This is a genomic window from Streptomyces sp. NPDC001568, from assembly GCF_042893755.1.
In the GTDB taxonomy this organism is placed as follows: domain Bacteria; phylum Actinomycetota; class Actinomycetes; order Streptomycetales; family Streptomycetaceae; genus Streptomyces.
Genome location: NZ_JBIAVF010000018.1, coordinates 113,837 through 168,483 on the forward strand (window position 1 = coordinate 113,837; position 54,647 = coordinate 168,483).

At 70.7% G+C, this 54,647-nt stretch carries 52 protein-coding genes, 1 tRNA gene and 2 pseudogenes (2 of these 55 running past the window's edge); 31 read left to right on the forward strand and 24 right to left on the reverse strand.

Translation table 11 applies throughout. The features are described 5' to 3' along the window. The 4 genes in view from sbnB to ACFY0I_RS29710 are tightly spaced (at most 38 nt apart) and all read right to left on the reverse strand, a layout consistent with a single transcriptional unit that may run on beyond the window. Positions 1 to 644 carry the 5' portion of a 2,3-diaminopropionate biosynthesis protein SbnB gene (gene sbnB, locus ACFY0I_RS29695; protein WP_388901589.1) on the reverse strand. Its footprint begins 424 nt before the window's first position, so only the first 644 of its 1,068 coding nucleotides appear in the window; its start codon is at positions 642 to 644; its stop codon lies beyond the left edge, outside the window. Further along, positions 641 to 1,645 carry a TauD/TfdA family dioxygenase gene (locus ACFY0I_RS29700; protein ID WP_388901591.1) on the reverse strand — a complete coding sequence of 335 codons (1,005 nt, stop codon included), beginning with the start codon at positions 1,643 to 1,645 and terminating at the stop codon, positions 641 to 643. Before ACFY0I_RS29700 ends, sbnB begins: the two co-directional genes overlap by 4 nt. A 38-nt stretch (positions 1,646 to 1,683) precedes the next feature. Further along, on the reverse strand, positions 1,684 to 4,203 hold the full coding sequence (locus tag ACFY0I_RS29705; RefSeq protein ID WP_388901593.1) for an amino acid adenylation domain-containing protein: 2,520 nt from the start codon (positions 4,201 to 4,203) through the stop codon (positions 1,684 to 1,686). Between the two features lie 31 nt (positions 4,204 to 4,234). Then, complete coding sequence (locus ACFY0I_RS29710) at positions 4,235 to 6,748, reverse strand: Pls/PosA family non-ribosomal peptide synthetase (RefSeq protein ID WP_388901595.1); 2,514 nt, start codon at positions 6,746 to 6,748, stop codon at positions 4,235 to 4,237. Between the two features lie 323 nt (positions 6,749 to 7,071). On the opposite strand from ACFY0I_RS29710, the gene ACFY0I_RS29715 reads away from it, so the two are divergent. Further along, complete coding sequence (locus tag ACFY0I_RS29715) at positions 7,072 to 7,650, forward strand: fasciclin domain-containing protein (protein WP_388901597.1); 579 nt, start codon at positions 7,072 to 7,074, stop codon at positions 7,648 to 7,650. Positions 7,651 to 7,781: 131 nt separating this feature from the next. Here ACFY0I_RS29715 and ACFY0I_RS29720 read toward each other — a convergent pair whose 3' ends face one another. After that, the gene (locus ACFY0I_RS29720; RefSeq protein WP_388901598.1) at positions 7,782 to 8,552 is read right to left on the reverse strand and encodes a response regulator; all 771 of its coding nucleotides are present in this window, start codon (positions 8,550 to 8,552) and stop codon (positions 7,782 to 7,784) included. A gap of 115 nt (positions 8,553 to 8,667) precedes the next feature. On the opposite strand from ACFY0I_RS29720, the gene ACFY0I_RS29725 reads away from it, so the two are divergent. From ACFY0I_RS29725 to ACFY0I_RS29740, 4 genes are all read left to right on the forward strand, one after another. Beyond that, a complete protein-coding gene (locus ACFY0I_RS29725; RefSeq protein ID WP_388901600.1) occupies positions 8,668 to 10,278 on the forward strand; it encodes an ATP-binding protein in 1,611 nt (536 codons plus the stop codon). After that, a complete protein-coding gene (locus tag ACFY0I_RS29730) occupies positions 10,275 to 11,456 on the forward strand; it encodes a PP2C family protein-serine/threonine phosphatase (RefSeq protein ID WP_388901602.1) in 1,182 nt (393 codons plus the stop codon). Before ACFY0I_RS29725 ends, ACFY0I_RS29730 begins: the two co-directional genes overlap by 4 nt. A gap of 509 nt (positions 11,457 to 11,965) precedes the next feature. Continuing rightward, a complete protein-coding gene (locus tag ACFY0I_RS29735; protein ID WP_388901603.1) occupies positions 11,966 to 12,547 on the forward strand; it encodes a carbonic anhydrase in 582 nt (193 codons plus the stop codon). A gap of 8 nt (positions 12,548 to 12,555) precedes the next feature. Continuing rightward, positions 12,556 to 14,019 carry a SulP family inorganic anion transporter gene (locus ACFY0I_RS29740; RefSeq protein ID WP_388901605.1) on the forward strand — a complete coding sequence of 488 codons (1,464 nt, stop codon included), beginning with the start codon at positions 12,556 to 12,558 and terminating at the stop codon, positions 14,017 to 14,019. A gap of 17 nt (positions 14,020 to 14,036) precedes the next feature. On the opposite strand, the gene ACFY0I_RS29745 is transcribed toward ACFY0I_RS29740, so the two are convergent. The 5 genes from ACFY0I_RS29745 to ACFY0I_RS29765 all read right to left on the reverse strand — a co-directional run bounded on the left by ACFY0I_RS29745 (position 14,037) and on the right by ACFY0I_RS29765 (position 16,506). Continuing rightward, on the reverse strand, positions 14,037 to 14,216 hold the full coding sequence (locus ACFY0I_RS29745) for a hypothetical protein (RefSeq protein ID WP_388901607.1): 180 nt from the start codon (positions 14,214 to 14,216) through the stop codon (positions 14,037 to 14,039). Beyond that, entirely contained in the window at positions 14,206 to 14,787 is a 582-nt protein-coding gene (locus ACFY0I_RS29750; RefSeq protein WP_388901609.1) for a hypothetical protein, read from the reverse strand. Before ACFY0I_RS29750 ends, ACFY0I_RS29745 begins: the two co-directional genes overlap by 11 nt. Further along, a complete protein-coding gene (locus tag ACFY0I_RS29755) occupies positions 14,787 to 15,737 on the reverse strand; it encodes a DUF6286 domain-containing protein (RefSeq protein ID WP_388901611.1) in 951 nt (316 codons plus the stop codon). The genes ACFY0I_RS29750 and ACFY0I_RS29755 overlap by 1 nt, the downstream gene beginning before the upstream one ends. Then, complete coding sequence (locus ACFY0I_RS29760) at positions 15,734 to 15,919, reverse strand: hypothetical protein (protein WP_388901771.1); 186 nt, start codon at positions 15,917 to 15,919, stop codon at positions 15,734 to 15,736. Before ACFY0I_RS29760 ends, ACFY0I_RS29755 begins: the two co-directional genes overlap by 4 nt. 80 nt (positions 15,920 to 15,999) lie before the next feature. Then, entirely contained in the window at positions 16,000 to 16,506 is a 507-nt protein-coding gene (locus ACFY0I_RS29765; RefSeq protein ID WP_388901613.1) for an Asp23/Gls24 family envelope stress response protein, read from the reverse strand. 454 nt (positions 16,507 to 16,960) lie between these two features. Between ACFY0I_RS29765 and ACFY0I_RS29770 the strand changes: the two genes are divergently transcribed. From ACFY0I_RS29770 to ACFY0I_RS29805, 8 genes are all read left to right on the forward strand, one after another. Further along, positions 16,961 to 17,509, forward strand: a complete 549-nt coding sequence (locus tag ACFY0I_RS29770) for an RNA polymerase sigma factor (protein ID WP_388901615.1) — start codon at positions 16,961 to 16,963, stop codon at positions 17,507 to 17,509. After that, positions 17,500 to 18,147, forward strand: coding sequence for an Asp23/Gls24 family envelope stress response protein (locus ACFY0I_RS29775; protein ID WP_388901617.1), 648 nt, complete (start codon positions 17,500 to 17,502; stop codon positions 18,145 to 18,147). The genes ACFY0I_RS29770 and ACFY0I_RS29775 overlap by 10 nt, the downstream gene beginning before the upstream one ends. Next, a complete protein-coding gene (locus ACFY0I_RS29780) occupies positions 18,144 to 18,488 on the forward strand; it encodes a hypothetical protein (protein ID WP_388901618.1) in 345 nt (114 codons plus the stop codon). Before ACFY0I_RS29775 ends, ACFY0I_RS29780 begins: the two co-directional genes overlap by 4 nt. Positions 18,489 to 18,831: 343 nt before the next feature. After that, the gene (locus tag ACFY0I_RS29785) at positions 18,832 to 19,566 is read left to right on the forward strand and encodes a dienelactone hydrolase family protein (RefSeq protein WP_388901620.1); all 735 of its coding nucleotides are present in this window, start codon (positions 18,832 to 18,834) and stop codon (positions 19,564 to 19,566) included. A 209-nt stretch (positions 19,567 to 19,775) separates the two neighbouring features. Next, positions 19,776 to 20,015 carry a chaplin gene (locus ACFY0I_RS29790; RefSeq protein ID WP_388901622.1) on the forward strand — a complete coding sequence of 80 codons (240 nt, stop codon included), beginning with the start codon at positions 19,776 to 19,778 and terminating at the stop codon, positions 20,013 to 20,015. 743 nt (positions 20,016 to 20,758) lie between these two features. Continuing rightward, on the forward strand, positions 20,759 to 22,312 hold the full coding sequence (locus tag ACFY0I_RS29795; RefSeq protein WP_388901624.1) for a DUF4331 domain-containing protein: 1,554 nt from the start codon (positions 20,759 to 20,761) through the stop codon (positions 22,310 to 22,312). Between the two features lie 87 nt (positions 22,313 to 22,399). Further along, positions 22,400 to 23,740, forward strand: a complete 1,341-nt coding sequence (locus ACFY0I_RS29800; protein WP_388901626.1) for a tetratricopeptide repeat protein — start codon at positions 22,400 to 22,402, stop codon at positions 23,738 to 23,740. Further along, positions 23,737 to 25,440, forward strand: coding sequence for a sulfite exporter TauE/SafE family protein (locus ACFY0I_RS29805; RefSeq protein ID WP_388901627.1), 1,704 nt, complete (start codon positions 23,737 to 23,739; stop codon positions 25,438 to 25,440). Before ACFY0I_RS29800 ends, ACFY0I_RS29805 begins: the two co-directional genes overlap by 4 nt. 136 nt (positions 25,441 to 25,576) lie before the next feature. Here the strand turns inward: ACFY0I_RS29805 and ACFY0I_RS29810 are convergent, their stop codons facing one another. Then, a complete protein-coding gene (locus ACFY0I_RS29810; protein WP_388901629.1) occupies positions 25,577 to 26,086 on the reverse strand; it encodes a DUF5994 family protein in 510 nt (169 codons plus the stop codon). Positions 26,087 to 26,376: 290 nt separating this feature from the next. On the opposite strand from ACFY0I_RS29810, the gene ACFY0I_RS29815 reads away from it, so the two are divergent. The 4 genes from ACFY0I_RS29815 to ACFY0I_RS29830 all read left to right on the forward strand — a co-directional run bounded on the left by ACFY0I_RS29815 (position 26,377) and on the right by ACFY0I_RS29830 (position 27,850). Then, positions 26,377 to 26,973, forward strand: a complete 597-nt coding sequence (locus ACFY0I_RS29815) for a DUF5994 family protein (protein ID WP_388901631.1) — start codon at positions 26,377 to 26,379, stop codon at positions 26,971 to 26,973. A 5-nt stretch (positions 26,974 to 26,978) separates the two neighbouring features. Then, entirely contained in the window at positions 26,979 to 27,167 is a 189-nt protein-coding gene (locus tag ACFY0I_RS29820; protein WP_388901632.1) for a hypothetical protein, read from the forward strand. Between the two features lie 94 nt (positions 27,168 to 27,261). Further along, on the forward strand, positions 27,262 to 27,528 hold the full coding sequence (locus tag ACFY0I_RS29825; protein ID WP_388901634.1) for a hypothetical protein: 267 nt from the start codon (positions 27,262 to 27,264) through the stop codon (positions 27,526 to 27,528). Between the two features lie 49 nt (positions 27,529 to 27,577). Continuing rightward, positions 27,578 to 27,850 carry a hypothetical protein gene (locus ACFY0I_RS29830; RefSeq protein ID WP_388901635.1) on the forward strand — a complete coding sequence of 91 codons (273 nt, stop codon included), beginning with the start codon at positions 27,578 to 27,580 and terminating at the stop codon, positions 27,848 to 27,850. 74 nt (positions 27,851 to 27,924) lie between these two features. On the opposite strand, the gene ACFY0I_RS29835 is transcribed toward ACFY0I_RS29830, so the two are convergent. Next, positions 27,925 to 28,068, reverse strand: coding sequence for a hypothetical protein (locus ACFY0I_RS29835; protein WP_388901637.1), 144 nt, complete (start codon positions 28,066 to 28,068; stop codon positions 27,925 to 27,927). Between the two features lie 239 nt (positions 28,069 to 28,307). Between ACFY0I_RS29835 and ACFY0I_RS29840 the strand changes: the two genes are divergently transcribed. Beyond that, positions 28,308 to 28,381 (forward strand) — tRNA-Met (locus tag ACFY0I_RS29840). Between the two features lie 286 nt (positions 28,382 to 28,667). Here the strand turns inward: ACFY0I_RS29840 and ACFY0I_RS29845 are convergent. Continuing rightward, positions 28,668 to 29,051, reverse strand: coding sequence for a YciI family protein (locus ACFY0I_RS29845; protein WP_388901639.1), 384 nt, complete (start codon positions 29,049 to 29,051; stop codon positions 28,668 to 28,670). 759 nt (positions 29,052 to 29,810) lie between these two features. Here ACFY0I_RS29845 and ACFY0I_RS29850 point away from each other — a divergent pair. Next, entirely contained in the window at positions 29,811 to 31,022 is a 1,212-nt protein-coding gene (locus tag ACFY0I_RS29850) for an FAD-dependent monooxygenase (protein ID WP_388901641.1), read from the forward strand. A gap of 79 nt (positions 31,023 to 31,101) precedes the next feature. Here the strand turns inward: ACFY0I_RS29850 and ACFY0I_RS29855 are convergent, their stop codons facing one another. The 6 genes from ACFY0I_RS29855 to ACFY0I_RS29880 form a co-directional block, all read right to left on the reverse strand. Further along, positions 31,102 to 31,983, reverse strand: coding sequence for an NmrA family NAD(P)-binding protein (locus ACFY0I_RS29855; protein WP_388901642.1), 882 nt, complete (start codon positions 31,981 to 31,983; stop codon positions 31,102 to 31,104). 154 nt (positions 31,984 to 32,137) lie between these two features. Then, positions 32,138 to 32,638 (reverse strand): hypothetical protein, encoded by a 501-nt coding sequence (locus ACFY0I_RS29860; RefSeq protein ID WP_388901644.1) that lies wholly within the window; start codon positions 32,636 to 32,638, stop codon positions 32,138 to 32,140. Between the two features lie 99 nt (positions 32,639 to 32,737). After that, entirely contained in the window at positions 32,738 to 33,256 is a 519-nt protein-coding gene (locus tag ACFY0I_RS29865; protein ID WP_388901646.1) for a MarR family winged helix-turn-helix transcriptional regulator, read from the reverse strand. Positions 33,257 to 33,288: 32 nt separating this feature from the next. Next, positions 33,289 to 34,854 (reverse strand): class I adenylate-forming enzyme family protein, encoded by a 1,566-nt coding sequence (locus ACFY0I_RS29870; protein WP_388901647.1) that lies wholly within the window; start codon positions 34,852 to 34,854, stop codon positions 33,289 to 33,291. 148 nt (positions 34,855 to 35,002) lie between these two features. Continuing rightward, positions 35,003 to 36,826, reverse strand: a complete 1,824-nt coding sequence (locus ACFY0I_RS29875) for an alkyl/aryl-sulfatase (RefSeq protein WP_388901649.1) — start codon at positions 36,824 to 36,826, stop codon at positions 35,003 to 35,005. Between the two features lie 173 nt (positions 36,827 to 36,999). After that, entirely contained in the window at positions 37,000 to 37,572 is a 573-nt protein-coding gene (locus tag ACFY0I_RS29880) for a dihydrofolate reductase family protein (RefSeq protein ID WP_388901651.1), read from the reverse strand. Between the two features lie 219 nt (positions 37,573 to 37,791). Here ACFY0I_RS29880 and ACFY0I_RS29885 point away from each other — a divergent pair, with 219 nt between their 5' ends. The 4 genes and pseudogenes from ACFY0I_RS29885 to ACFY0I_RS29900 form a co-directional block, all read left to right on the forward strand. Continuing rightward, positions 37,792 to 38,625 carry a 2OG-Fe dioxygenase family protein gene (locus ACFY0I_RS29885; RefSeq protein ID WP_388901653.1) on the forward strand — a complete coding sequence of 278 codons (834 nt, stop codon included), beginning with the start codon at positions 37,792 to 37,794 and terminating at the stop codon, positions 38,623 to 38,625. Positions 38,626 to 38,796: 171 nt separating this feature from the next. Then, on the forward strand, positions 38,797 to 39,645 hold the full coding sequence (locus ACFY0I_RS29890; RefSeq protein ID WP_388901655.1) for an MBL fold metallo-hydrolase: 849 nt from the start codon (positions 38,797 to 38,799) through the stop codon (positions 39,643 to 39,645). A 147-nt stretch (positions 39,646 to 39,792) separates the two neighbouring features. Next, positions 39,793 to 40,059, forward strand: coding sequence for an ester cyclase (locus tag ACFY0I_RS29895; protein WP_388901766.1), 267 nt, complete (start codon positions 39,793 to 39,795; stop codon positions 40,057 to 40,059). Next, positions 40,034 to 40,138: pseudogene (locus ACFY0I_RS29900) on the forward strand (ester cyclase); the annotation flags it as partial. The gene ACFY0I_RS29895 and the pseudogene ACFY0I_RS29900, both read left to right, overlap by 26 nt. A 279-nt stretch (positions 40,139 to 40,417) precedes the next feature. Here ACFY0I_RS29900 and ACFY0I_RS29905 read toward each other — a convergent pair. Beyond that, positions 40,418 to 40,777, reverse strand: a complete 360-nt coding sequence (locus tag ACFY0I_RS29905; RefSeq protein ID WP_388901657.1) for a winged helix-turn-helix transcriptional regulator — start codon at positions 40,775 to 40,777, stop codon at positions 40,418 to 40,420. 103 nt (positions 40,778 to 40,880) lie between these two features. Between ACFY0I_RS29905 and ACFY0I_RS29910 the strand changes: the two genes are divergently transcribed. Beyond that, positions 40,881 to 41,537, forward strand: a complete 657-nt coding sequence (locus ACFY0I_RS29910; RefSeq protein ID WP_388901659.1) for an FMN-dependent NADH-azoreductase — start codon at positions 40,881 to 40,883, stop codon at positions 41,535 to 41,537. Between the two features lie 203 nt (positions 41,538 to 41,740). Here the strand turns inward: ACFY0I_RS29910 and ACFY0I_RS29915 are convergent, their stop codons facing one another. Beyond that, positions 41,741 to 42,478, reverse strand: coding sequence for a hypothetical protein (locus ACFY0I_RS29915; RefSeq protein WP_388901660.1), 738 nt, complete (start codon positions 42,476 to 42,478; stop codon positions 41,741 to 41,743). A gap of 578 nt (positions 42,479 to 43,056) precedes the next feature. Between ACFY0I_RS29915 and ACFY0I_RS29920 the strand changes: the two genes are divergently transcribed. Further along, positions 43,057 to 43,983: an NADP-dependent oxidoreductase gene (locus ACFY0I_RS29920; RefSeq protein WP_388901662.1), complete on the forward strand. Its 927-nt coding sequence runs from the start codon at positions 43,057 to 43,059 to the stop codon at positions 43,981 to 43,983. 103 nt (positions 43,984 to 44,086) lie between these two features. Beyond that, positions 44,087 to 45,022 (forward strand): AraC family transcriptional regulator, encoded by a 936-nt coding sequence (locus tag ACFY0I_RS29925; RefSeq protein WP_388901664.1) that lies wholly within the window; start codon positions 44,087 to 44,089, stop codon positions 45,020 to 45,022. 124 nt (positions 45,023 to 45,146) lie between these two features. On the opposite strand, the gene ACFY0I_RS29930 is transcribed toward ACFY0I_RS29925, so the two are convergent. Together ACFY0I_RS29930 and ACFY0I_RS29935 are read right to left on the reverse strand one after the other, a co-directional pair. Then, entirely contained in the window at positions 45,147 to 45,434 is a 288-nt protein-coding gene (locus ACFY0I_RS29930) for an STAS domain-containing protein (RefSeq protein ID WP_388901666.1), read from the reverse strand. After that, positions 45,434 to 49,621, reverse strand: coding sequence for a SpoIIE family protein phosphatase (locus ACFY0I_RS29935; protein ID WP_388901668.1), 4,188 nt, complete (start codon positions 49,619 to 49,621; stop codon positions 45,434 to 45,436). Before ACFY0I_RS29935 ends, ACFY0I_RS29930 begins: the two co-directional genes overlap by 1 nt. Before the next feature lie 207 nt (positions 49,622 to 49,828). Here ACFY0I_RS29935 and ACFY0I_RS29940 point away from each other — a divergent pair, with 207 nt between their 5' ends. The 3 genes and pseudogenes from ACFY0I_RS29940 to ACFY0I_RS29950 all read left to right on the forward strand — a co-directional run. Further along, a complete protein-coding gene (locus tag ACFY0I_RS29940; protein ID WP_388901670.1) occupies positions 49,829 to 51,157 on the forward strand; it encodes a PP2C family protein-serine/threonine phosphatase in 1,329 nt (442 codons plus the stop codon). Further along, positions 51,154 to 51,510 carry an STAS domain-containing protein gene (locus ACFY0I_RS29945; RefSeq protein WP_388901671.1) on the forward strand — a complete coding sequence of 119 codons (357 nt, stop codon included), beginning with the start codon at positions 51,154 to 51,156 and terminating at the stop codon, positions 51,508 to 51,510. Before ACFY0I_RS29940 ends, ACFY0I_RS29945 begins: the two co-directional genes overlap by 4 nt. Positions 51,511 to 51,672: 162 nt before the next feature. Further along, positions 51,673 to 52,095 (forward strand): annotated as a pseudogene (locus ACFY0I_RS29950) (transposase); the annotation flags it as partial. A gap of 14 nt (positions 52,096 to 52,109) precedes the next feature. On the opposite strand, the gene ACFY0I_RS29955 reads toward ACFY0I_RS29950, so the two are convergent. Then, positions 52,110 to 52,817 (reverse strand): hypothetical protein, encoded by a 708-nt coding sequence (locus tag ACFY0I_RS29955; RefSeq protein ID WP_388901673.1) that lies wholly within the window; start codon positions 52,815 to 52,817, stop codon positions 52,110 to 52,112. Between the two features lie 490 nt (positions 52,818 to 53,307). On the opposite strand from ACFY0I_RS29955, the gene ACFY0I_RS29960 reads away from it, so the two are divergent. Beyond that, the gene (locus tag ACFY0I_RS29960) at positions 53,308 to 54,513 is read left to right on the forward strand and encodes an NAD(P)/FAD-dependent oxidoreductase (protein ID WP_388901674.1); all 1,206 of its coding nucleotides are present in this window, start codon (positions 53,308 to 53,310) and stop codon (positions 54,511 to 54,513) included. Between the two features lie 33 nt (positions 54,514 to 54,546). After that, positions 54,547 to 54,647: the start of an RNA polymerase sigma-70 factor gene (locus ACFY0I_RS29965; protein ID WP_388901676.1), read on the forward strand. 799 nt of this gene lie beyond the right edge of the window; only the first 101 of its 900 coding nucleotides appear in the window; its start codon is at positions 54,547 to 54,549; its stop codon lies beyond the right edge, outside the window.

Below are 54,647 nucleotides of genomic sequence, written 5' to 3' on the forward strand. Positions count from 1 at the left end.
TCCGCGCACTTGTGAACGGTGATGCGGCCGGTGGCCCCCGACTGCTCCAGATACATCCGGAATCCGGACGCGCTGGTGGGGGAGAGGTCGTGCACGCCGAGTTCGTCGAAGGTCCATCCCGTGCCTGTCAGGAAGGTGTGGATGTAGCGGGCGATCAATCCCGCTCCGATGAACCCGACCCTGGCCGGTCGGGGTCGGCCACGGCTGAGCCGGTCGGCCGCCAACACCGCGGAAGCGGCGGTTCTGCTGGCGCTGATGACAGAACTTTCCAGACAGGCGAACGGGTAGCCGGTGGCGGGATCGTTGAGGATCAGGACGGCCGAGGCCCGAGGGATGTCGGACGCCACGTTCTCCGGGAAGCTGGAGATCCACTTCAGCCCGTCGACCGGAACGGATCCGCCGATGGAGGCGGGCAACGCGATGATGCGTGCCGAGGGGCGGTCCGGGAACCGGAGGAAGGAGGACGGGGGGTTGACCGTCAGACCGGCGCCGTGCAGCCGGTAGGTGTCCCGGACCACCCGCACGATCTGCTTCTCGCGCCCCAGGAGGACGCGGTGGACCTGGGACCCGGAGATCACCGCGAAGGGCGGTACCCGGAGTCCGGCGCCATGGGCGTTCGTCGTGGTCGAGTCGGTGGTGGTCATGGGACGGTCACCTCGATGGTGGGGGAGCAGTCGTTCGGGCGCAGGGGCTCGCCCATGGCCACGATCACCTCACGGGGTCCTTGGAAGGCCTCGCGGCTGTGGGCGGTACGGAGGTTGTCCACGAGCAGGAGGTCTCCGGTCTGCCAGGGGCGGCGGACCGTGTGGGCCTCGTAGACGGTGTTGATGAGTTGGACGGTCTCGGGGGAGAGGGGGTCGCCGTTGCCGTGGAAGGTGTTGAACGGCAGGCCGTCGGCGCCGTACTCGGCGAGGAGGTACTCGCGTATCTCGGGGTCGATGGTCCACTCGTTCAGGAACGCGATTTGGTTGAACCAGCATCGCCGGCCCGTGACCGGGTGGCTCAGGACGGCGCTCCGTCGCTGCCGGGTGTGCAGCGTGCCGTCGGGCTGCCAGGCGAAGGCGATCGCGTTGGCCCGGCAGTAGCTCTCGATCCCGTCACGGTCGTCGGTGCCGAACGCCTCGGCGGCCGAGGCCCCGATGTCGTTGCCGTAGCTGCGGGTCAGCAACCAGCCTTCGCGGGCGAAGCGCCCGGAGACGGCGGGCGGCAGCGCGTCGAGTACGGCTGCCGAGTCGGCCACGGCCGTCGCGCCGCCGGTGGTGGGGGCGCCGAGGCAGGCGAACAGGAGGAGGGACGGGAACGTCAGCGCGTAGCTGAGCTCGTGGTGCATGCACATCGGCTGATTGGCGGGCCACGTCGCCGAGGAGTAGACACCGTCGACGTAGTTCTGACGGGGTGCGAAGGCTTCCTTCTCCGTCACGGGTGAGGCACCGAGCCGGTGGAGGATCATGCCGAGGGCCGCCGGGTCGCGCAGGCCGAGGCCGCGGACCATGGCGGCGCCGTGTTCGACCAGGGCGGCGCGCAGCACGTCGCGCTGCCGCCCGATCCAGTCCACCGGGTCGGCGGCCGCGTCGACGCGCAGGAGCGGCAGACCGTCCGACCGGCTCTCTCCGGCGGGGAAGGGAAAGGGGAGGGAGATGGACATCTTCGTTCCTCTCGGTCTCGTCCACGGGTGTTGAGGGTTCACGGTGCGTCGCCGGCGGGGAGGCGGTCTTCGAGCACCCGGGCCAGATCTGCCAGGCACGGGTGGTGGGTCAGGTCCTTGAAGGAGATCTTCCGGTCCAGGGCGACCACGACCCGCAGGGCCGACAGAGAGGTGCCGCCCAGGTCGTGGAACCGGTCCTGTCGGCCGATTCGCTCCACCGGGATTCCCAGCACCTGTGACCACACCGCGGCGAGGCGTTGCTCAGCCGGGGTGCGGGGAGGCCGAGGACCATCGCGCACCTCGCCCCGGTCCTCCGCGAGTGCGAGCAGTGCCTTCGTGTCGGTCTTGCCGTTCGCGGTCACCGGCAGCCGGTCGAGCCGGTGGAAGGCCGACGGAACCATGTACGCGGGCAGCGAGGTGTCCAGCACGTCGCGGAGTCGACCGGCATCCGGGGCCGCGGCCCCGGTGTAGAAGGCCGCCAGGAACGGTTCGTGGCCGGCGCGCCGGGCGGCGACCACGGTGGCGGCGCGGATTCCGGGGGCCCGCATGAGGGCGCCCTCGATCTCTGCGAGCTCGATCCGGAAGCCACGGATCTTGACCTGGGTGTCGCGGCGACCGAGGAATTCCAACTTGCCGCTGGGCAGCCATCGTCCCTGGTCGCCGCTCCGGTAGAGCCGGCTCGCCGGGTGATGGGGGTCGGCGACGAAGGCGAGCCGGGTGCGCTCGGGGTCACCCACGTACCCGCGACCGACGCATACCCCGGAGAAGACGATCTCGCCGGGCGCGCCCAACGGCACCGGCTCCAGGCCGGGCCCGACCACGTACGCGCGTACGTTGCCGACGGGCCGGCCCAGGGGAACGCGGTCGGAGTCCGGGACCCGGTCCATGACCTCGTGGGTGGTGTCGTCGGAGGTCTCGGTCAGGCCGTACGCGTTGACCAGCCGGATCCCCGGCAGGCACGCGAACCAGCGCTCGACGAGTTCCTTCTTCACCGCTTCGCCGGTCACCGACACGCACCGAAGGTCCGGAAGGTCCCGGTGGGTGCGCTCCAGCGAGGCCAGCACCGCGTCGAGGTACGAGGGAACGACCTGGAGCACTGCGACCCTGCCCGCGATGACCGTGTCGAGGAAGCGTTCGACGTCCAGGACCGTCTCCTGCTCGACGAGCAGGGTCCGTCCGCCGGCGAGGGGCCCGGCGAGCAGTTGCCACAGAGAGATGTCGAAGCACTGCGGCGCCGTCTGGGCGACGGTCCCTCCCTCGCCGATGTCCAGGTCGTCGATCTTGGCGTAGAGATGGTTGAGCATGCCGGCGTGCTCGCACATCACGCCCTTGGGTTCACCGGTGGAGCCGGAGGTGAAGTAGATGTAGGCGAGCGAGTCGGCCGGCACGCGGACGCGGGGGTCATCGGCGCGGTGAGCATCGTCGTAAGCCGCGTCGATGGCCACGATCCGGACTTCGGCCATGCGGTCCAGGGCCCGGTCGAGCGCGGCGGTGCTGCTGGATTCGACCAGCGCGAAGCGGCACGAGGAGCGGGTGAGCATGGTGGTGATGCGGTCGGCCGGGAAGTGCGGCTCGATCGGAACGTACGCCCCGCCGGCCTTGAGGACCGCGAGAACGGCTGCCATCCAGCCCAGGTTCCGCTCGCTCACCACGGCGACGGCGTCCTCCCGCCGCAGTCCGAGCTTCAACAGGGCATGGGCCAGCCGGTTGGCGCGGGAGTTGAGTTCCCCGTACGTCCAGTGCCGCCCCTTCTGGACGGCCGCGACGGCGTCCGGACGGGTGCGCGCCCGCTGTTCGAACAGCTCGTGGGCCCGGAGGTCCGGGAGGTCCCGCCGAGGTCCGGCGAGTCCGACGATCTGACGGTGCACTTCCGCGGCGCCCACCAGGCTCTGGGGTCCCGGGTCGGCATCCGGGTCGTCGACCATCAGAGCCAGCGCGGTGAGGTGGTAGCCGGCGATCCTGGCGGCGCAGTCCCCGTCGAGCACCTCGGTGCGGTACCGCAGGCGCAGGAGGCACCGGCTGCCCCGGGCCGTCACCGACACCCGCAGCGCCGCATCGGTTCCAGGTCTGCCGCCACCGTACGGGTCGAACACGGCCTCGGCCCCGGCCTCGTCCTCGGCCGAGGACGTGGGGACGCCGGTGCCTGTTCGGAGGCCGCCGGCCGGGACGGGGTGGCGGGGCGCCATCGCGGACGCGGCCCGGTGCGTGGCGAGCAGCAGCGTCCGCCACGAGCGGGAGTCGAGCGACAGACGGAACGGCAGAGGGGGGCCGCCCGGCACCGCGACGTAGCCGCAGCCCACGTCGCGAACCCCCGACAGCGCGCTCAGGACCTTCAGGTGGGCGCAGAGCAGTACGGAGGAGGGCGTCACAGCGAGGTCGCGGGCCAGCCGGCGCAGCGCCGTCGTCAGGGCGGCGGGTATCTCCGCTTCGTGCTGCGCCGTCCCGGGCACGGGTGCGGTGGTCCACCGAGGTACGGCGGTGAACCCGCCTGAGGTCAGCGGGGTGTTCCAGCATTGCGCGCCGGTCGTCTCCGGGCCGGTCGTCACGGGAGTTCCCACGGGTCCCACCTTCTCGACTGGGTGTTCTTGGTCAGGTGTCGTCGCCCCGGCGGATCCGAACGGCCGGGTTCCCTCCCCAGTGCGCGGACGGCGGGACGGTCTCGCCCTTCATGAGGAAGGAATCGGGGGCGAGCACCGCGCCGTCGCCGAGGGTGACGCCGTAGTGCACGAAGGCGCCGACCCCGAGCGTGCAGCCGGATCCGATCGTGGTGCGGTCCGACTTGAAGGCGCCGTCCTCCTGCGAGTGGCACTGGATCACGCTGCCGGCGTTGAGGGTGCAGTCGTCCCCGATGGTCACCATCGTCCGCTCGGTCAGGGAGCAGCCGTCGTCGAACACCCTGCTGCCGAGTCGGACGCCCAGCATGCGCCAGAGCACGTTCTTGAACGGAGTGCCGTTGAAGAGCCGCATGTACGTCTCGGAAGGGACCTTCCAATAGCGTTCGCGCTGCCAGAAGCGGAGGTCGTAGATGGAGCAGAACAGCGGACCGGGCGGCTGCCGTGAGGTGAGGGCGCGCTCCACGGCCACGAAGTACAGGGCCGTGAACAGCAGGACCAGGACGTTGGCGAGGGCGATCGCGGCCGGCCCGAGCAGGTCGTAGAGGTCGGCGGCGATCGCGAAGAGCAGGGTCACCAGGAAGAAGCAGAGCCACCGCACCATCAGGTACCACGCCATGGTGGCGGCGTTGTGCCGGTTCTTGGCGGGCAACAGGCGCCGTTGCGCGCCGGCCGTCCTCAGCCGGTCGAAGGTGCTGTCGCGCTGCACCGATCGGGGGATCTCGAAGCTCGGTGAGCCCAGTAGCCCCACGCCCTCCCTGAGCTTCCCGTCGACGGGCACCATGACCTTCGTCGCGAGCAGGCAGTTGTCGCCCGTTCTGCCGCCCGGCGGATAGGCGATGCGGTTGCCGAGGAAGTTGCGGGGTCCGATCGACACCCGGCACACGCGGAAGGAAGTGCTGGAGAACTCGGCGTTGTTGATCGAGAGGCCGTCCGCGACCATCGTTCCGCTGCCGACGGAACTGAGGTACGGAGAGTCCTGCTTGACCTCCGTGCCGAAGTTCGAGCCGGTCTGCTCGATGGGGGAGAGGCCGTACCCGAGGCAGCGGAGGTAGTGGACGATGCAGGAACTGTCGCCGAACAACCTGGTCAGGAAACGCCGGTTGGTGATCGCCGTGACCGCCCGGTGCATTCCGTATCGGAACCCGTAGAGCGGGTAGACCGTGCCCGGCGTGATGGCCCGGGCCATCAGTCGGGGAACCGTCGCGATCAACAGCAGCCCGAGGGGAATCGCGCCGAAGAAGAGGACCAGCGACGCCGTCAACGCCTCGGCGTAGAACATCCATGTCGTCAGCGCGGTCGGGCCCGGCTCCAGGAAGGCAGCCGCCTGCGGGGCCTGGGTCAGGAGCAGGCCCACGCCGCCGAACGACAGCGGCAGGTAGACGAGCAGCGCGGCCAGTACTTGCAGGGCGCCGTGCGCGGCGCGACGCAGGCTGCCGCAGGCGGCCGGGCCCACCAGGGAAGAGTTCGTGTCGGCCCGCATCGCGGGCGAGCCGTGCCAATGCTCTCCGTCCGGGACCGCCTGCCCGCTGTGCAGGGCGGAGGCGTGAGCGAGTCGCGCGTCATCGCCCAGTCGGGTCCCGACATCGAGGACGCTTGCCTCGCCGACAACCGCGTCCTTGCCCAGGGTCACCGGCCCGGTCTGGATCACGCCGGCCCGGGCCCGGTAGCAGGTGAAGGAGGCGTCCTTCCGGATCACCGTGCCGTCACCGATGCTGAGCAGGTCGGCGCACACCGGAACGATTCGCGAGAACACGGCGGTGCCACGGCCGATGCGCGCCCCCAGCGCCCTCAGATACAGGACGTAGAGCGGTGATCCGACGAAGAGCACGGGCGGGGCCGACCGGATGAGGGTCTTGACTATCCAGAAGCGGAAATAGGGAAGGCTCCAGACCCGTATTCGGCAGGGTTGCCACCTGCCGATGAGCACCCACTTCGCCAGAACGGGGAGGGCGCTCAGCGCCAGGAGCGCGGCTGCGCCGAACAGCACCGAGCGGAGGTACACGCCGCCCGGACCGGTCCCGGCGGCGATCCATTCGTAGCCCCGGACGCCGGCGAGCGCGACGGCGTAGGAGTATCCGAGGAACGTCAGCAGCTGTAGCGCACCACAGAGCAGGTAGTGCGGAGCCCCCTCCACGGGAACCGCCACCGGCATCGGTGGCGCTGGAGCGCTCGCGCCCGGGACATCGGGGACGGTGAGCGCCGCAGCCAGGCGTTCGACCGTCGGATGCCGGTACACGTCCTTCATCGACACCGCCGGCAGCCCCTGCGTCGTCCTGACCCGGGCGCAGAACCGGGCCATCACCATGGAATCGGCGCCCAGTTCGTCGAAGAAGTGGCTGTCCACGGACACCCGGTCGAGGTGCGTGACGTCCGCGAGCACGCGGGCGAAGGTGTCCTCCACGTCGCCGCCCGGGGCACCGGCGGCACCCATGTCCGGCGCGGGCTCCGGCGGGGTCGCGGGCGATGTCTCCGCGGATCTTCTCGTCACGACGGGCTCCTTCGGCGAGTGCGACACCCGGATACGCGTCCCTCGTGCTCCTCGGTCGGAGCGGGGACGGCGCGGGGCGCCATGACCCTGATTCGGGGCCGGTCACGCAAAGGATGGGTAAATGGCCGATTAGTACTCTTTTGTGGGTTTCTCCACCAATCGATCCGTCGAACGGCACCGAATCAAGGGTCGAGGGCGAGAACCCGGTCGTTGCCCGACCCGTCGGTACCCGTCGGCCTCCCCTTCGATCCGCACCACCGTCTCGGGGACGAGCGGGCCGCCGCAGGGCACTCCCCGGCAGGGCCCGGTTCCAAGGAGGAACCATGACCACCCACTGCATCCGCCGCTCCGCGGCCCTTGTGGCCGCCGCGTTCGCCCTCCCCGTGGCCCTGGGCGTCGCAGGTCCCGCGTTCGCGGGCTCCCAGCAGGCCGACCCGTACGGTCCGGCCTGTGCGTCGGTCCCGAAGGAAGGTTCCGGTAGCCTCGCCGGCATGGCCAAGGACCCCGTGGCCACCGCGGCGTCGAACAACCCGGCACTGTCGACGCTGGTCACGGCCGTGAAGAAGGCCGGCCTGGTCGACACCCTGAACAATGCCAAGGGCATCACGGTGTTCGCGCCGACGAACGAGGCATTCGCGAAGATCCCCAAGGCCGACCTGGACAAGATCCTGGCCGACAAGGCCGAGCTGACCAAGATCCTCACCTACCACGTGGTGGGCGAGAAGATCACCCCCGCGCAGCTGCCCATGGGCTCGTTCAAGACGCTCGAAGGCGGATCCCTGACCACGGCCGGATCCGGTGACGCCTTCACCGTCAACGGCAAGGCGAAGATCGTATGCGGCGACGTCCAGACCGCCAACGCCACGGTCAACATCATCGACACGGTCCTCACACCCATGTGAGCCGTGCGTTCCGGTCCCCGTCCGTGGTGCCACGCCCTTGCGTGACATCACGGTCTCGGCATGGAGGGGAACCGAGGGCGTGGGGAGGTGCGCCGCCCGTCATGCCCGCGACGACCAGGCCCCTCGAGGAATCAGGGGCGGGGTCGGGCGGCCGTGTCGAGGTAGAAGGCGTCGATGCTCTGCACGGCCTGCTCGAACTCTTCCAGGTTCACGGGCTTGGTCACGTACGCGTTGGCGTGGCTGCTGTAGGCGCCGGCGACGTCGTCGGGGGCGGAGGAGGTGGTGAGGACCACCACGGGGATGGTCTGCAGGTTCTCGTCGGCCTTCAGGACGCGGAGCAGGTCGCGGCCGTTCATGCGCGGCATGTTGAGGTCGAGGACGATGAGGTCGGGGCGGACGGTGCCCGGCGCGCGCAGGTGCTCCAGCGCGGCGACGCCGTCGGTGACCTGGACCAGGTTGCGGGCACCGCGTTCGGACAGGGCTTCCTCGATGAGCAGGGCGTCGGCCATGTCGTCCTCCACGAGGAGTACGTCGAACGGCCGGGCGGGGGTGGTCATCATCGGATGCTCCGTGGGTGCTTCGTCGGTGTGGTTGAAGAGTCCGGGCCAGCGCCGGCGAGCACCTTGGCGGGTCATGCCGCAGGCGGCGCCCAGCTGCGGGTAGCCGGCCCCCGCGCGGGCGGCGGTTTGCGCGGCCTCCCGTTGCAGTCGTTCCGTCGCCTGCCGGAGGTGATCCAGCAGGTGCAGCACGGCCAAGGCCCGCGCCGGATCGTCCGGGGCCGGATGGGTGGGGCTTTCGAGCAGGTCAAGGGCGAGGCGCCGGGCAATGCTGGCGACCGCCGCGTCCGCGGTCGAGGCCGTCTCCTGCGGACTGGTTCGCAATACGAAGTTGTTGCCAGGCATACCGGGCACTGTAGACCCCGGACCAGCCCTGGACAACACAAGTTGTCATCGGCCCTCTAGAGTATGCGGGCCGCACTCCCTCGAGGACGGCTGTCACTTCGGAGGGGTGCATACGATGACCGGCGATCAAGGACGTTCACGCGCACGAAGGTTCGCCACGTGGACGACCCGGCGCTGGCTGCGGGTCGGCGTGGCGGCGGCCTTGGTGATCCTGGCCCTGCTCGGCATGACCGGGGCGTGGGTGCTCGGGCGCACCGCCTCGCTGAGCGAGGAGCTCGTCGACACCCGGTCTCCGGCACTGACCACCTCGTTCCGACTGGAATCGGCCCTCCTCAACCAGGAGACCGGCATCCGCGGCTACGGCCTCACCGGCACGACCGATTTCCTCGAGCCCTATCGGAAGGGGCTTGCCGAGGAGAAGGAGTTCACCGCGCGACTCCAAGAATTGCTGCGCGGCGACCGTGCCGGTCTCGCGGACCTGAAAACCGTGCAGGACGCGGTTGAGGTGTGGCAGGAACGGATCGCCCGGCCGATCGCCGCCTCACCGGCGGGACAGCCCTTCCCGCTCGCCGCGGAGCGTGCCGCGGAAGGCAAGGCGACGTTCGACCCCCTGCGCGCGGCCATGACCGCCCAGCAGGAGCGGTTGCGCGCCGACCGGGCCCGGGCCAGGGAAGACCTGCTGGCCATGATGACCCTGCGGAACTGGGTGTTCGTGACGATCGCCGCCGTCATCGTCCTCCTCGCCATCCTCGTCTTCGAGGCACTGCGCCGAGGCATCACCAGCCCGCTGGAGCAGCTCGGGACGGACGCGCGGATCATCGCCGGTGGCGACTTCGAACACCCCATCACCGCGACCGGCCCCGCCGACCTCCGGCAGCTCAGCGGCGAGATCGACTTCATGCGCCGACGCCTCGTGCGGGAGCTGGCCTTCACCGAGGAGGCCAGGCAACGGCTGGACGCCCAGGCGGCCGACCTCAAGCGGTCCAACGCCGAGCTGGAGCAGTTCGCGTACGTCGCCTCCCACGACCTCCAGGAACCGCTGCGCAAGGTCTCCAGCTTCACCCAGCTCCTCCGGCGACGGTACGGAGGCCAGCTGGACGCCAAGGCCGATCAGTACATCGACTTCGCGGTCGACGGCGCGAACCGGATGCAGACCCTCATCAACGACCTCCTGGACTTCTCCCGCGTCGGCCGGGTCCACCAGCGGCTCCAGCAGGTCGAATTGGACAAGGTGTTCGCGCGGTCGCTGTCGTCGCTGGAGGTGAGCATCGAGGAGTCGGGGGCGAGCATCACCTCGGACCCACTGCCGACGATCGCGGCCGACCCCACCCAGATGGGGATGCTCTGGCAGAACCTGATCGGCAACGCCGTCAAGTTCCGCCGCCCGGACCAGGCACCGGAAATCCACGTCACAGCGGCCCGGGAAGGCGACCTGTGGCACTTCACGGTGACCGACAACGGCATCGGCATCGACCCCGAGTACGTCGACAAGGTCTTCGTGATCTTCCAGCGGCTCCACACCAAGGACACGTACTCCGGCAGCGGGATCGGCCTCGCCATGTGCAAGAAGATCGTCGAATTCCACGGCGGGAAGATCGCCGTCGACCCCGACCACCGCGACGGCACCCGCATCACCTTCAGCCTCGCGATCGAACCGGCGACGCGGGAATCCGCCTCCTCCGCGATGCCTGAGGCAACCCGCGCCGGCGCAGAGCTCCAGCCATGACCGCGAAGCCCGATTCCGCTCCCGGTGAGCCGATGTACCGCATCCTCCTCGTCGAGGACGACGACGGCGATGCGCTCCTCGTCGAAGAACTCCTCCACGACACGGGCCTGCGGTTCGAGCTGACCACAGGGACCAACCTGGCCGAGGCGCGTACCGAACTGGTCCGGAACGCGGTCGACTGCATCCTGCTCGACCTGCACCTGCCCGACGTCTCGGGAACCGACGCGGTCACCACCCTGCGCGGGTTGGCCCCGCACACCGCGGTCATCGTCCTGACCGGCCTGTCCGAAGCGCAGGCCGGTACGGACGCCATGGCGGCCGGAGCCCAGGACTACCTCGTCAAGGGCAAGGTCGACGCGGACCTCCTACAGCGCACGGTTCGCTACGCCGTCTACCGAAGCCAGACCGAACGCGCCAACGCAGAGGACCAGGCGGCCCGCCTGCGGGCCGAGGAGAACGCCCGACTCGAACGCGGGCTGCTGCCCCAGCCGATCCTCAACACCTCCCACGTCACCGTCACCACCCGCTACCTACCCGGAGCAGAACGCGCCCTCCTCGGAGGCGACTTCCTCGACGTCGTGGAAGGCGACGACGGACTGCTGCACGCGGTCATCGGCGACGTCAGTGGCCACGGACCCAACGCCGCCGCCCTCGGCGTCTGCCTCCGCATCGCCTGGCGCTCCCTCGTGCTCGGCGGCCACCGCGGCGCCGATCTCCTGCACTTGATGGAGCGCATCCTGCTCGCCGAACGCGGCGGCCTGCCGCTGTTCGCGACCTGCACCCTCCTCACCCTCGACCGGGCAACGGCCACCGCGACCCTGTATCTCGCCGGCCACCACGGACCCCTCATCACCGCCGGCAAGGGCACCCAAGAGGTGCGCGCCGCACACGGCATCGCCCTCGGCATCGTGCCGGGACTCGACAACTGGAAGGCCACGGTCGTCCCGCTCCCACCGTCCGGAGCCCTGACCCTCTACACCGACGGCCTCACCGAAGGGCACGACGGCACGACCGCCGGCCGACTGGAGGTCGAAGGGCTGCTGGCGCTCGTCGACCGCCTTCCCCCGGCTGACCCCGCCGCCTTCGTGGACCGCCTCATCAAGGAGACACAGGCCCTGAACGCCGGCCGCCACACCGACGACATCGCCGTCCTGCGCCTCGACTGGGACGGACGCTAGAACCACACCCGCCTCGACACGGCCGTCCTCCGAGCACATCACGCCAACAAGCCCGGCACTTTCGGTCTCTCTTCAGTCGGACATGCTGCGTTAACGATGCAAACAACCGCGTTGGGTTAACGTGGTTCTTGACCAACCGTTGACTGGTTCTTGGTGTGTACAAGGGATGTCGATTTTGCGGGAGGGATGGATGCTGCCAGGTGTGACAGTCGGGAATGCGCTGGTGATCCTCATCGAGGTTCCACGCGCCATCCGGTCCCGACGCGGGCAGCAGAATTCGCACTTGCGTACGGAGCCCCTTGTTTCGCGGCCGAAACCCGGTCCGGAATTGAACTGTCCAGGTAGACGCCAAGCGTCATCACCGGTCACCGCGACCGTTGCCTCGGCGGGCCGGTAGCCCCGCGCCCATCCGCCACGTCCCGGCGGCGCTCCCGGTTCCGAAGCAGCGCCTCCCCCCCGTCCTGCCCGTCCGACGCGCCGTCATGGCGCGCCAGGAGGATCGATCACGCATGCAGCCCCTCATCGACAACGCCCGAACGTTCGGACAGCGCCCTGAGGAGTTCGCCAAACTCGCCGAAGGCCAGTCCCCTCAGGTCTTGTTCATCACCTGCTCCGACTCCCGGGTCGTACCGGCCCTGATCACCGGCGCCGCCCCCGGTCAGCTCTTCGAGCTGCGCACCGCCGGCAACATCGTCCCGCCCCACGCCTGCGAGCAGCCCACCTCCGAGGCCGCCACCATCGAGTACGCCGTGGAAGTGCTCGGCGTCCAGGACATCGTGGTCTGTGGCCACTCCCACTGCGGTGCCGTCGGCGCGCTGGTGCGCGGCGACGACCTCGACCCCGTTCCCGCCGTTCGGGACTGGCTCGCGTACGCGGCGTCCCGGCCGGTGTCGGCCGACCCGGATGACCCGGCGATCGCCGCCTCCGTGCAGCACCACGTGCTCGCTCAACTGCTGCGCCTGCGCTCGTACCCCTGTGTGGAGAAGGGGCTGGCCGAGGGGCGTCTGCGGGTCCGTGGCTGGTACTACGAGGTGCACACCGGCGCGGTACTGGAACACCGCGCAGACGCCGACGCCTTCCGGGCCCTGTGAGCGGCGCCATGAACACCGTGATCAAGTCTCCCCATCTCAGGCAGGACTTCGCAGCCTCCCTCGTCGTCTTCCTCGTCGCGCTGCCCCTGTGCGTCGGTGTGGCCGTCGCCTCCGGCGTCCCGGCGGAACTCGGCCTGGTCACCGGCATCGTGGGCGGCATCGTCGTGGGACTGATGCCGGGCAGCAGCCTGCAGGTGTCCGGGCCGGCCGCGGGTCTGACCGTGCTCATCCTCGAGGCCGTCGGCCGGTTCGGACTGGCCGCACTCGGCGTGATCGTGCTGGCCTCGGGACTGCTCCAACTCCTCATGGGCGCGTTCAAACTGGGCCGCTGGTTCCGGGCCATCTCGGTCTCGGTGGTCGAGGGCATGCTGGCCGGCATCGGGCTCGTGATCATCGCGAGCCAGTTGTACGCGGCGGCGGGCCTCGATGCCCCGGCGTCCGGAATCGACAAGATCGCGGGGCTGCCCGACGCGCTCGTCCGCGCGGCCGGCAGCACCGAGGCCCTCACCTCGCTCGGGGTGGGCGCGGCAACCATCGCGGTGATGGTGCTGTGGAAGCGGATGCCGAAACGGGTACGGGCACTGCCGGGAGCGCTGGCGGCGGTGCTGCTGGCCACGCTGGCCTCGCTGGCGTTCGGGCTGCCGGTCGCCACGGTCGAGGTGCGGGGACTGCTCGGCGCGATCCAGCCGCCGGGGGCCGACGCCTTCGGCGGGCTGGCCCAGCCGGCCGTCCTCGGCACCGTCCTCGCGTTCGCGCTGATCGCCTCCGCCGAAAGCCTGTTCAGCGCGGCGGCGGTGGACCGGATGCACGCCGGGCCGCGTACCGATTACGACAAGGAGCTCATGGCGCAGGGCGCCGGCAACACCGTGTGCGGGATGCTCGGCGCGCTGCCGATGACCGCTGTGATCGTGCGGAGCTCGGCAAACGTGCAGGCGGGCGCCAAGACCAAGGCTTCCCGCGTGCTGCACGGCGTATGGCTGCTCCTGTTCGCCGCGCTCCTGCCGTCCGTCCTGGGACTGATCCCGCTGCCGGCCCTCGCCGGCATTCTCCTGCACGTCGGTTGGAAGTTGGTCCCGTTCCGACAGGTCGTGCTGCTGTGGAGCGCGTACCGGGGTGAGGCGCTGATCCTCGTGGTGACGGCCGTGGCGATCGTCGGGATCAACCTGTTCGAAGGCGTGCTGATCGGTCTGGCCCTCTCGGTCGCCAAGACCGCCTGGCAGGCCTCGCACGTCAAGCTGGAGGTCATCGACAAGGGAGCCGGTCCGGTCCGGGCGCTCCTGTCGGGCAACGCGACCTTCCTACGGCTGCCGAAGATCCTCGACACTCTGGAGGCGCTGCCCCAGGATCGCCCCGTGGAGCTGGACCTCTCCGGGCTCCACCACGTCGACCACGCCTGCCGCACGGCGCTGGAGAACTGGGCCGAGCGGCACAGCGAGGCGGACACGGAACCGGTGAAGGTCACGACCCCGTAGGGCGGGACGCGCGCCGATCAGTCCCATGACGGAAGGATCGCGAGGATGGCGTAGGAGCTGAGGGCGGCCGCGTGGACGGTGATGTCGTCCTTCCCCGGGGCGACCGGGCTGCCGCACCGGGCCGGCCACCCGCCGCGCCCGCCGCCGGTCGTGGTGGCCGTGGCGGCGAGGGGCAGGAGTCGGGTGTCAGCGGACATGCCGTGGCCGGCGGGTGAGGTGGCTCATGCGCAGGCGGGTGTCGATGACGTACGGGGCGGTCGCGGCTTCGGCTTCGGCCGCCAGGGCCCTGACCGGTTCGATGACGGTGTCCGGGGTGGTGTCGGGGTCCAGCCACAGGCGCAAGTCCAGGCGCAGGCGTTCGCGGCTGGGGTGGATGCGGGTACGGCAGCGGCCGATGCCGTCGATGGTCAGTGCGCGCTCGGTGAGAGCCTCCTCCAGGGCGCGCAGGCGCAGCGAGCCACCCGACGCGGCCAGGGGCAGGTGGGCGCGCCGGCGTACGTGGAGCCGGCCGAGGAGCCGGTGGGCGAGCAGCACGGTGGCCAGGACTCCGACCGCGATGACGGTCGGAGTCCACCAGCTGTGGGTCCGGAGATCGGCCAGGGCCTCGCGGTCGAACAGGAAGGCTTCGCGTGGCGGGGCGGGCAGACCGGCCTGGAGCCACCCGCCGATCGCGGGCTGGGCAGCGGCCGACCAGGCTCCGCCGAGCAGCAGGACGAGGCCCACGGAGGCGAGGAGGGCCCGGTTGGCAGTCGTGCGTGGTGCGGCCATCAGCTCCCTTCCCGCCCCTCGTCCGAAGGGCTGGTTTCCGTGCCGGATCCGGCAGGCCGCCACGTCGGTTGGGGGGTCACCGTCACCTTGCGCCGTGGGGTGTGGCGCAATGCGCAGGTGGCCAGGATCCGGTCCACGGCAGCGGTGGCCCGCAGGAGGGCCGCGTCCTGGTCGCCGAAGGCCAGAGTGGCACGGGTGGTGACGCGGCGGCGGCCCGCCCGCACCCGCACCGAGTCGATACCGTCCACGTCGCTGACGGCGTCACGCACCAGGGTGGCCACGGTGGAGCGGTCCAACGCGACCGTCCAGCGCGGACCCGGGCTGGTGAGGACCAGCCGCCGGCGGTGCCCGGGAGTGAACGCCAGGGCGAGAAGCCACACCCCGACCACGGCCGCGGCCAAGGCGCCGACGGTGACGGCCGGGTCTCCGAGACGGTGTCCGGTCAGCCACTCCACCGTGTGCGTGCGCCAGGCGGCGGCGGGGAGATGGGCGGCGTGGACGCGTATGACGTCGACGGTCACGGCCGCGCAGGCCACCACGGCCACGAAGAGCAGGACCGCGACGGGCAGACGGCGGGCCGACCAAAGCCGGCGCGGGGTACGGCCCGCCGTCTGCCCGGCCGGTGGCGTCCCAGCCGATGGCCCGAGGGCCGTCTTCTGGGCGACGAGATGGTTGACGGCCAGCCGCGGCTCGGCGACCTCCAGCCCCGTCAGCTGCCGGGTCCGGTGGGCAACATGCTGTTGCACGTGGCGGGCCGTGTCCGAAAGCGGGGCGGGGTACGGCAGGGCGATCCGTAGGGCCACCGCAGCTCTGCGGCCGTGGACGGTTGCCGTCCCGCCGGCCTTGCCGGCGACTGCGGCGGGCAGTACCTCTCCCGCCGCCCGCTCCGCGATGGTGCGGACGGCCTTGTCCGCGATGGTGGTCGACCCGCGGGCCGCGGGGGCGATCATCGCCGGTTCCGGTCGAACATCGCCCGCAACTCGTGTGCCTGTCCGCCGCCGTCCAGCCAAGCGCCGACGGCGAAGCCGATCGCACCGAGGGCGGCGACCAGCACGAACGCGGCGAAGCCTCCGAAGTATCCGGCGAACGCCAGCGCCATTCCGGCGATCATTCCGGTGAACGCTCTGCTCACGTCTTCTCCGCCTCTCTGCCCGGTGCGCCCGAAAGAGGGGCGCGATAGTCATTGCGAACGCTTCAGAACCCCTGCGCCCCCTATGCGACGCGCGTTTCGCCGGAAGCCGGCTGGTCGTCATCCTCGGGGAGGTGGATGTCGTTGACAGTGATGTTGACCTCGACGACCTCCAGGCCGGTGACGCGCTCCACGGCGCCGATGACGTTCTCCCTTACGTGCGCCGCCACTTCGGTGATGGAGACGCCGTACTCGACCACGAGGTCCAGATCGATGGCGGTCTGCCGCTCCCCGACCTCGACCTTCACGCCCCGGCCGACGTTCGGACGGCCACCGGGCACCCGGTCACGAACCGCGCCCAGCGTGCGGGAGAGGCCACCGCCCATGTCGTGCACACCGGGAATCTCCCGCGCGGCAAGTCCCGCGACCTTCACGACGACGACATCGGCGATGGACGTCTTCCCTCGCGTTTGAGCCGGCTCGTCCACCCCCGGCTTGCCGAGGGCGATGTCGGTCGTCCCCGCTCCCGTCCGGTCCGTCTGCGCGCGGTAATCCTTCTTCGACGCCGGAATCAGCTGCTCGGTGGGCATGGTCGTACGTCCCTTCTCCGGGCGCCGCTGAGTCGGCGCCGTGATGTGCTCTTACTTGGATGGACCCCGACGAGGGGCGGCTGTGACGCGGATGCCACCAGAAATCCGATGCGTTCGCCGCGCGGGCTCCACTGCCTCCGTCATTCCGTGGTGCTCAGGCCGCTTCGAGCACGCCTTCGCGCGGGACCGGATCCTCACCACGCCGAGCCGTCCGACCAGTTCCTGCTCGGTCAGCCTGTCCCTCCGAATGGGTCGACCGGAAGCGCGCCGCCGGTGTTCGACACGATTCTGGGCAGTTTCGTCACATACCGGTTCCGGATCAGGCTGCCGGGAACATGCGGAGGAGCTGAGGGCCCCCCGTAACGAAGTAGGTGTTCGCTGTGTCCAAGACGGTGAGTGCGAGAGGAGCCGACGCGTGACGGCTGAGCGGGACGAAGGCCCACAGGAGCCAGGAGTGGGGGAGGAGCACGACGACGCCCTCCTCACTTCCCGGGCGGCGGAAGGGGACGAGGAGGCCTTCGAGACCCTCGTCCGCCGACACGGTCCTGCCATGCTGCGGCTGGCGACACAGTTCCTGGGCAACAGATCCGAAGCCGAGGACGCGGTCCAGGACGCATTCGTCAACGCTTGGCGCAAACTCCCCGAGTTCCGCGGCGACGCGGGATTCGGGACCTGGATGCACCGGATCGTCACGAACCGCTGCCTGAACACGCTGCGGGCCAGACGCCCGATCACCGACATCGACGCGGTGCCCGAGCAGGCGGCACCCGAACACCAGAGTTCCCCCGAGCGTGCCGCGGAGTCCCAGGCAGCGGTCCACGCATTGGGGAAGGCCATGACCCTCCTCTCGCCGGAGCAGCGTGCCTGTTGGATCCTGAGGGAGATCGAGACAATGCCGTACGAGACGATCGCGGAGACGGTCGGGATCAGCCAGGAAGCCGTACGGGCCAGAGTCTTCCGAGCACGGCGCTGTCTGACGGAGGCGATGGACGCATGGCGATGAACGAACCCCACGAGCCCCTCAACGGCGCGGGCACCGAGGACGACGACACCGTCCTGCCCTGCGGCCGGGACCTCGCGCTCCTGTGGGACGAACAGGAACGCACCGAGCGGGGCACGGCCGGACAGGGTGGCGACCCGCACACGACCGGATGTCCCCACTGCACCGCCGCACTCGCGGACCTCGCCCTGCTCCGCGACGCCGCTCTGCACCAGAGGCAGGAGACCGGCGTCGACAGCGAGGCCGACATGGCCCGGCTCACCACGAGCATCATGAACGTCGTGCGCCTCGAACTGCGCCCCGGCCAGACCCTCGCACTGGGGGAGATGGACGAGGAAGCCTGGATCTACGAAGCAGCCGCGGCCCGCACCTTCCGCTCGGCGGCCGAGCAGGTCACAGGGGTTCGGGCGGGTAGTTGCCGCATCAGCCCCGAACCCTCCCCCCGCCCAGGTGTCCGGACACCTGCCCGAGTACGAATCGAAGTGACCATCGGCATGAATCGGGACATCCAACTGACAGCGGACCGGATCCGCGTGTCCATCGCGAAATCCGCCGAACAAGCCCTCGGCCTGCGGATCACCTCCATCGACGTGGTCGTCTTCGACCTCCATGACGAGCCCCCCACCGGGGATTCCCGATGACCGCGGCACACAGCGACGAGGCGGCCCGCACGACCATCATCGATGCCGTCCTGGGCGTGAGCGGCGTCGCCTTCCTCAAGCCCGCACTCGGTGAACTCCTGCGCTCCGCCGTCGCCGCCAGGACAGGACCGCGCACACCGGGAACAGCGCCTCGCCACACCGCCGGGGTTCGGATCACCCATCCCGACGGGGAGCAACCGAAAGTCGAGGTTCATGTCGTCCTCCTGCACGGATACCGGGCCGTGGACGTGACGCGCGACATCCGGGAGGCCGTCCGAACGGCCTACCCGACCGGCACACGGACGATCCCGGTACACGTCACGGTGACCGGGATCCTCTGAACCCTGGGTCCTTTGAACCAGGTTCCTCTGAACCACCCCGGCAGATCAGCTAGCCAGGTCGAGAGCAGACAAGGGCGGCAAGGGCAGGGTAGTGGCCGCACCCTTCCGAACGGCGCCGTGGCTCGGGGGGGCCGGCATTTACCCTGCCGGTGGGCTAAGTTGTGCGCCGATGACTACCGGGACGGCATTGCGCCACACACTGATCGGTTACCCGGCGCTCCTCTGAGCGCCGCGCGGGCCGAAGCCGGCCGGCTGTCGGTTCGAGGATCCGCCGCTGCTGCGCGCGCTCCACCTCCTGCCGTGTTGATCACAGCTCACCACGTCATCCACGACAGGAGAAGCCATGCCCACCAGGACAGTTCAGATTTCCACCGCGGACGGCCGGGCCGACGCTTTCGCCGCCTTCCCGAAAGGCGGTGAGCGGCACCCGGGGGTGCTGATGTACGCGGACGGCTTCGGTATCCGACCCGCGCTGCGGGAGATGGCGCGCGAACTCGCCGGGCACGGGTACTACGTGCTCGTTCCCAACTCGTTCTACCGACACGGCCCGACACCGGTGATCGAACTTCCCGAGCACATCGGAGAAGAGGACCGGCCGGCGATCTTTTCCCGGCTGATGCCCTTGATCGAGGCGCACACCACCGAACGTGTCCTGCGCGACGCCGACGCGTACATCAGGTTCCTCACCACCCGGCCCGAAGTAGGTGCCGGTCCGGTCGCGGTGACCGGCTACTGCATAGGCGGCCTCCTGGCGATGCGCACCGCCGCGGCCCACCCCGGCACGGTGGCCGCCGTTGCCGCGTTCCACGCCCCGGTGGGCGCCGATGGGCCCGACCTCTTCTCCGAGATCACCGCCCAGGCCCACCTCGGGCACGCCGAAGGCGACATGACACCCGAGGCCCTGCGCAAGCTCAACCAGGCCTTGGACGCCGCGGGGGTCGGCCATACCTCCGAGATCTATCCCGGCACCGTCCACGGTTTCACCATGTCCGATACCGATGCCTTCGACGCTGCTGCGTCGCGGCGTCACTGGGACCGCCTGCTGTCCCTGCTGGAGGGCACCCTGACCAACGGCTGAGTCTCACGGCACCGCCGGATCGGGGAACAGGGCCCGATCCGGCTCGTCGTGACAGGCATTCGACCATATGCGGGGGCGGGGCCCACCCCTTCGAGGGAACAGGTCGGCGGAGGCCAAGCCGCTCTTCCGCACCTCAACGAAGAAGGGGCGCGGGCCCGGCCTCGGGCCGCCGGCGCGTACGCGCCGCTGGACCAACAAGGGGAACCCCCATGTTCCGTGTTCTGAAGAGCGCAGGTCTCGCGCTCGCCGTGGGTATGGCCGTGGTCGGTGGAGCGGCCGTCGCATCCGCCGACGCAGGGGCCTCCGGTGCGGCAGTCGGCTCCCCGGGCGTGCTGTCGGGGAACTCGATCCAGGTCCCGATCCATATCCCGGTCAACGCGTGCGGCAACAGCGTCAGCGTGATCGGCCTGCTCAACCCCGCCTTTGGCAACACCTGCGTCAACGGCTGAAGGTCCTGCTCCGGGTTCGCCCCGGCCCGCCGCACGGCCGGTCGGGACGAACCGGCCCGTTCCACTCGGCACTCCGCCCGCACCTGCGTCCCCGCGCGCACGAGAGAAGAATTCAGGCCGGTAGGAGCGGGAATTCCATACCCGTGCGTTGAATTTCTGTGTGGTCGTTGCGGGTAATCCATTCGATCCCAGTGATGAAACGTTTTTTCAGGGCCGTGAATATCCCGACGTCCCCCGCTCCGGCGTGACGTGTCGTGTGGGCATTACGTCGAGCCGACGATCCACGTTCCCGGTCGGCGGCTTGGCGTCGGCGAGGTCGTTCCGTCCTGAGGGAGGGGATGTGACCTGCTGCGAAGGGTTTCGCGTCCACGCTTGACGCTTATTGCGCATTGGTTGCAATAACAGATCTCCCCCTGATCGGCCTAGAATCCGGCCCGCGTGTTGCGGCAATTAATTCGGCTCTCATTTTGCCGCGGGACGGCTGTGGCCAGGCTCTTTGTGCGGCGGGTGGCGAGCGGCCTTCTGCGGTGCCCAAAATTACGGTCACGAACTGCCCGCTCTACGTGCTTTCCTTCCGTCTGCGTGGTCCGAGTGCACGATGCGCTGCGCAGGGTCGGCGGGCCTTGCCGCTGCTGATGCCTCCCGGACGCGTCCGACCGAGTGGTCACCCCACCTGAATGCCCCATGCGCTCCCGTGCCGGTGTGTGCGGTGGGCCCGGGGTTCGCAGTCGAGAGGAACAGCCTTGAAGTCCATCCCCGCACGGCCGCGTTCGCGGCGTGTGCTCGACCAGTCCCTCCTCGTCCTGGGCGCCGGCGCGCTCGCGACCGGCCTCGCCGCTCTGACCCTGGCACCGGGCGTCAGCGCCGCCTCCAGCCACCGTGAGGCGCCGCTGATCGCGGGCGATCCCCGTGCGGACAACACCGACGTGTACGCGTACACGAGCCTGGACCGCCCCGACTCGGTCACGTTGCTGGCGAACTGGATCCCGTTCGAGGAGCCCAACGGCGGACCGAACTTCTACGCGTTCGGCGACGACCTCCGCTACAACATCAAGATCGACAACACGGGTGACGGCGTCTCAGACATCACCTACACCTGGCGCTTCCACAGCAGCTACCGGGACGACGCCAACCAGTTCCTCTACAACACCGGCCAGGTCACCTCGCTCAACGACCCGGACCTCAACTTCCGGCAGGTCTACGACCTGGTGCTCTCCCACGGCAACGGGAGCAAGGTCCTGCTCTCCAACGTGCCCGCGGCGCCCTCCCGCGTGGGCCCGGCCTCCATGCCGAACTACGCCGCCCTGCGCAACCAGGCCATCCGCAACGTCCCCGGCGGCGGCAAGACCTTCGCCGGACAGGCCGAGGACCCGTTCTTCGCCGACCTCAGGGTCTTCGACCTCCTCTACGGCGGCAACCTCTCCGAGCGCGGCCAGGACACCCTCGCCGGCTACAACGTCAACTCCGTCGCCCTCCAGATCCCCAAGACGCAACTCGCCCTGAAGGGCGACCCCGGCCGCAACCCGGTCATCGGCGTGTGGTCCACGACCGACCGCCAGGGCGTACAGGTCTCCGACTCCCGTGACAAGCACGGCGACAAGTGGAGGCAGGTTTCCCGCCTGGGCAACCCCCTCGTCAACGAGGTCGTCGTCCCGCTCAAGTACAAGGACGCCTTCAACACCCTCAACCCGGACCAGGACCGCACCGTCCAGCCGGTCGTCGACAAGGTTCTCGACCCGATCCTCCCCAAGCTGATCCAGCAGGTGTACGGCATCCCGGCACCGGCCACCCCCCGGCGGGACCTGTTCGAGATCTATCTGACGGGCATCTGCAAGGCGTGCGGCCCCATCCAGGCCGACCTCAACGCCCACCGCCTGAACCGGGACGCACGGCTGAAGCAGATCGTTCCCGCCGAGGAACTGCGCCTGAACATGGGTGTGCGACCCACCGCCAACCCCAACCGGTACGGCGTCCTCGCCGGTGACCTCGCGGGCTTCCCCAACGGCCGGCGCCTGACGGACGACGTCATCGACATCTCCCTCCAGGCCGTCGAAGGCGCGGCCCAGACCGGTCAGTTGGTCCCGGCCCTCGCCGACGGCGACCGGGTCAACGCCAACGAGGTGCCCTTCGGCACCTCGTTCCCGTACCTGGCGCTCCCGCACACCAAGTCCGTGAACAGCGGTCCGAACGCACCCGAGCGGTCCGGCGCGAAGAACGCCGCAGCTCTCGGTGGCCTGGGCGTCCTGCTTCTCGGTGTCGGCGGCTTCCGCCTGCGCCGCAGCCGCAAGGCCAACTGACCCACCGAGCTCCGGGCGGGGGCCGAGTCCGGCCCTCCGGTTCCCGCCCGGAACCACGTTCGCCGTATTTTCCCCGGGGAGGATCCCGTGCACCGGCCCGAAGAGAAACCCGCCCGCGCGGTCCGCCGCGGACACCTGCGCACCACTGCCACCACGATCGCCTTGGGCGTCGTCATGTTCACCGTCGCCGCCGTCGGCCTCTCCCCGACCGGCTCCAGCACGCCGGACCCCTCTGCCGCTGTCCCGTCCGCGACCGGCCCGGAACGCGGGATCGAGGCGCTCCGCGAGCGCGTCAAGCGCCTGCCGAAGGACCCGGTCAGCTGGGCGGACCTCGGCATGGCCCTCGTACAGCAGGCCCGCACCTCGGCCGACCAGGCCACGTATGCCCAGGCGGAGATCGCCCTGCGCCGCTCCCTGGCGCTTCAGGCGACGGAGAACCTCCACGCGGAAATCGGCATGGGCGCCCTGGCCGCGGCCCGCCACCAGTTCCGGGACGCCCTCACCTGGGCGCGCAAGGCGGTGGCGACCAGCCCCGCCACCCCCGCGTCCTACGGGGTCCTGGCCGACGCCCACACACAGCTCGGCCGGTACAAGGAAGCGGAGGAAGCCGTCCAGAAGATGGCCGACCTGCGTCCGGACAGCTCCTCACTAGCCCGCGCCTCGTACACCTTCGAGCTCCGTGGTGACACCGGCCGGGCCAAGATCCTCATGGAACGCGCTCTGCGCGCGGCCGGCACACCCGGCGAGCGCGTCTTCGCCCATACCCACCTGTCATCCGTCGCTCTGGAAAGCGGCGATCCCGCGACCGCTCTGCGCCAGGCGCAAACGGGCCTGGCCATCGCGCCGCGCGACGCGGGCCTGCTGGAGGCCCGGGCCAAGGCGCGCGCCGCCACCGGCGACCGCGAGCAGGCGCTCGCCGACTACACCGCGGCCATCGTGACCGCCCCCCTGCCGCAGTACCTCCTCGGGCTCGGCGAACTCCAGCAGTCCCTCGGCCACGACGACCGGGCCCAGGTCCAGTACGCGGTCCTGCGCGCCCAGGAAACGCTCCGCCGGGCCACGGACACGCCCGCCGACGTCGACGCGATCCACTTCGAGGCGGACCACGGTGACCCCCGCCAGGCCGTGACCATGGCCGAAGCAGCCGTACGCGAGCGGCCCTTCATCGCGGTCCACGACGCCTACGCCTGGGCGCTGCACCGCGCCGGCCGTGACACCGAGGCCCTCGACCAGGCCGACGAAGCCCTCGTACTGGGTACGCGCAGCGCGCTCTTCCACTACCACCGCGGAGTCATCCACCAGGCCCTCGGCAACAGCTCGGCCGCCCGACGCGACCTTCGGCGGGCACTGGCCCTCGATCCCTCCTTCCACCCGCTGCACGCCCCCGCGGCGCGCGAAGCACTCCGGCGAATCGACGACACCCCATGAACCCCAGCACCCGCCGGCGCCTGACCGCCGTCCCGCTCGCAGCCGCCCTGCTCACCCCCCTCGCCCTCCTCACCTCAGCCCCGCCCGCTGCCGCGCACCCGCTGGGCAACTTCACCGTCAACTACGCGACCGGCCTGACCCTGCGCCCCCACGCGGTGGAGGCCGAGATCGTGGTCGACCGCGCCGAGATCGCCGCAGCACAAGAGCGCCCGCTCATCGACCAGGACCACAACGGTTCCCTCACCACCGACGAGCAGGGCGTCTACGCGGACGAGGCGTGCACCACGCTCACCGGGCAACTGGCCGCAGATGTGGACGGGGTGAGCCTCCGATGGAAGCGGGCCGCGGGCAAGCTGACCTTCCACCCGGGTGAGGCGGGGCTCAAGACCAGTCGCCTGACCTGCCGGCTCACCGCCGACGCACCCCTCACCTCACCATCGAAGATCCACATCGTCACGCACTACGACACCCGTCGCATCGGCTGGCACGAGATCACCGCCCGGGGTCAGGGCGTCACCCTCACCGGCTCGACCGTCCCGGCGACCTCCATCACCAACCAGCTGCGCCAATACCCGCAGGACCCGCTCGCCGACCCGCTCGACCAGCGCACGGCCGAACTGCGCACGGCGCCCGGGCAAGGGGCCGCGACCCGGATCGTGCCGCCCGGCCTACCCGGAGCGGGCCCCGTCACCGCCGCGCTGAACAAGGTCTCCGCCCTCTTCGACACCCTCGTCGGCAGCCGTGAACTGACCGTGCCCGTCGGCCTTCTGGCCCTGCTCCTCGCCGTGGTCCTCGGCGCCTCTCACGCGGCGCTGCCCGGGCACGGAAAGACGATCATGGCGGCCTACCTCGCCGGCCGGCGCGGAACCCCCCGTGACGCGATCACCGTCGGGGCCACCGTCACCCTCACCCACACCGCGGGCGTCCTCGCTCTCGGCCTGGCCCTCCCGCTGGCCACCCACCTGGCCGGGGAAACCGTCCTCACCTGGCTCGGCCTGACCAGCGGTCTCCTCGTCACCGCCATCGGCATCCAACTGCTGCACTCCGCCCTTCGCGGACGCCCCCTTCACCACGGCCACAGTCACGGCCATCACCACCACGGAGACGACGGGCACGGCCATCACCACCACGGAGACCACGGGCACGAAGGGGATCACGGGCACAGCCATGAGAAGCCGACCGGCCTGCCGTCCTCACGTCGAGCCCCGGACGGCGCGACGGCCGACGGCACCACCGTCGTCCTGACGAAAGCCGCCACCGCCCTCCCGCACGATCGTCATCAGCTCGGTGAAACCGACCACCACCACACCCACGACACCGACCACCACCACGACACCGACCACCACGACGACCACACGCACGCGCCGTCCCGCCGAAGGCGCTGGTCGCTGATCGGCGTCGGCATCGCCGGCGGCCTCGTCCCCAGCCCGTCGGCCCTGGTCGTCCTCCTCGGTGCCGTCGCCCTCGGCCGGACCGCCTTCGGAATCCTCCTCGTCATCGGCTACGGCCTCGGCATGGCCACCACCCTCACCCTCGCCGGACTCCTCCTCGTACGGCTGCGCGACCGCATCACCGCCCGCACCGCCGAACGGGCCTCCGCACGCCTGCGGTCGCTCGGGCGCGTCGGACCCGCCGCCACCTCAGCCCTGGTTCTCCTCGTCGGGCTCGGCCTCACCGCCCGCGCCATCACCGGATGGTGAGCGGGGCGCTACCCCGTGCTCGGAGGTCATGACGGGTCACCCCCCCCGCTGGGCGGTCGACAACTCGAACACCGCGTCCCCGACCTGCCGCATCGCAGAAATTCGCGGAGTGCAGCGGGCGGAGGGTGCTCGCCCTTCAGCGATCTCCCGGGTCGACGACGACCTGGCCCTCGGAAGGCTCGGGCGTGGTGGCGATGAGGAGTTGAGCGGCGTGGGTGATGTTGTCCGCGCGAACGGCGCGGGCCATCGCTTCGCGGGCGGCGTCGGCGGTGGTGTCCGGGGGAACCACCAGCAGGGCGAAGTGGTCATTGTGGCCGCGGGTGATGAGGATGGTGTCGTCGCCGACCGGGTCGGAGTCGAGGTGCACGACCTGGCCCTCGATGACGAGACGGGTGGGGAGGGCGTTCCAGGCGGAGGCGTCCACACCGACTCGGGTGATGGGCCCGAGGTGCTCGATCAGCACGTTGATCAGCGAGGGCAGCTCGGTTTCGATGGTGTGTGTGCGGGGCCACCACGCGCCGTCGAGGAGCCCTTCCCGGGACCTCGTCGTCTCCAGCCGCAGCAGGGCGGTGCCGGGTTTGATCGCCTGGTGGATCGCATCCGGTAGGAGCAGTGGGAGCCTGCGGGGTGTGCCGGAGTCAGCCATGTGGGTCCGCCCGTCCACGGGTGAGGCCGCTCCCGTGCATGCCGGCATCGGTGCCGGCATGCGACGTACGCGAGCCCGCCGTCGTTTCACGGTACTCCCGCCGTCCGCACCACCGCTCTCGTCAGCGCCCGCGCGGGAAAATACCTGGTCAAACCGTCCATAAAACATCGAACGGGCGTACAGTGAAGGCACCGGAAGTACTTCGCACACCGGCTTTCACGCGGGTGTCATTTCCGGCGATCGCCTAAAAGCCGGACTGCCGACGGGCAGTCCGGGGGCAGGTCCGCATCATGACCACGACCCTTGACCGGACCGCGCCCCGCGACCTCGCCGCAGAGCTCCCGGCCCGCTTCTCCCTCACCCCGAAGACCCTGCTCGCCGGCCGGCTGGACGGGGCCTGGTGGCCCCGCTCCCGCGACCTCGAGTCCGAACTCCCACCGCTCGCCGCCGCCCTCGAGGAACCCTGGGGCCGCGTCACCCGCGTCACCGTGAACCCCGCCCGCTGGCCCGTCGTACCGCACACGGTCGCCGTCGACGGGCGCACGTTGCACGTGGGGTGGTTCACCGAACAGGACCCCGACAAACTGATCCTGCTCTCCTACACCGTCGGTCGCTGGGACCTCCTCGTGATCCCGCCCGAGACCGAGCCCGCCGCCGCGGCCCGGCTGATGGCCGCCGCGGCCCGGCTGATGGCCGCCGCGGCGGTCCCGGGGAGCGTCCTGACCGCGGGCGTCCTCATGGCCAACGAAGCCACCATCGGGCGCGGCGTCCGCGACGCCCAACGCCAGGAAGCCGGCTGGGAGGGCGAGGGCGGGGCCTGCATGTCGCCCGTCGGGATCCCGATGGAGCGAAGCGGCCTGCCGCTGCTCGGGAACGGATGGAGTTGAGATCAGTGGAGACCGTCGTCCTCATCGCAGTGATCATCCTCGTGATCGGCATCGGCATGCGCCTGATCCACCTGCTCAACGCCCAGCACGACGCGCGGATCGAGGCATACCGCTTCAGTGATCCCCTGCCGAGACCTCCCGGCCTGCCGAACGACACCGGTCAAGGAGCCCATCGCACGGACGCCGACCGGTGACGCACGAACCTTCCTCCGACCGGGCGCACCGGGCGGGACGCCACGGCGTCCCGCCCCGTCGGCTCGCCGCCCACTCCGAAAGGGACCACGCCACGTGAAGCACATCGAGACCCCGCCTCCGTCGTCGCTCGGGCACGCCGAGGTCCGGATCATGGCCCGGACGCCCGAAGCCGCCCGAGCGGTCGCGCAGGCGCTGCGCCACTGCTTCGCCGGATCGGAACAGCGCAGCTATCCCGGCCCCGACGGTGGCACCCGCCTCCACCTCACCGTCGACACGGCGACGCCCGCGGGTCCCGACCGCTCCCGGCCGGTCGCCGGCCCGACCCCGGTGGGCGCCGTCGCCCACTCCGACGAGGTCTGAGAGCCGGACGGGCGCCAGAGCCTCCTCCCGCACATGAAAGGACCCGGTCATGGCCACACTGCGCGAGCGCAGGAGCTACCGCGCTCAGGTGCTCCGGGTCCTGTACGAAGCCGTCGAGGGCAACCGCCTCCTCGGCATCACCGGAGCACAGTTGCGGCGCGACCTCCATGTCCCGGAACAGGATCTGGCGGCAGCCTGCACCTACCTGGCGGGCGAAGGGCTGATCACCGTCGACTGGGAACCCGGCAACACCCCCGCGATGGTCACCCTCACCCACGAGGGAATCCGACACATGGAGACCGAGGAGGAAGAGCACGGCTGATGACCGGGAGGCTCCTGCCGCGCACCGGTCCGGCCGGGGCCGGGCGGGTCGGGTCGGGGCGACGGCCTCGCTCGTCAGTGCGCGGGTGCTCCGAACTCCGCGTGCTGCGTGTGGAACGCGTATTCCGCGTCGTCGTCCGAGGCCGGGGCCGAGAACACGATTCGGCGTGCTTCCGCCCGTGCTTGCGCGATGAGCAGTTCGAACTCTTCGTCGGTCATCGCGCTCACCTCCTGAAACTCTCTTGCACGGGTGATTCGTAGCGCGCGTGCCACGGGATTGGACCGGGGTGGCCCGTACCGGTCCCCGGCCCGCTTCGGGCGGGTGGGCGGGTCGATGCTCGGGCGCTGTTCGGACAGTCACCACCGGGGGCGGACCGCCGGTGGCCCCGGGGGCGGCGGGGCGGCGGGAAATTCTGGTGAAGGCCGGGCCGGCGGTGCCGTAGGGTGGGGTTCACCGACGCGGGGTGGAGCAGCTCGGTAGCTCGCTGGGCTCATAACCCAGAGGTCGCAGGTTCAAATCCTGTCCCCGCTACTGCTCACAAGGGCCCGGATCCTCAACAGGATCCGGGCCCTCGTGCTGACTGCCGCATGCCGGTGAACCGGTCAACCCGTAGCGGACCGAGGTCACCCCGGCGGCCGGGATCCTCGCCTTGGCGGACGACCTCGCCTGCCCCGAGAGGCGGAGCCCGGGCATCGGGAGGCGGAGCCCGGGCATCGGGAGGCGTCGATCTCCTTCAGCTGCTCGCGCCGTTCCGGGGGCGGAGCCGGAGTCGGGCTCCGGCGCACACGCTGCGGGCGGCCGGTCGGTTCTGCCGGGTTCAGGCCTGGGTCGGGTCGGCGGGGATGGGGTGTACTTCCACCGGATCGTTGCTGGGCTTGCCGCCGGCCCCGGGGCAGGCGGATGCGCGTGCGGCGATCTCCAGGGCGCGGTCCTCGCTCTTGACGTCGACGACCCAGTACCCGGCCAGGATGGGGCCCGCGTGGGCGGGTCCGTCGGTCACCTGAGGGCGCCCGTCGCTTCCGGCCCGTACCGTCTTGACCAGGGAGGGGCCGCCGAGGCCCTGGCCGTCCACCCACTCCCCGGCGGTGGTGAGGTCTTCGTTGAGTGCGTTCATGTGGGCGAACATGGCGTCCATGTCCTGCTCGGAGTATCCGGACATGATGGCGTCCCACTGATCGGCGGGCACGTTCATCTGGATCATGTACTTCATTTTCCTCACCCTTTCGGGGCGGCTGATGGGCGTCTTCGGGCTTGCATGGGGTTGGACCGTCGGGCGCGGCAGAACTCATCGGTGTCCCGGCACCGAATTGCCGCGGACCGGTGTACGCCGCTCGGCCCGGACCCGGGCCCCGACACCTCACCGGCCGGGACCCGGTGCAGGCGCGGCGGAGGGTGATGGCCCGTACCGGGCAGTCCAGCGGGTGGCCGCGTAGGCGATGACGTTCCCACAGGTCGGGCGTGTGCGGGCCGGAAGTCTGGCGTGTCGCCGCTGCTTTCCGGACCACCCGCTCGCACCCTGTCGGCTCCGTGTCGGGCGTCGGCCCGGGCGCCGGCTGTTCTTCAGGACGGGCGGACCGCGGGGGCCGGCCGGACGACGGCGCAGCAGGCGAGCCCGACCACGAGCATCAGCACCGGGAAGGCCAGGGCCGCACGGGTGGCGGTGGTGGCGGTGCTTCCGATGCCGGCCTGGAGGAGGACTCCGGTGGCGCGGTGGTGTCGTCATCGCCGCAGCCGGGCCGCCGGCCGTCACCCGCGGGCGTGATCCGAACAGCCGCACCCGGGGGCGACGCGACCGCGGCACGTGAGGGTCGGGCACCGGCCGCGGTCAGGGCGCGGAGGTGGCGCCGTGCGGGCGCTGCGGATGACCCCCCGCCGCGACTCCCCGCACCGGCACCCCGGGTGCACGCGGTCGGGAGGGTAGCCTCGGCCGACCGAACGACGAAAGCGGGTGGAGGCCCTCATGCGCACGCCCACCGTCCTGATCTCCGGAGCGAGCATCGCCGGCCCGGCGCTGGCCTGGTGGCTGAACGGCTACGGCTGGCGGACCACCGTCGTGGAACGCTTCGCCGAGCTCCGCGAGGACGGCCAGAACATCGACGTCCGCGGCGCGGGACGCGAGGTCGCCCGCCGCATGGGCATCGAGGACGCCGTCCGCGCCGCCTCGACCGGTGAGACGGGTACGGAGTTCGTCGACGCGGCCGGTATCCCGCTCGCCCGCTTCGCTGCCGGAACATCCGACTCCACAGGTGCGACCGCCGAGTTGGAAATCCTCCGGGGACAGCTGTCCCGGATCATCGTCGACCGCACCCGCGACCGGACCGAGTACGTCTTCGGCAACCGGATCGCGGCCCTCGACGAGGACGCCGACGGGGTCACGGTCACTTTCGCCGACGGCACGATCCGTACGTTCGACATCGTGGTCGTCGCCGAAGGCCTGCGCTCCCGGACCCGGTCCCTGGTCTTTCCGCATGTCGACGCGGTGCGCGAACTCGGCCTCTACGTCGCTTACCTCACCCTCGCCCGCAGGGACGACGACACCGACCTGTGGCGTTGGCACAGCGCCGGTCGCGGCCGCAGCATCACCCTGCGACCGGACAACCTCGGCACCGTCCGGGCCACATTCGCCTTCCTGTCGGACGTTCGGGGCCTCGACGAGCTCGATCGCGACGGCCGGACCACGATCCTTCGCCGCACCTTCGCCGACGTGGGCTGGGCCGCGCCCCGGATCCTCGCCGCCCTCGACGACGCCCCGCTCTACTTCGACGCCGTGGGCCAGGCCCGTATGCCGTCCTGGTCCTCGGGACGGGTGGCCCTGCTCGGGGACACGGCGTACTGCGCCTCCCCGATCAGCGGCATGAGCACGAGCCTGGCACTGACCGGCGCCTACGTACTCGCGGGTGAACTCGCCACCCATCCGCACCGCACGGCGTTCGCCCGCTACGAGGAGGTCATGCGCCCGTACGTGGACCGGGCGCAGAAGCTCCCGCCCGGCGCACCGCGCATCGCCAACCCGCGCAGCCGTGCCGGGCTCGCCGCCATGAACACCGTCCTGCGGATCGCCGGCAGTCCCGCCGCCGTGCGTCTGGGCGGCCTGGCGTCGAGGTTCTTCACCCCGCCGGCCGACGCGATCGACCTGCCGGTCTACCCGCCCGCCCTCGCCCCGTCGCCGTGACCCACCGGCCCCGGAGCGCGGGAACGGGAACGGCGGCACGCTCGGCGAGCGCCGAACCCGGTCGGCAACTCGCGCTCCCTCAGCTCCGACCGGGGCCGGCAGCGACCTCCTGACGGAAACGGGCCCGGTGTTCAGCGAGAAAGGCGTCGAGGGTGCGGGGCGGGCGGCCGAGGATGTCCCCGACGGTGCTCGTGGGGGTTTCGGGCCGGGCGACGGCGAGCCGCTGGATCTCCGTCACGTGCTCGGCGAGCCAGTCGGGCATGCGGGCGCGGTGCGCGAGGTGGTCACGCAACTCGTCGGGGGAGAGGTCGACGTACCGGATCCGACGGCCGGTCAGGATGCTCAGTCGTCGCGCGATGTCGGGATAGGAGACGGCTTCGGATCCGGTCAGGGTGTGGACGCCGCCGGCGATCTCGGGCCGGGTGAGGGCCGCCGCGGCGACGTCGGCTATGTCGCGGCAGTCGACGTGGTTGCAGGGGGCGTCGCCGGTCGTTCCGAGGATGAGGCCCTGACCGATGGTCGGAGCCAGGCGCAGGAGGTTCTGCATGAACGCGTACGGGCGCAGGACGGTGTGGGGGAGGCTTCGGGCGCGCAGGTGTTCCTCGACGGCGTGGTGTCCCCGGGAGACGGCCACGGGAGATTCGGGTTCGGCGGCGGGTGCGGAAACCTTGACGACGTGTCCGATGCCGGTGTCGGCGGCGACGTCGATGACGCGGGTTTCGAGTTCGACCTGTTCCGGACTGTTGGCCATGGCGAGGAAGAGCTGGTCCGCCCCCTTGAAGGCGGCGCGCAGGGATTGGGGGTCGGCGGCGTCGGCGTACCGGACGTCTACGGGCGGCCGGTGAGCGCCGCTCAGGCCGAGGACGGGCAGGTGCGGGGTACGGGTCAGTGCGCGGACGGGAATGCCGCGTGCGAGGAGACTGTGGAGCAGGGCGTTGCCGGTGGCTCCGGTCGCTCCCATGACGACGATCATCGTGTTCTCGTTCCTTGGTGACGTCCCGGCAGCGGGTCCCGCTGCCGGAGTGGACCTGGTCGGGGCGGGGTCGCGCGTGGTTCGGGGTCGCGGGGCCCACGGCCGGGGCGACTCGGCGCGGGTCCCGGGGTGGCGGGGTGCCCTACACCGAGGAAGCCGCCGCGGTGCGGCGCCAGCGCGGGGTGACGATGGTGGTGGCCAGGGCCGCGGAGAGCGGCAGATCGACGCGCAGGCGTTCCCACCACGGCGTGGCGGGGACAGGGGTGTGGGCGGGCAGCCACTGGGCGCCGAACCAGCCCAGCAGGGCCGCCGCGCCGGCAGCCGCGATGACGAGCACGGCGGTCAGGACGCCGCGCGGCACGGTGGTGGTCCACTTCCGAGGCCGCCCGCCGCGCCGCAACCAGTTGCCGATCAGGAACGCCACCACGGCGGAGGTTCCGGCGATGGAGGTGAAGGCGGCCACGGTCAGGTCCCGTTGCCCGGTGATGACCCCGGCGGTACCTGCCGTCAGTGCGGGGGCGGCATAGGCGGTCAGCACCTCGCGCCACAGGGCGAAGGGGCGGGAGGTCCGGGGCGGCCGGGGCGCTCTGGGCGGTCGGGAGTCGGCCGGCTTCCGGCCGGTCCGGTATTTCGCTGCGCGCATGCTGTCCTTCGTCTCGTTCTCGTCAAAATAATTAGCTGCCTAACTATCACGGCAAAAAAAGGGACCGCCCAAAGGGCGGGGCCCGTCGGCCCGATCGCCTCAATCGGCGACCAAGGCCTCGCTGCCGCGCACGACGCGGGAGAGCAGCTCCAGGAACACCATGCGCTCATCGAGGGAAAGTCCGCTCACCATCGCCTCCAATCGCCCGAAGTGCTCGGCCGCCATGTCGCGCAGCCGCTGTGCCCCCCGTGCGGTCAGGACGGCCACCGTGCCGCGACCGTCCTCCGTGGACGGCCTGCGGGCGATGAGGCCCTCGCGCTCAAGGCCGTCCAGCAGGCCGGTGATCGTGGCCCTGGTGACTCCGAGATCGGCCGCGAGGCTGGACGGGGACTTCTCCCCGTCGTGGTCCTCGAGATCGGCGAGCAGACGGTAGCGCCCGGTCGACAGTCCGAACCTGGCGAAGTGCGCCTCGGCCGCGCGGCCGACCCTCGCGCCCGCCGAGATCAGTCGCACCGCGACCAGCACGGCCTGTGGGTCGGCCTCCAGGCCGTAGTGCTCGACCTGTCGCCTGGCCTGGTCCAGCGTGGGCGTCTCTTCTGCGCCGCCGCGAGTCGTCATGGAAGTAATATGGTGGCTAATCATCCGACCTGTCAAGCGTCGACGTGCGGGGGTCGGCCCTTCCCGGCCGGTTCCGCGTCAAGGCCGTCACCGAGCCCGGTGTCCCCGGCCCGCTGTTCGGCCCGTTCCCGCAGGCGCCGTTTGTCCGGCTTCCCCTGGGCGGTCAGCGGGACCACCCGTACCCAGAACACCGCGGTGGGCCGGTGCGCGGGGGCCAGCGCCTTCTCCACCAGGTCACAGGCCTCGGCCGCGACGTCGGCGCCGGGCGCGCATCCCGGCGCCGGTACCAGGAAGGCGCACACCTCCCCGCCCGTGAGCTCGCTGTGCCGGCCCACGACCACGGCCTGTCCCACGGAGGGGTGGCGGGCGAGCGCGCCCTCGACGGGCAGGCAGTACACGTTGTCGCCGTCGACCATCACCACGTCGTCGACGCGGTCGTCGAGATGGAGGTAGCCGGCGGAGTCGAAGTGCCCCAGATCGCCGGTGCGCAGCCAGCCGTCCCTGATCACCTCCGCGCTCAGGTCGGGCCGGTTCCAGTAGCCGGCCATCATCGCCCCCGACCGGGTCCACACCTCACCCGTCCGACCGGGCGGCCGGAGCCCGCCGTGCTCGTCCCGTACCTGTACCTCCACCCCGGGCGCGGGACGACCGACGGACGCGAGCAACTCTGGCCTGCCGGCCAGCGCGGCATCGTGATCCGCAGGGGTCAACCGGCAGATCACGGCGGATTCGTTCGAGCCGTAGCCCTGTTGCCAGCGACCGCCCCAGCGGGTCACGGCCTGGGCCAGGCGTTCCGGGAGGATGGGCGACGCGCCGTAGGAGATCACCCTGAGCCCGGGTATCCCCTCGGCCGTCGCGGGGTCGTTCAGCAGGCGGTACACCATCGCCGGCATCAGGTACGTCGACACCGGACCCAGCCGCCGGCAGGCGGCCGCGAACTCCCGGGTTCCGAAGGTGGTGAGGATCTCCACGCGGCCTCCGGCCCGCAGTTCTTCCAGGCAACGCCCGCCGGACCGGTGGGCCAGCGACGTGACGGAGAGGAAGACGGTCCCGTCCCGCTCGCTTCGGCTCGCGCGACCGTCGATCCGGGTGGCCAGCGCACGGAACGTGGACGCCACGCCCTTGGGGAGACCGGTCGTACCGCCGGTGTAGGTCACCCGCGCGATGTCATCCTCCCGGGCCCGCACCGGGACGGGCTCCGCCGCACGAGCGGCCGCCGAGGCCAGCACCTCGCCCAGGGACACCCGGGCCGCCCCCGTGTCGGGCACCGGCGTGTCATGGACCACGAGGTCCGGGTCGCAGTCCCGCAGGACGAACTCCAGGCCGTAGGTGGCCGCGTCGGTGACCATCTGGGTCAGCCGCGCTCCCAGCACGTGCGCGGCCAACCGCACCAGCAGCACCTCGGGCCGGTTGCCGCCCGTCACGCAGGCCAGGCCCGAGCCCGGCCGCACTCCCGCGTCCGTCAGGGCACCCGCCAGTCGGTACACGTCGTTCAGTACCGCGGAGAAGTCCTTGACGTTGCGGCCGGCGCCGATCGCGGGCCGCCCCGCGTGCAGTTCGAATGCTTCCACCAGATCGGTGACGTACCGTGCGCCCATGGAGGCGAGGCTACAGCCGTTTCCCGGATCGGCGTCGATCGTCTGCCTTCCGGTTCGGCGCAGCCCGCGGACCGCTGAGCGCCGCTGATCCTCGGCGGCTCGCCGCACGCGGCCGTGACCGGTGGTCCTGCCCGGAACGGGCCGGCGGTCAGGGGGTGACGATGGCGAAGTCGGGGTCGGGGGTGTCGAGCAGACCCGCGAGGGTGGCGAAGACCCGGGGGTCGCCCTGCACGTGTACGCCGTCCAGTCCCGCGCCCGCCAGGACGCCCAGCAGCTGCGGCCTGGTCAGGGTCAAGGTCAGGTCGGCGGCCGGGGCCTGCCCGTTCGCGTCCGTGGCGGCGCTGCGGTAGGTGAGGGCTCCGTTGGACAGCCGGAGGTGCCAGGTGCGGTCCTCGTCGGTGACGTTCCAGGTCATGGTCAGCTTCACGTCCCAGGCGCGCGGGCCGTCGACGCGGATGGCGAGCGAGTCGATGAGCATGTCGACGGTGAGCGCCATCGCCATCTCGGGGTTGGTCGTCTCCAGCGCGGTGTGCGCGACCGTGCCGCGCAGCTCCTGGGCACCCATCAGGTAGAAGTTGCGCCACGTACCGTTCTCCGCGCCGAAGCCGAGCTTCTCGTACACCTCGGCCAGCGCCTGCTTGGCCGCGGTGTCACCGGGGGCGGCGAAGACCGCGTGCCCCAGCAGCGTCGCCGCGAAGCGCAGGTCACCGGAGGCGGCATACTCCTCGCCCTTGGCGATCAGCGCGGGGACACCGCCGTAGTCGGCGGCGAACCGGAGGGCCTGCTCCACCGGCGGGTGCTCCCAGAGGTGAGCGGGGTTGCCGTCGAACCAGCCCATGTAGCGCTGGTAGATCGCCTTGACGTTGTGACTGACGGAGCCGTAGTAGCCGCGGTTCGCCCACCGGTTCGCGATCACCGGCGGCAGCTCCATCCGCTCGGCGATCTCCGTGCCAGTGAGTCCCTGGTTGGTCATGCGCAGGGTCTGGTCGTGCAGGTAGGCCCACATGTCGCGCTGGCCGCCCAGGTACGCGTTGATGCGCTCCTGGCCCCAGGTGGGCCAGTGGTGGGAGGCGAACGCGACGTCGGACCGGTCGCCGAACAGGGCGATCGTCTCGCCCAGGTAGTGGGCCCAGACGCGGGTGTCGCGGACCAGGGCTCCGCGCAGGGTCAGGATGTTGTGCATGTTGTGCGTCGCGTTCTCCGCCATGCACAGTGCGCGCCGGTCGGGGAAGTGGAAGTTCATCTCGGAGGGGGCCTCGGTGCCCGGCGTCAGCTGGAAGACGATCCGCACTCCGTCCAGGGTCTCCTCCTGGCCGGTGCGGGTGATGTCCAGCGTCGGCGGCACGAGGGTGATCGTGCCCTTGGACGTCGTCATGCCCAGCCCGGCGCTGATCTGCCCGGCGGGCCCCTTGTCCAGTTCCGCGCCGTACATGTACACCGCCCGGCGGGTCATCGCGCCGCCCGCGTACACGTTCTCCGCGACCGAGTGCTCCAGGAACCCGGCCGGGGCGATCACGGGCACCGGCGGGTGACCGTGCGGGAGAACCCCGCGCGACCCGCCGAAGTGGTCGCCGTGCGAATGCGTGTAGATCATCCCGGTGACCGGACGGTCCCCGCGGTGCTCGCGGTACAGGGCGAGTGCGGCGGCCGCGGTCTCGGCGGAGATGAGCGGGTCGATGACGATGACCCCGGTATCGCCCTCGACCAGGGTCATGTTCGACAGATCCAGGTTCCGGACCTGGTAGATCCCCTCGGTGACCTCGAACAGGCCCTGCTTGTTGCAGAGCCGGCTCTGCCGCCACAGGCTGGGGTGCGCGGTGTCGGGGCAGTCCTCGTCGAGGAACGCGTAGGCATCACCGTCCCAGATCGCCCGGCCGTCGTCCGTCCGGATGACGGCCGGGGACAGGGCGGCGACGAAGCCTCGCTCGGCGTCCTCGAAATCGGACCTGTCGGCATAGTCGAGTTCACTCATGAGCAACGAATAGCCCATGAAGTGCCGACTCGCCCGTGAACGTCCCACGTGCCCCGCGGCGTGTCCCGGATCGCGACCAGAGCTTCCTTGCGGATCGGCTGCCGCCCGGGGCGGAGCTCCGCGTTACGGGCGATCGGGCCGCCTCCGTCGCCCCCGGTGAGCGCGGAGTCCGGTCAGCGGACGACGTCGAAGACGTTCTTCTGGAGGCCGTTGGCGTACGCCTCGTGCTCGACGAGCTTCAGCTTCTGCGTGTCCTTGTCGGTCGTGCTGAAGAGCCGCTTGCCCGCGCCCAGCAGGAGGGGGAAGACGATCAGGTGGTAGCGGTCGATCAGGCCGGCGTCCGACAGGGCCCGGGTGAGCGAGGCACTTCCGTGGACGATGATCGGTCCGCCCTCGGTCTCCTTCAGCGCGGCGACCTCATCGAGCGAACGCAGGATCGTCGTCTCACCCCAGTTCGAGACGAGGCCGTCCTCGCCGAGGGTGGTCGATACGACGTACTTCGGCATCAGCTTGTAGTCGGCGAAGTCCTCCATGTCGGGCCACACCGGGCTGAAGGCCTCGTAGCTCGTCCGACCCATCAGGATCGCGGTGGCTTCCTTCTGTTCCCGGCCCTTGATCTCGAAGGCTTCGGGAAGGAATTCGACGTCCTTGAAGGTCCACCCCGCGTTCCGGTATCCGGGCTCGCCACCGGGGGAGTCCACGACTCCGTCGAGCGAAACGAAGGCGGTACTGATGAGGGTACGCATCTCAAGTCCTCGGTGTCCGGTGTCTGATGTCTGGTGTCTGGTGTGCGTCAGTCATGATCCATGACTGCGGAACGCACGGAAACTCATCGGTCACCGCAAGAGCTGGTACCCGCATCTCACGGACGCGGCGAGCCCCTGGCGGAACACGGGAGCAGTGCGCAAGGCTGCACGGGCGGTCGGCGCCATCCGGCCCGGTGTGGTGAGCTGTTGGAGGAGCACATGGAAAAGGCTGGATCCCAGCGGCGGACGCACTCCGATGATGCGCGGGGTCCGGGTGAGGGCACGGACGGGCTGCGCGAGTACGGGTTCGCCCGCTACGGCGCGGAGCGGCTCGGCATCGACCCGGGCGGCTCCGACGCGGCGGACTTGGCCGCGATCCGGGAGGTCTGCGCGGCTCTGCCGCCCGATCCGTACGCTCCGGGGACGCATCGGTTCCGTAGGTACTCCCATGCGGTGTACCTACCGTGGAAGGACGAACTGTCCTGGATTCCCGGAACCCCCGACCCCGTACACGGTACGGTCACCGACTTCTCCCAGGGCGAGGGCGACACCGAGTCCCCGCGGCCGCGGCGCGTGCTCCCCGAAGTCCCCGAGGGGCTGCGCGGCAATCCCCTGCTGCTACGGCTCCTGCGCTGGGACATCGAGCAGGTCCTGTCCCTGAAGGATCTGGGGAGACGGCCCCTGTGGGCCGGCGTCCACCTGATCAGGCTCGGCGTCGACCGTCCCGGCCAGGAGGCCGTTTCCTCCCCGAACTGCTTGCACCAGGACGGCGGTTCGGCCGCAACGTTCACTTTTGCCCACCTCATCAGCCGGACCAACGTCACCGGTGGGCAGAACGTCATCGCCACACCGGGCAGCGCGGGCCTGCTGCCCGAGGACCCGTGGGCGGACAACCACGCCGAATTCACCCTCACCGACCCACTGGACGGCTACGCCGTCCACGACCACAGGGTCAGCCACTACGTCGGCCCGGTCCGCGCGGGCTCGGAGCCGGGGCCGGGCGAACGGTCCGTCCTCATCGTCGGTCTCGCCCCGTACGTTCCCCACCTGTGAGCCGGACACATCGCCACCGCGATGCCCGAAGGCCGTCCCCGTCTTCGTCCCCGTCGGCGCGGACCGCGGACCGCGGGCCACGTGCTGCCGGGCTTCTCCGCCCGGACCTGGTCCAGCGGGCGCAGGAAAATGGCTTCCGCCCCTCTGCAGCAGGGGTTCTAGACTGCGCCGATGACCAGCGATCTTCTCCGGCTCACGGTCCTGGGATCCGCAACGCCCTATCCGAGCGTGGACAATCCCTGCTCGGGCTACCTGGTGTCCAGTGGGGACACGCGGCTCTGGGTGGATGCGGGTACCGGGACCCTGGCTCAGTTGCAACGGCACGTTCGGCTGGACGAGTTGGACGCGATCTGGATCTCGCATCTGCATGCGGACCACAGCGCGGACCTCCTCACCGCCTACTACGGAGCGCTCCACGCCGACATCGGGCTCGCCGCCCCGATCCCCCTCTACGGACCGCCGGGCATCGCCGATCGGTTGGCACACTTCCTCACCAACTCCTCGACCCGCAGCCCGATCGAATCCGCCTTCGCCGTGGACGAACTGCAGGACGGACATCAAGTGCGGCTCGGCGGAGTGACGTTGACCAGCCGGACGGTGGAGCACGGCTGCCCCGCCTTCGCCCTTCGTGTCGAGGCCGCGGGACGATCACTTGTCTACTCGGGGGACACGGCACCCTGCCCCGCCCTGACGAGCCTGGCCGAGGAGTGCGACGTGCTGCTGTGCGAGGCCGACAGCTCGCAGCCCCCGGCCGAGGGTGAGCCGGTGCACCACACGCCGGAGGACGCCGGTGACACGGCTGACGCGGCCGGGGCGCGACGGCTGATCGTCACACACGTGGGACCCTTCCTCACCCCGCAACAGGCTGTTGCCCGTGCTGCGACCCGTTTCACCGGTCCGATCGACTACGCCGCACCCGGCGCCGCCTTCTCGGTAGGTGTCGACTGCGACGCCGGTGCGTCCGAGGACGGGGGAGTGGCGGCAGGTTTGACCTTGTCGCGACGTCAGGGTTTCTACTGAGCTCCATCCGGCCCGAAGCGCTGACCGAGCATGCGGGCGATCTCCGGGAGGAGCTCCCACATGACCACCATGGTCGAGAAGAACATGGCCCTGCTTCGCACCGCTTACCAACGGGTGGAGAGCGGTGATCTCGACGAGGCCGCTCTGATGTTGACCGAGGGCTTCATCGCCCACGTCCCCGGGTGCCCCGAGCCACTGCACGGCCGGGAGATCTGGTCCCGGGGCACCAAGATGATGAAGGATGCCTTCCCCGACCTCAGGATCGACGTCCAGGACATGTTCGGCGTCGGCGACAAGGTGACGGCGCTGGTTCGTTTCCAGGGCACGCACCGCCGGGGGCGCGTTCCAGCAGTTCGAGGCGACGGGGCGCGACGTTGCGTACCGGAGCGTCGAGGTCTACCGCTTCGAGGGTGATCGGATCGCTGAGGAGTGGGTCGCCCCGGACCTGCTCAGCCTCATGCAGCAGATCTCGCCCCCGCCGCCGGTCACCTGACGCCCCGCCGCACCGGGGTGTTCCTTGCCCACCACCGCGACCTCGCCGCCCACCTCGCACCGGTCCTCGACATCGAACCGGTGGGGCCAGTAGGTGAGTGACTTGGTGCCGATCCGGATCGTGCGGACGGTGTCGACCAAGGCCCTCGACATCTCCACCACGGCGTTCCGCCCGAACGGGCCGGCCGCCACCAGCGGCCTTCCGGGTCAGGACGCGCTCACGCGCCGGTGCGTATGACAGCGCCGGCGCACAGCCGCGCACCGCTGCGCGCGGCGGGCCTCAGCAGCCGCCGCTGCCCTTCAGTAGGTATTTCTCGGCCCACGTGCCCAGCGCGTTGAGCGCCGGCTCCAGCGCGGCGCCCGACTCCGTCAGTCGGTACGAGACCCGCAGTGGGGGTCCCTCGTCCACCTCGCGGACGACGAGGCCGGCCTCGGCGAGTTCCGTCAGCCGGTCCGAGAGCATGCGTTCACTGATCCCGGGGACGGCCCTGCGCAGGTCGGCGAAGTGCACCGGGTGCTGGAGCAGCGCGGCCACGATCATGCCGGTCCAGCGCTTGCCCAGTAGCCCGAAGACCTGCGTGATGCCGTCGCCCACCCGGCCGCATGCCTCCGTGCTCACGTGTGTCACCTGGTCCGCCATGCCCTCAGGGTACCTGCCGTTCCGTATGGGGGTGAAAAAAAGTAAGCTCCTGTGTTATCAATAGTGACGTACGAAATTGCACCCGCTTCTACGGAGGATCCCCATGGCCACGCTCCTGCACCTCGACTCGTCCCTGTTCCCCGGGACCGCATCCGCCTCCCGCGCCGTGACGGACGCCTTCCGCAAGGCATGGGAGGAGGAGAACCCGCAGGGGACGGTCATCTACCGCGACCTGTCGGCCGACCCCGTCCCGCACCTCGACGGCCTCGCCGCATCCGCCGGATTCGCGGACCCGCACACCCACAGCCCCGAGCAGGCAGCCGCCTTCGCCACCCGACTGCAGCTGATCGCGGAGCTGGAGCAGGCGGACGCCGTGCTGATCGGCGCCCCGATGTACAACTTCTCCATCCCCTCGACCTTGAAGGCGTGGCTGGACCAGGTCATCCTGATGGGCCGCACCGCGGGCCCCGACCTGCCTCTCAAGGGCCTTCCGGTCACCGTGGTCGCCAGCCGTGGCGGCTCGTACGCGCCGGGCACTCCGCGGGAGGGCCTGGAGTACGTACAGAACTACCTGGACGCCCTCCTGACCTCCATGTTCGGTGCCGAGGTCACCTTCATCGTGCCCGAGCTGACCCTGGCCGCCTCCAACCCCGCGATGGCCGAACTCATCCCCCTCGCGGAGGCGTCGCGCGCGAAGGCGCTCACGGACGCGGTGGCAACGGCCAAGTCCGTTGCCGCACAGGTCGCTGCCGCCGCCTGAACACCGAACGCGCCCGAACCCGGCGCCACCCCGCGCGGCGAAGAGCGCCGTGAGGACGGCGGGCCCCGCCGGGTCTGTCCGGAGGCGGCGGGCGGGGCTCACGCCGGTGTCGTCACCCCCGCTCGCCGCATCCTCCGGCGACCGTCCGAACAGGTCCCGACCCCGGTGGAACGGCCGGCCGGGCCCGGGTCGGCCCGGACGCGTCAGCGGCCGGTCGCTGCGAGGGCGGCGGCGTCCGTTTCGTAGGGCGCGAAGCCGGAGTTGTCCTTGCAGCCGAGCTCTTCGTAGGTGTTGACCCTGGTTTCCGGGTCGGTGTGGGTCAGCCGGAACTTGCAGGCGCCCTTGATGTAGCGGCCCTTGACCCCGCCCGGAAAGTCGACCTCCTTGTTCCACAAGTAGGGCGAGCTGTAGTCGTTGAGGCGGGCGGTGGCGTTGACGTCGATGCCGCCGGGCGCGTAGATCTCGTAGACCCAGCCGGTCCGGCCGTTGCCGTAGGTGGCGAACTTCTGGGCGACCCACTTCTCGCAACTGGTGCTGAGGTGCGCGCTGTTCTGGCCCCCGCCCTTGACGATGTACTCGGCGAGCGGGGTCACCTCTTCGCCCCGCGGGGTGAAGCCCGTCCGGAAGATCTCTTCGACCGTCTCGCGGGTGTCGCCGCGCCACAACGTGTTGACGTCCGTGCGCCACTGCCACCGCTCCTGCGCCGCGGCGGAGGCGACGGGGCGGGCGATCGACGGGTTCGTCGTCGTACGCCACCAGTCCCAGGCGCGGTAGTCGACCGTCGGACCGCAGGCAGTGGTCAGGTCGTCCGCCGCGGCGGCCGGGACCGCATGGACGGCGGGGGCCGGAGTGGCGGCCGCCGCGGCCGGGATACCCGCGGCGGAGAGGAGGGAGAGGGCGGCGAGCACCCGAAGAGCAGCCTTCAGCATGGTGAGACCCATCCGTCGATCAACGTGACGGGCCCAGTTATAGGGGCGGGTAGCAATGATGGGCCGCGCACGGTGCGCCGGCTTCACCCGTGCGGGGGGATCAGTCGTACCGGGGAAAGGATCCGCCACATCCGGGCGACGACGACACCCACGCCGCGGCGACCGAGCCCCCGGCCATGCCTCGGGCTTCGACGTCGGATCTCGACCCTGGGGTGGGTGTCGACGTAGCCGGCGCCGTCGGCGCCGCAGTGGGTTCAGGTCCGCGGGCGGAGGTCGACGCCGTACCGGACGACGCCGTACCGGACGACGCCGGCGGTCCAGCAACCGCGCCCGAACTCGGCCCCCCATACGTCCGAACCGCTCGCCGAGGACCGGCCCGGACGCGAACCGGTCCCCTTCCAGTGCAGGAGCCCCCGCGAAGACGCGGCGCGGCACAACCCGGTGACAGCTCGGAATCCACCGGGGGAAGACGCTCGGACATCTTTTGAAGACTCAGAGATATTCATCGGCTCATTCGATCTCCCTAGTGTTGAGCACATCAAGCCGAGCCCGGGGACACCACCCGGGCGACCCACCCCAGGGAGACCACCATGCGCGCCGTCATCCAGAAGTCCTTCGGAGGCCCCGAGGTCCTGGAGGTCGTCGAGACCGACCGTCCCGCCCCTCTCGGGGGCGAAGTCCTGATCCGCGTCCACGCCAGTGCCGTGAACCCGGTGGACGTGGCCGTCAGGTCGGGCGCCTACCCGCTGCTCGGTGAGCCGTCGTTCGGCGTCGGCTGGGACATCTCGGGCGTCGTCGAGGAGGCTGGCCCCGGCGCCCGGTTCAAGCCGGGCGACGAGGTCTTCGGCATGCCGTTCTTCCCGCGCGCCGCCACCGGTTACGCCGAATACGTCGCCGCCCCCTCGCGCCAGGTTGCCCGCAAGCCCGCCGGCCTCGACCACGTGCATGCTGCGGCCATCCCCCTCGCCGCGCTCACTGCCTGGCAGGGCCTGGTGGACGCGGCCGGACTCCACGAAGGACAGCGGGTGCTGATCCACCGCGCGGCCGGCGGCGTCGGGCACTTCGCCGTCCAGATCGCCAAGGCCCGCGGAGCCCACGTCATCGCCATGGCGAGTGCCCCCAGGCACGAGTTCCTGCGGGGCCTGGGCGCCGACGAGGTCATCGACTACCGCACCACCGACTTCACGCAGGAGGTCAAGGACGTCGACGTCGTCTTCGACTCGTCCTCCGAAGGCACGCGCTCCCTGGCCGTTCTGCGCCCCGGCGGCACGCTCGTCAGCATCATGGAGCACTGGAACCAGGCGCTCGCGGCCCAGGTGGCGGCCGCGGGCCGCCACTTCGCCGGCATCTCCGTCGAACCCGACTACGCGTCGCTGGAGGCGATCGCCGCGCTCGTGGACGCCGGACGGATCCGGCCCCACGTCGCGCGGACCTTCCCCCTGGCCGAAGCCGCCAAGGCCCACGAACTGGTCGGTTCCGGCCGCGTCCAGGGCAAGGTCGTCCTCACCGTCGCCTGACACCCAGCGGCTTGACGGAGCGTAGGCTGACACCGGCACGACGCGGAAAACCGGGGGACCGGGGGACACGGAAGCCCGGGGACCGGGGAGAGCGGGGGCGGCGTTGGACATCCTGACCGAGGCACTGGGCTCGATGCGGACGGGGCAGCCCCGATCCGTACGAACCCACGGCCGTGCCCCCTGGGGCCTGCGCCTGCCCCCGGTCGCCGGCGCCGGCTTCCACGTGGTGCTCTACGGCACCTGCTGGCTGGTACCGCTCGACGACGCACCACACCTCGAACCGATCGCCCTCGCTCCGGGTGACGTCGTCTTCCTGCGCGACGGCCGCGGCCACATTCTCGCCGATCACCCCTCCACACCGGCCGAGGTGGAAAGGCCGGAACAGTTCAGCCCGGGCTCACCGCTCGGCACGGTCACGATCGGCGGCGACGGCCCCGGCACCAGCCTCCTCTGCGGCAACTACCACTTGGACCAGGGTCGCCCCCACCCCCTGGTGCACCAGCTCCCCGAGATCGTCCACCTCGCCACCCGCCACGGCAGGCACCCCGAGCTGACCGCCGCCGTCCAACTCCTCGGCACGGAGCTGGAGAACCCCCGCATCGGATCCGCGGGCATCGTCCCGGCGCTCATCGACTCGCTGCTCCTCTACATCCTCCGAGCCTGGATCGAGGACCAGGCCCCGACGGCGACCAAGGGCTGGGCCGCCGCTCTCGGCGACTCCGCGATCGCCTCCGCCCTGACGGCGGTCCACGAGACCCCGGCCGCTCCGTGGACCGTCGAATCGCTGGCCAACCGGGTGGGGCTGTCCCGAGCGGCCTTCGCCCGCCGGTTCACGGCCTTCGTCGGCGAACCGCCCATGGCCTACCTGACCCGCTGGCGCATGACGACCGCCGCCAAACTGCTGCGCGAGTCCGAGGCCCCGCTCCTGACCGTCGCGGCCCGCACCGGCTACGGCTCCGAGTACGCCTTCGCCAAGGCCTTCAAGCGCGAGTACGGCCAGGCTCCGGGCAGTTACCGCCGTACGTCGCGTGCCGCCTGACGACAGGACGGCGTACAGCCCGGGTGACCTCGGGCCCTCGGCCCCGACGTGGCAGGCAGTCCTGGACCTTTCGTCCGTCGTCCTCGTCCACACGCTCACGCAGGGCTCGGCGGCGGTTCCGGGTTCACGTGCCGTGGACGGTGGTCAGGTCGGTGAGGCCGGAGATCGTCAGGACGGGTTCCAGGAGGGGGTTGGCGAGCAGCTCGATGCGGTCGGCGTGCGGGAAGAGCACGCTGAGACCGGCACTGTCGAGGTATTCGACACCGGTGAGGTCCAGGACCAGGGGACCGGCCGTCCCCGCGAGAGCGGCGGCGAGTTCCCCGGTGTTGCTCATATCGATCTCACCGACAGCGGTCAGCAGCGCCGTACCGTCGGGCCGCCGTCCGAGGGTGAGGGTCAGGGGAGTGGTCATCAGGCGATCCTCGTATGCATGTCGACGGTGGTGCCGGACGGGCCGGGAGTGACGGTGACCTGCTGCATCAGTGCGCGCATCAGGCCCATCCCGCGACCGCGGTGGGTGTTGAGCTCCGGCTGGGGGGCTTTCCAGCAGCCGGTGTCGGCGATGGTCAGGCGCAGATTGTCGACGTACGCCTCGGCCCGGAAGTAGATGGTGTCGCCGGGGGCGTCGCGGTGGCCGTGTTCGATGGCATTGGCACACGCCTCGCCCGCGGCGACCAGGACGTTCTGCATGGTGGTGGGGGGCAGGTCGCACTGGTTGAGCCAGCCGCGCAGCGTCTTGCGGACCGGGGCGAGCTGCGAGGACTCGGCGGGGAAGGACATCTCCAGCGGGGCCGGGTGGCGGTAGAGCAACAGGGCGACGTCGTCGTCGTAGCCGTCGGCGGGAGCCAACCGCGACATGACATGGGTGGCGAGATCGTCGACGGAGGCGTCCCGGCCGTCCTGGAGGGCTTCACCGGCCTGGTCGATGCCCGCGCTGAGTGGGCGGCGGCGGCGTTCGACGAGCCCATCGGTGTACAGCAGCAGGGTCGACCGGGCAGGTATGGTGCAGGCGCCCTCGGGGCGTTGGTTGCCGGGCCGCACGGCCAGCGGCAGGGAGCGTCCGTCCTCCAGGAGGCGACGGGTGCCGTCGGGAAGGGCGAGGATGCCGGGCGGATGGCCGGCGCTGGCGTACGTCAGCTGCCCGGTGTCGGCATTGAGGACGCCGCAAAAGACGGTGGTGCAGATCGCGCCCGGGACACCCGCGGCGAACTGGTCCAGGGCCATCAGGGTCTGGGCGGGACTCGAGTCCTGGAGCAGCAGGGCGCGGCACGCGCTGCGCAGTTGACCCATGACACTGGCGGCTTCGAGTCCCCGGCCGACACAGTCGCCCACGACGATGCCGATGCGGCCGTCGGGCAGGGTGACCGTGTCGTACCAGTCGCCGCCGACCTCCAGGGGCTGGGTGGCGGGTTCGTAGCGGACGGCGAAACCGTCGGGCAGCTGGGAGGGGCCGAGGATGGCGCGCTGCAGGGCGATGGCGGTCTCGCGCTGCTGGTCGAACTGGTGGGCGCGGTTCAGCCCCTGGGCGAGGTGACCGGCCAGCAGGGACAGCAGCAACTGGTCCTCCCCGGTGAAGGGCCGGTTCTCGCCCAGGTCGAGCCAGAGGGCGAGCGGGCCGTCGGGGAACTCCAGGAGGATCCCGGCACCGCTGTGGTCGGCGACCGGCGTGAGCACCGGCCCCCGGCGCAGCTCCTCGAGCGTCCCGCGTCGCGCGGCGGGCAGCTCCGGCCAGGCCGGCGACGTGTCGGTGGAGGTCAGCGCGGGTTCGTCGCCGTGGTCGAAGACCGCGGCCAGGACCCACCGGGCGCGCCACAGCTTCTTCAGTTCGGCCAGTGCGCCGGCCAGGGCTTCGGGCACGCTGGTGGCCCGGGAGAGGCAGGTGGCCAGGGCCGCCAGGGCGCTCTCGCGCTGGATGGCGTAGTGCTCGGCGGTGACGTCGCGGAAGGTGCCGACGGTCACCCGGCGCCCGGTGTCGGGATCGTCGACCTGGTTGAAGGTGGCCGTCACCCACAGCCGGTGTCCATCGCGGTGGGTGACCGGAATGGTGTACGAGCCCTTGGTGTTGCCCATCAGCAGGGCGAAGGCATCGCTGACCTGCTGGTGCGCCTCGGAGTCGGTGGCGGCGTCGGGCCACCAGGGGTGGATCGGCCGATAGGGCAGGCATTCGGGTCCGTAGCCGAGGATGTCGGTGAAGGCCGTATTGATCTCGACGACGGCGCCTTCCTCGTCGCAGATGAAGAAGGCTTCCTGAAGGGAGTCCACCAGCGCGGTCCGCCAGCGTGCATGGTGGCTGCGCAGCCGCGCCAGCTCGATGTTCGCCCGTACCCGAGCGAGGAGTTCGGCGGCCGCGAACGGTTTGACGAGGTAGTCGTCCGCTCCGGCCTGCAGGCCCTCGATGGACGCCTCCTGCCCGGCCCGGGCGGACAGCAACAGCACGGGCACCGAGGCGGTGCGCGGGTCGGACCGCAACGCGGCGACCAGGGCGAGACCGTCCAGGTGGGGCATCATGACGTCGCTGACCACCAGGTCGAAGGCCTGCGCGCGTATGGCCCCGATCGCCTGCCGGCCGTCGTTGACCGTGCTGACCTGATAACCGGCTCCGCGCAGCAGGCGGATGAGGTACTCGCGCATGTCGGCGTTGTCGTCGGCGACCAGTACGTGCGCCGCGAGCGCCGGACCGCGGCCCGGCCCCTCGGCGCTCCCCTCCACGGTACCCGTGAGCGCGCCCCCCTGTGGAGAGCCGGGCGTCGCCGCGCTCCGCCGGTCGGGCAGCCAGCGCAGGGCCTCCTGCACGAAGGGGTCGGTCGCGAGGGGAACCGCGTCGGTGCCCGCCTCCGGGAGGACGGCATCGGCCGGCAGGTGCGCGGAACCGAAGGGCAGCCGGACGGTGAACCGGGTGCCCCGGCCCTCGGTGGACACGGCGCTGATCTCGCCGCCGTGCAGACCGACCAGCTCCTTCACCAGGGCCAGGCCGATGCCGCTGCCCTCGTTGGAACGCGAACGGGCGTTCTCAATGCGGTGGAACCGTTCGAAGAGCCGGGGCATCTCGTGCGCCGCGACACCGATGCCGGTGTCCGTGACGGTCACCACGGCCGCGCCGTCCTCGGAGCCCACGGCGACCCGGATCGAGCCGTCGAAGGTGAACTTCAGCGCGTTGCTGAGCAGGTTGAGGACGACCTTCTCCCACATGCCCCGGTCGATGAAGACAGGCTCGGCCAACGGGGAGCAGTCCACCCGGAAGTCCAGGCCGGCCTTGTCGACGGCGGAGCGGAACACGCTGGCGAGTTCACCGGTGACCCGCGCCAGGTCGACCGGCTCGTAGTGGGCCTGCATCCGGCCCGCCTCGATGCGGGAGAAGTCCAGCAGGGTATTGACCAGCTTGCCCAGCCGGAGCCCGTTGCGGTGGACGACCTCCAGCTCCTCGCGCACGTCCGCGTCCGCGTCGACGAGGCGGTCCCGCAGCTCCTCCACCGGCCCCATGATCAGCGTCAAGGGGGTACGGAACTCGTGGCTGATGTTGGAGAAGAACGTCGTCTTCGCCCGGTCCAGCTCCGCAAGCTCCTCCGCGCGCCGCTGCTGCACCTGGTAGCTGCGGGCGCTGGCCACTCCGGTGGCGACGTGCCCGGCGACCAGTTCCACGAAGCCGCGGTACCCCTCGTCCAGGTCCCGGTACCGGTTCAGGCCCACCACCATGAATCCGTACGGGGCGCCTCCCTGCTGCCGTAGCGGCACCACGAGCGCCTGGAGGGGCACTTCGGCCCACGAACCCGTCGGAAGGTCCGCGAAAACGGCGCCGTCCAACGGCACCAGCGCGGACTCGCCCCGGGACGCGGCGGCCGTCGGCCACACCGTCTCGGAGTCCGGCAGCAGCAGCTCCGCCGCGGCCGGGTGGTCGTCGCGCAAGCCGGTGACCGCGGCCAACCCGGCGCTGCCGTCGTCCCGGAAGAGGTAGGTCAGGGTGAACGGCAGGTCGTGAGGATTGTGGCTCAACTGCAAACGGGAGAAGTCGAGCATTTCCTGCTCGGTGCGCACCACGCTGGGGTCGGACCCCAGGTCGCGCAGCGTGCCCATCCGGCGTTCGCCGATGACCCGGTCGGTCTCCTCGCTGACCACGCACAGCATGCCGACCACGAGCCCGGTGTCGTCGCGCAGCGGGCTGTAGGAAAACGTGTGGTAGCTCTCCTCCGGGTACCCGGAGCGCTCCACGAACAGCAGGAGGGCCTGGTCCCAGGTCGCTTCGCCGGTGGTGAGCACCGTGTCGATGCGGGGACCGATGTCGTCCCAGATCTCCGCCCAGACCTCGCTCGCCGGCCGCCCCAGCGCCCACGGGTACTTCCGGCCCAGGGTGTCGCGCCGATAGGCGGCGTTGCAGAAGAACGTGAGTTCCGGTCCCCAGGCCATCCACATCGAGAACTTCGACGACAACAGGATGCTCACGGTCGTCTTCAGGCTCTGCGGCCAGTCCTCCGGGTCACCCAGAGGGGTGGTCTTCGCCCAGTCCACCAGGGACAGATCCCGGCCGACCGCCTCGTCGGCGGAGAACACGTCCGCCCCGACTGCCGTCACCGGTTCCGGTTCGGCACCCTCGGAACGCGTCATGGCCCACCCCTTCGTTCACGACAGCCGATGCCCGGGCGCAGCCCGCCGACGGCGAGGGTCCGTCCCCGCGCGCGTCAAGGTCAACACGACCGTGAGATACCCATGAGGGCGCCGGGCCATCCTGAGGAGCGCGTTGACGTGATCAGTAGGATAGGACAACCGGGCCCCGTACCAAGAGGGACGGCCGACGAGGGGGCGGGGGGCGACATGACGGGGGCGGAGTACGCCGTTCACCGGGACGCGAGGGGCGCCGCGCAGGAGGAACAGCTGCGGCTCGCCGCCGTGCGCCGCTACGAGGTCCTGGACACCCCGCCCGACGGAACCTTCGACAAGATCGCCTCCCTCGCGGCCCGCATCTTCGACGTCCCCATGGCCACCGTGGCGATCGTGGACGTCGATCGGGTGTGGTTCAAGGCCGCGCACGGCCTCGAGGGCATCCCGGAGGTCCCCCGCTACCCGGACCCGAGCCCCTGCGCCGGGCCGTACGACGATCCGTACGTCCTCACCGACGCCCTCACCGACCCGCGCGGCGCCACCGACCCCCTCGTCCGGGCGGACCTCGGCGTCCGCTTCCACGCCGCGGCGGCGATCACCACGGCCGACGGGTACCGCCTGGGCACCGTCGACGTCCTGGACACCCGCGCCCGCCGCCCCACCGACGTCCAGCTCGCGACCCTCCGCGACTTGGCCGCGCTCGTCATGGACGAACTCGAACTGCGGCTGTCCGCCCTGCGCACGGTCGCCGCCGAACGCGCACGGCGCGCGGACGCCGAACGCCTGGCCCGCACCCTCCAGCGCACCCTGCTGCCGCCGGCCCTTCCCACGGTGCCCGGACTGCGAACGGCCGCCGCCTACCACCCCGCGTCCGCCGACGAGGTCGGCGGAGACTTCTACGACCTGTTCCCCCTGGACGACGGCCGCTGGGCGTTCTTCCTCGGCGACGTGTGCGGCAAGGGCGCCGCCGCCGCGGCCCTGACCTCGCTCACGCGTTACACCCTGCGCGCCGCCGCCATCTACGACCCCGACCCCTGCACCGCCCTGGCCAACCTCGACACGGTCCTCAAGGGCGAGTACCAGGGCGCCAACCCACGCTTCTGCACCGCCGTGTTCGGCGTGCTCGACGCCGCGTCCGACGGCTCCTTCACCGTCACGCTGGCCGGTGGCGGCCACCCCCCGACCCTGGCGGTGCGCGCGGACGGCACCGTCGAACCGGTGTCCACCGCCGGCGGTCAGCTGATCGGGCTCCTGCCGGACCCCCACTTCGTGCAGACCACCACCCGTCTCGCCCCCGGCGACACCCTGCTGTTGTACACCGACGGGCTCATCGAGGCCCGAACCGCCGACGGCAGCATGCTCGGCGAGGAGGGGCTGGCCCGCCATCTGTCCGCCCATGCCGTGCGAGGAGCCGACAGTCTGCTGGCCACGGTGCACAAGCTCTTCACCGATCTGGGGACCGGGGTGAGCGATGACACCGCGCTGCTCGCCCTGTCCGTGCCGCCCCGCCGCACATCACTACCCGCTCAGGAGAACAGGTGACCGACCGCACTCTGACCGCCACCCGACACACCCACTCCCGCGGCGTCACGGTGCTGGCCGTGGTCGGCGAACTCGACCACCACACCGCGCCGGAGTTGACCCGGGTCATCCAGGACACACCCTTCAGCTCCGACGTTCCCGTGCTGATCGACCTCTCCGAGCTCGACTACTGCGACTCCACCGGCATCACCGTGCTCGTCGGCGCCTACCACCGTGCGCACGAGGCCGGTGCGCCCCTGCTCCTCGTCGGGCTGAACGCCGACCTGATGCATGTCTTTCGCATCATCGGCCTCGATCAGCTCTTCACCTTCCAGCCCACCGTCGAGGACGCCGTCGACGCCCTGCGCCCTTAGCACTCCTAACGAAATGATCTTCGAGGTGATTGGATCACTACGGGACCGATGATCCGGGGTGCGGGGTGGCTCGTCCGAAGCCGTGGGAAGTCGACGACGAGCTGCGGGCAGTGGTAGAGCCGCTACTGCCCAAAGTCGAGCGCCGGACCCGGCATCCAGGGCGCAAGCGGCATCCCGCTCGCCGCCACCCTCACCGGCGGCAACCGTAACGACGTCACCCAGCTGATCCCACTGCTCCAGGCGGTGGCGCCGGTGAGGGGCAGACGCGGCCGACCCCGGCGCCGCCCGGATGCGGTCCTCGCGGACCGCGGCTACGACCACGACAAGTACCGCCGTGTGGTCCGGGACCTCGGGGCGAAACCACTGATCGCCCGCCGCGGCGCCGAACACGGCTCCGGTCTGGGCACCCAGCGCTGGGTCTTGGAACGCGCCTTCGCTCAGCTGCACTGGTTACGCCGCCTACGGATCCGCTGGGAGATACGCGACGACATCCACGAAGCATTCCTCACCCTGGGATGCGCACTCATCTGCTGGAGGCGCCTCACCCCACGACAGCAGACGGCCCCTGTACCGCATGGACCATGAACTGAAGAGGCTGGTCAGTGCACGCGTTCACCGCACTCTGCTGGGAACAGAACAGCGCCGGGCGGCAGTTCGGCTGGATTCCATCCCGTCACCCGCAGCCACGCCTCAACAGAGCCGCCCACGGGCGGGTATTCCAGGGCAACCGCGTCCAGCACAGTGATCTCGCTGCCGACGTGTAGCTCCGCTGCGTGCACGCCGCTCGGGAAACAGCCGGCCAGAGCCCCGAAGGCTGCCGTGTCATTGCTGTCGGCGACGCACTCTCGGATCTCGAAACGCCAGTGCTCGGCCGCGCCGGCAAGCAGTGCCCTGCCCCGTCCACCCAGTCCAGCAAGGAGAACTGAGCGCGCTCGCAACTGGTGGGCGATGGCGCAGCAGATCGGGACTGCTACGCCGTAGGACGTCGTCACCCGCGTGTACTCGCCGTGGGGATACGACGACAGGGCCTCATCGACCAGATCCAACGCGGCGTCCCGTGCCACCGGGTGACCCTGCTGCGCGATGTCCAGGAGCAGAGGGGTCGCGACCGCGGCCGCCGGAAACACCGCGGCACTGTGGCCGTGGACGATTCCGCCGCCGCCGAGCAACGAGCTGGCCTCAGCCGCCTCCGCCAGGTTCGCTGCATCCGCCAGCGCGCGCAGACCGCTGGCGGCACGAGCAGGTTCATACCAGTCGGGATGGCCAGGTATGGCACCCCAGTCCACCGCGTTAATCGCATCCAACACGACAGCATCCTCGCACCTGGCTGCTACCCGCGGCCCAGGGCCGGACGAGGCCACGTTGGTCATTCCGTTAGGAGTTCTTAGCGGCGGCCAAGAGGTGAGGGAGCCATGCCTCGACGCCCGTTCGACCCGTGACGTCGAACGGTGCGTCGAAAACGAACACCGGGGTCGGTGACCGCCGCACACGCACCGGGTTCACCGAGGACGCCTCCACCCGCCCCGGGGCCCCCGACCCCTGCGCCGGAGCGGCTCCCCGCGCCGTCTGCGGGGCCGCAGTGGCGCCCCGCCCGAGCCCCGGCCGACCGGTCCCCCTCCGGCATGCGCCGGCCCTGACCGAGGGCCTCGGGAGGAGGCCCACCGCGGTGGAGGCGACGGGTGGGGGCCGGAGTCCGTTCGGGCGGCCAGCCCTTCGAAGTGATCCGGCTCACATGCTGTCACAGGGATCGATCGGGCGGTGTCTTGTGCTCGAACCGTTCGAAATGAGGGAGACACCATGGCTGAGAACACCGATGTGGTCGTGATCGGCGGCGGGTACGCCGGCGTCATGGCGGCCAATCGCCTGACGCGGCGCGACGGCGTGACCGTGACGCTGATCAACCCGCGGCCCACCTTCGTCCACCGGATTCGCCTGCACCAGCTGGTGGGAGGGACCGACGCCGCCCTCGTCGACTACCAGGACGTCCTGGCGGACGACGTCCGGCTGGTGGTCGACAGCGTGACGCGGATCGACGCCGCCGGGCGCGGTGTGGAGCTGGCGGGCGCCGGAGTGATCGGCTACGACTACCTCGTCTACGCGGTGGGCAGTGGTAGCGCCGACCCTCAGGTGCCGGGGGCGGCCGAGTTCGCCTACCCGATCGCCACCCTGGAGGAAGTGGAGCGGCTGCAGCCGGTCCTCGACGCCGCGCCCGCGACGGCCGCGGTGACGGTGGTCGGCGCCGGGCCCACCGGCATCGAGACGGCCGCCGAACTGGCCGAGCAGGGCCGCACCGTCACCCTGGTCTGCGGCGGCGTGCTCGGCCCGTACCTCCACACCCGGGGCCGGCGCGCGGTCGCCGGGCGGCTGGCGGCACTCGGCGTGACCGTGCTCGACGGCTCCGACACCAAGGTGACGGAGGTGACCGGCGCCGCCGTGCGGCTCGCCGACGGCCGCGAGCTGCCGAGCCGGGTGACCATCTGGACCGCCGGCTTCGCCGTGCCGGACCTGGCCGCGCGCAGCGGGCTGAGCACCGACGCGCTGGGCCGGCTGCTCACGGACGAGACGCTGACGAGCGTGGACGACGACCGCATCGTCGCGGCCGGGGACTCGGCGGCGCCGTCGGGCCTGCCGCTGCGGATGAGCTGCCAGGCCGCGATGCCCTTGGGCGCGCGCGCCGCCGACACGCTGCTCAGCCTGATCGCGGGTGAGCGGCCCGAGCCCCTCAACCAGTCGTTCGGAGCGCAGTGCATCAGCCTGGGCCGCGGCACCGGCATCTTCCAGTTCGGCAACCGGTCCGACGTCGCGGTGTGGTTGCACATCGACGGTCGCCTCGGAGCGAAGATGAAGGAGGCCGTGTGCAAGGGCGTCGTGAAGCACCTGGCCGATGAGGCGCACAAGCCCGGTGGGTACGGCCTGCACCGCATGAAGGGAGGCGCCGGGCGCCGGAAGGCGCTGGAGGCCCTGCGAGCCCGGGAATCGGGCGCCGGCGAACGGGTTTCCTAGGTCCGCGCCGGCCCAGGGGGAGATGATCAAGACATGAGTGATGATCACGCCATTGACCGGGCGACCGAGACCTTCGTCGCCCACCGCAACCTGCTCTTCACCGTCGCCTACGAGATGCTCGGCTCCGCGGCCGA

Coding starts and splice junctions, on each gene's coding strand:
- ACFY0I_RS29850 (WP_388901641.1), top strand. CDS start 29,811: ATGCGCACGCCCACCGTCCTGATCTCCGGAGCGAGCATCGCCGGCCCG.
- ACFY0I_RS29885 (WP_388901653.1), top strand. CDS start 37,792: ATGGAAAAGGCTGGATCCCAGCGGCGGACGCACTCCGATGATGCGCGG.
- ACFY0I_RS29915 (WP_388901660.1), bottom strand. CDS start 42,478: ATGGGTCTCACCATGCTGAAGGCTGCTCTTCGGGTGCTCGCCGCCCTC.
- ACFY0I_RS29785 (WP_388901620.1), top strand. CDS start 18,832: ATGCCCACCAGGACAGTTCAGATTTCCACCGCGGACGGCCGGGCCGAC.
- ACFY0I_RS29930 (WP_388901666.1), bottom strand. CDS start 45,434: ATGACCACTCCCCTGACCCTCACCCTCGGACGGCGGCCCGACGGTACG.
- ACFY0I_RS29805 (WP_388901627.1), top strand. CDS start 23,737: ATGAACCCCAGCACCCGCCGGCGCCTGACCGCCGTCCCGCTCGCAGCC.
- ACFY0I_RS29725 (WP_388901600.1), top strand. CDS start 8,668: ATGACCGGCGATCAAGGACGTTCACGCGCACGAAGGTTCGCCACGTGG.
- ACFY0I_RS29845 (WP_388901639.1), bottom strand. CDS start 29,051: ATGATCCAGATGAACGTGCCCGCCGATCAGTGGGACGCCATCATGTCC.
- ACFY0I_RS29715 (WP_388901597.1), top strand. CDS start 7,072: ATGACCACCCACTGCATCCGCCGCTCCGCGGCCCTTGTGGCCGCCGCG.
- ACFY0I_RS29860 (WP_388901644.1), bottom strand. CDS start 32,638: ATGCGCGCAGCGAAATACCGGACCGGCCGGAAGCCGGCCGACTCCCGA.
- ACFY0I_RS29920 (WP_388901662.1), top strand. CDS start 43,057: ATGCGCGCCGTCATCCAGAAGTCCTTCGGAGGCCCCGAGGTCCTGGAG.
- ACFY0I_RS29735 (WP_388901603.1), top strand. CDS start 11,966: ATGCAGCCCCTCATCGACAACGCCCGAACGTTCGGACAGCGCCCTGAG.
- ACFY0I_RS29810 (WP_388901629.1), bottom strand. CDS start 26,086: ATGGCTGACTCCGGCACACCCCGCAGGCTCCCACTGCTCCTACCGGAT.
- ACFY0I_RS29855 (WP_388901642.1), bottom strand. CDS start 31,983: ATGGGAGCGACCGGAGCCACCGGCAACGCCCTGCTCCACAGTCTCCTC.
- ACFY0I_RS29700 (WP_388901591.1), bottom strand. CDS start 1,645: ATGTCCATCTCCCTCCCCTTTCCCTTCCCCGCCGGAGAGAGCCGGTCG.
- ACFY0I_RS29775 (WP_388901617.1), top strand. CDS start 17,500: ATGGCGATGAACGAACCCCACGAGCCCCTCAACGGCGCGGGCACCGAG.
- ACFY0I_RS29890 (WP_388901655.1), top strand. CDS start 38,797: ATGACCAGCGATCTTCTCCGGCTCACGGTCCTGGGATCCGCAACGCCC.
- ACFY0I_RS29910 (WP_388901659.1), top strand. CDS start 40,881: ATGGCCACGCTCCTGCACCTCGACTCGTCCCTGTTCCCCGGGACCGCA.
- ACFY0I_RS29750 (WP_388901609.1), bottom strand. CDS start 14,787: ATGGCCGCACCACGCACGACTGCCAACCGGGCCCTCCTCGCCTCCGTG.
- ACFY0I_RS29815 (WP_388901631.1), top strand. CDS start 26,377: ATGACCACGACCCTTGACCGGACCGCGCCCCGCGACCTCGCCGCAGAG.
- ACFY0I_RS29865 (WP_388901646.1), bottom strand. CDS start 33,256: ATGACGACTCGCGGCGGCGCAGAAGAGACGCCCACGCTGGACCAGGCC.
- ACFY0I_RS29830 (WP_388901635.1), top strand. CDS start 27,578: ATGGCCACACTGCGCGAGCGCAGGAGCTACCGCGCTCAGGTGCTCCGG.
- ACFY0I_RS29870 (WP_388901647.1), bottom strand. CDS start 34,854: ATGGGCGCACGGTACGTCACCGATCTGGTGGAAGCATTCGAACTGCAC.
- ACFY0I_RS29960 (WP_388901674.1), top strand. CDS start 53,308: ATGGCTGAGAACACCGATGTGGTCGTGATCGGCGGCGGGTACGCCGGC.
- ACFY0I_RS29745 (WP_388901607.1), bottom strand. CDS start 14,216: ATGTCCGCTGACACCCGACTCCTGCCCCTCGCCGCCACGGCCACCACG.
- ACFY0I_RS29905 (WP_388901657.1), bottom strand. CDS start 40,777: ATGGCGGACCAGGTGACACACGTGAGCACGGAGGCATGCGGCCGGGTG.
- ACFY0I_RS29740 (WP_388901605.1), top strand. CDS start 12,556: ATGAACACCGTGATCAAGTCTCCCCATCTCAGGCAGGACTTCGCAGCC.
- ACFY0I_RS29895 (WP_388901766.1), top strand. CDS start 39,793: ATGTTGACCGAGGGCTTCATCGCCCACGTCCCCGGGTGCCCCGAGCCA.
- ACFY0I_RS29765 (WP_388901613.1), bottom strand. CDS start 16,506: ATGCCCACCGAGCAGCTGATTCCGGCGTCGAAGAAGGATTACCGCGCG.
- ACFY0I_RS29940 (WP_388901670.1), top strand. CDS start 49,829: ATGACGGGGGCGGAGTACGCCGTTCACCGGGACGCGAGGGGCGCCGCG.
- ACFY0I_RS29720 (WP_388901598.1), bottom strand. CDS start 8,552: ATGCCTGGCAACAACTTCGTATTGCGAACCAGTCCGCAGGAGACGGCC.
- ACFY0I_RS29880 (WP_388901651.1), bottom strand. CDS start 37,572: ATGCGTACCCTCATCAGTACCGCCTTCGTTTCGCTCGACGGAGTCGTG.
- ACFY0I_RS29790 (WP_388901622.1), top strand. CDS start 19,776: ATGTTCCGTGTTCTGAAGAGCGCAGGTCTCGCGCTCGCCGTGGGTATG.
- ACFY0I_RS29755 (WP_388901611.1), bottom strand. CDS start 15,737: ATGATCGCCCCCGCGGCCCGCGGGTCGACCACCATCGCGGACAAGGCC.
- ACFY0I_RS29780 (WP_388901618.1), top strand. CDS start 18,144: ATGACCGCGGCACACAGCGACGAGGCGGCCCGCACGACCATCATCGAT.
- ACFY0I_RS29935 (WP_388901668.1), bottom strand. CDS start 49,621: ATGACGCGTTCCGAGGGTGCCGAACCGGAACCGGTGACGGCAGTCGGG.
- ACFY0I_RS29835 (WP_388901637.1), bottom strand. CDS start 28,068: ATGACCGACGAAGAGTTCGAACTGCTCATCGCGCAAGCACGGGCGGAA.
- ACFY0I_RS29875 (WP_388901649.1), bottom strand. CDS start 36,826: ATGAGTGAACTCGACTATGCCGACAGGTCCGATTTCGAGGACGCCGAG.
- ACFY0I_RS29730 (WP_388901602.1), top strand. CDS start 10,275: ATGACCGCGAAGCCCGATTCCGCTCCCGGTGAGCCGATGTACCGCATC.